Source organism: Mesorhizobium sp. M0772 (genome assembly GCF_040320135.1).
GTDB lineage: Bacteria > Pseudomonadota > Alphaproteobacteria > Rhizobiales > Rhizobiaceae > Mesorhizobium.
Window position 1 is genome coordinate 1 of record NZ_JAMYPB010000013.1, and the last position, 56849, is coordinate 56849.

Below are 56849 nucleotides of genomic sequence, written 5' to 3' on the forward strand. Positions count from 1 at the left end.
TCCCTTCTCTCGGTGGTGGGGGGTCGGCTGTTGCGTTTATCCGGTCGCCCTCGCCCGCACCCGCTTGCGCCCCCCACACTGCCCGGGGCGGGCCCCCGCGCCCCCGCGCCCTTCGTTTTCGCAGGCTTCGAAATCAGACCTTTTCGAAGATGCGTGCCTTGGCGACGACGCCAGCGATCGCGCCGCCGATCAGCGGCGCAACGATGAACAGCCAAAGCTGGCTGAGGGCTGCGCCGCCGGTAAACAGCGCCGGGCCGATCGAACGCGCCGGATTGAGCGAGGTGCCGGTCACCGGGATCATTGCGAAGTGCAGTCCGGCCAGCGTCAGGCCGATGACCAGGCCGGCGAACGCCGTCGAGTGCTTCTCGGCGGTGACGCCGAGGATGACGGTGACGAAGGTGAAGGTGCCGATCAGCTCCCACAGGAAGGCCGAACTCGTCCCCCATTTCGCCACGTCCCAGCCATTGGCGCCGAAACCGGTGGTGTGCCCGCCGGTCTGGCCGGAGACGATGATCCACAGCGCCAGCGAGGCCAGAATGGCGCCGATGATCTGCGCGATCCAGTAAGGAATGACATCCTTGGCCGGCAGCCGGCCGGCAAGGAAGACGCCGAGCGTGACGGCAGGGTTGAGATGTGCGCCTGAGATGGGACCCACCGCGTAAGCCGCCGCAATCAGGCCGATGCCGAACGCCAGGCCGATGGCTTCCTGGCCCAGCGGCAAGTCGGCGAGAAAGCCACCCGTCGCCACCGACGCCGTGCCGATAAACACCAATAGAAATGTCCCTAGAACTTCCGCAAGATACGTTTTCATTGCCCTCTCCTCGTATCGATCCGTCGGTCCGCTTTTCCGCGCCGCGAATCATGGCGCAAAGAGTATTCCCAACGCAAAAGCTTGGAAAGCAGAGCAATTGCGCCACAGATCGTGCTTACGGCGGCCAGTTACCAACATTAGAGACCTTGCATATATTTGAGATTTGTTATCGCCGGCGGGCGGACATTTGCCGGCGGGGAAAATCGTCGGCCGCGAGCGGAAGGCCTCGTCGCCGCGAAATTCAAGCGGGGTTCAATCTCGACGCGAAACGCTCTAAGAGCAGGCCGAAAGATACTGTGCTCGATAGATGGAATGACGAATGCGACTGGGCGGACGGCTGGCGGCAGCCATTGAAGTGCTGGACGACATTGGCCGGCGCCACCGGCCGGTGGCCGATGCGCTGAAAGATTGGGGGCTGTCGCATCGCTTTGCGGGCGGCGGCGACCGCGCGGCGATCGGCAACATCGTCTACGACGCGCTGCGCCACAAACGTTCCGCCGGCTGGCTTTTGGGTGAAGACACGCCGCGCGCCATCGGCTTCGGCGCGCTGCTCATCGAATGGGGCCAGACGCCGCAATCGCTCAACGATGCGCTCCAGGGTGACAAGTTCGCGCCGCCGCTGCTCAGCGCCGCCGAGTTGCAGGCGCTGGCCGAGCGCCGGCCTGAAGGCGCGCCGGAGGCGGTGCGGGCGGACGTGCCCGACTGGTGCGCGCCGTTGTTCGAACGAGCCTTTGGCACAGACTGGGTTGCGGAAGGTGCTGCCCTGGCGACCCGCCCGCCGCTCGACATCAGGGTCAATACGCTGCAGTCCGACCGCGCCAAAGTGCTGGCGGAACTCGCCGAAACCGGCGCCAAGGCAGCCGCTATCGCGCCACAAGGCATTCGCATCCCGCCCATCGACGGCGACGGCAGGCACCCGAACGTACAGGCCGAGCCGGCCTTCCAGAAAGGCTGGTTCGAGGTCCAGGACGAAGGCTCGCAGATCGTTGCCGCCCTTGCCGGCGCGCAAGCCGGGATGCAGGTGCTCGATTTCTGCGCCGGCGCCGGCGGCAAGACGCTGGCGCTGTCGGCGACGATGGCCAACAAAGGCCAGGTCTTCGCCCATGATGCCGAAAAGGCGCGGCTGGCGCCGATCTTCGACCGCATCCGCCGTTCGGAAAACCGCAACGTCCAGGTCGTCACCAAGCCGGCCGAGCTCAGCCCCCTCGCAGGCCACATGGACATCGTGCTGGTGGATGCGCCCTGCACCGGCAGCGGCACCTGGCGGCGCCGTCCCGACGCCAAATGGCGGCTGACGCAGAGACAGCTCGATGCCCGCAAGGGCGAGCAGTCGGCGATCCTCGACGCGGCCAAGGCCTATGTCAAACCCGGCGGCCTGCTGGTCTACATCACCTGTTCGGTGTTCGACGAGGAGAATGGCGAGCAGATCGCCGCCTTTCGCGAGCGCCACAAGGGCTTCGTCCCGGTCGATCATCGCGCGCTCTGGGATATCAGCTTCCCCGGTCACGCAGCGGCCGCCCGGATCGGCAAGACAAGCGACATCTCGCTGTCGCCGGCGCTGAGCGGCACCGACGGGTTCTATTTCTGTGCGCTGCGTGGGGCGAATTGACGCTGCGATTGACAGCTGACATAGCGCCAGTTGCAGATGCGCGGCGTCGGCCGCCAGACGGGGTAGAATTCTTGCAAAGATATGTGTCGCTTCTGCTTTTCCTCATTCTGGTGCTCGGCGGAGGCCTGCTGATCGGCTATGCGACGTTGCCGGGTGAATGGTATGCCTCGCTCGCCAAGCCGCCCTTCAACCCGCCCAACTGGGTCTTCGCGCCGGCCTGGACGCTCCTCTATGTGCTGATCGCCGTAGCCGGCTGGCGGACATGGGAGCGGGAACGAGCAGGCGCCGCGATGAAGATCTGGGCCCTCCAGCTTGTTCTGAACTTCGCGTGGTCGCCGACTTTCTTCGGCGCCAAACAGATGGGGCCGGCACTGGTCGTGATCCTGGCTCTTCTCGCCAGCATTGCGCTGTTCATAGCCACGGTGTGGAACCGCGACCGGGTTTCCGGCTGGCTGTTTGCGCCCTATGCCCTATGGGTGGCCTTCGCCACCTTGCTCAATGCGTCGCTGCTCCTGTTGAACTGAGTGCTTTGCTGCAGTGCAGCAAAAGCATTTGCGTGGCGTTCAGGCGTCTGCGATAAGCTTTGCAGATAAATCAGGGCGATGGCCATGGCAGCAAAGATCGTACCCGCACCCGATTATGAGGACCGCGTCAGGGCGTCGTTCGCCCGCCAGCAGGCGATGGCGACCATTGGCGCCGAGCTGACCCTTGTGACGCCGGGCATCATCGAGATCGAAATGCCCTATTCCCAGGCACTGACCCAGCAGCACGGTTTCCTCCATGCCGGGGTGATTTCGACGGCGCTGGACTCGGCCTGCGGCTATGCCGCGTTCTCGCTGATGCCGGAAAATTCCGGCGTGCTGACCATCGAATTCAAGGTCAACCTCCTGGCGCCCGGCCGGGGCGAACGCTTCCTGTTCCGCGGCTCGGTGACCAAACCCGGCCGCACCATCATTGTCGCCGATGGCCAGGCGTACGCCTTTGCCGCCGATGGCGAGGCCAAGCTGATCGCGACCATGACCGGCACGATGATGACGGTGGTTGGCCGTGACGGGATAGCAGGCTGATGGCCAAAATTACGCGAATTGGTGGCAAGGACGTCCTCTTCGTCATGGCGGCGCAGGCCGAGTACGGTCCGCATCTGCAAAAACTGTTCACGCCGCTGATGACAGGCGTCGGCCCGGTAGAGGCAGGTGTGCGGCTCGGCGCCGAACTGTCATGGCTGAAATCCGAGAAGGCGTTGCCCGATCTCGTCGTCTCGCTCGGCTCCGCCGGCAGCCGCACACTGGAGCAGACGGAAATCTACCAGGCGGTCTCGGTCAGCTATCGCGACATCGACGCTTCGCCGCTAGGCTTCGAAAAAGGCGCGACGCCGTTCCTCGACCTGCCGGTGACCCTCCCGCTATCATTCAGGATACCGGGCATTAAAGAAGCCAGCCTGTCGACCGGCGGCGCCATCATCACCGGCGCCGCCTACGACGCCATCGCCGCCGATATGGTCGACATGGAAACCTTCGCCTGCCTGCGCGCCTGCCAGTTGTTCGATGTCCCGCTTATCGGCCTGCGCGGCATTTCAGACGGTGCAGCCGATCTGCGCCACGTTGGCGACTGGACCGAATATCTGCATGTCATCGACGAGAAGCTGGCGGATGCGGTCGCTCGGCTCGAACAGGCCATCGGCTCCGGCACGCTACACAAGGAGCAGCCTGGGCAAGAGCCGGCGCCGCTCTGAAAGTCGGGCTACGCACCCCATTGCGCCGACTCGTTTCTTTCTCTAAAGGCTCGCCATGACGACAGCCAATCATCCCGATACAGTCCTGGCCGACACCGTTCTCATCATCGATTTCGGCAGCCAGTTTACGCAACTCATCGCCCGCCGCATCCGCGAGGCTGGCGTGTTTTCCGAGATCGTGCCGTTCCAATCGGCCGAAGCTGCCTTCAAGCGCATCAATCCGAAAGCCGTGATCCTGTCGGGCGGTCCCGCCTCGACATCGGACATCGGCAGCCCGCGCGCGCCGCAGATCGTCTTCGATGCCGGCGTACCTGTGCTCGGTATCTGCTACGGCCAGATGGCCATGTGCGTGCAGATGGGCGGCGTCGCCGAAAGCTCGAACCATCGCGAATTCGGCCGCGCCTTCGTCGAGATCGAAAAGGACAGCCCGCTGTTCGAGGGCCTGTGGGCGCCAGGCCAGCGCCACCAGGTGTGGATGAGCCATGGCGACCGCGTCATCTCGCTGCCCAAGGGGTTCGAAGTCTTCGGCAAGTCGGAAGGCTCGCCTTTCGCCATCTTCGGCAACGTCGCGCGCAAGATGTACGGCATCATGTTCCACCCGGAAGTTGTGCATACGCCGGATGGCGCCAGGCTGCTGAGAAACTTCGTGCACAACATCGCCGGCATCGAAGGCGACTGGACGATGCGCGCCTATCGCGAGCATGCGGTCGAGACAATTCGCAAACAGGTCGGCAAGGGCAAGGTGATCTGCGCGCTGTCGGGCGGCGTGGATTCATCGGTCGCTGCCTTGCTGATCCACGAAGCGGTAGGCGACCAGCTGACCTGCATTCTTGTCGACCATGGCCTTATGCGCAAGGACGAGGCCGCCGGCGTGGTGGCGATGTTCCGCCAGCACTATAATCTGCCGCTGGTCCTTGTCGACGCGTCGGAAAAATTCATCTCCGCGCTGGAAGGCGAGTCCGACCCCGAGACGAAGCGCAAGACCATCGGCCGGCTGTTCATCGAGGTGTTCGAGGAAGAGGCCAAGAAACTCGGCGGCGCCGATTTCCTGGCCCAGGGTACGCTCTATCCCGACGTCATCGAAAGCGTCTCCTTCACCGGCGGCCCGTCGGTGACCATCAAGTCGCACCACAATGTCGGCGGCCTGCCTGCGCGCATGAACATGCAACTGGTCGAGCCGCTGCGCGAACTGTTCAAGGACGAGGTGAGGGCACTGGGCAAGGAACTCGGCCTGCCCGAAAGTTTTATTGGCCGCCATCCGTTCCCTGGACCAGGCCTTGCCATCCGCTGCCCCGGCGGTATCACCCGCGAGAAGCTCGAAATCCTGCGCGAGGCCGACGCCATCTATCTCGACGAGATCCGCAAGGCCGGCCTCTACGACGCCATCTGGCAGGCTTTCGCCGTGCTGCTTCCGGTGCAGACCGTCGGTGTGATGGGCGACGGCCGCACCTACGAATTCGTCTGCGCGCTGCGCGCCGTGACGTCCGTCGACGGCATGACCGCCGACTTCTACCACTACGACATGGCTTTCCTCGGCGCGGCGGCCACCCGCATCATCAACGAAGTCCGCGGCATCAACCGCGTCGTCTACGACGTGACGTCGAAGCCGCCAGGCACCATCGAGTGGGAATGATTCAGACCTACCCAAACGCCGCCGGAAACACGCCATTGTACGCCACAACCATTTGATAACACGTATAAATCCATTCGGAGACAATTAGCGACAATCGGTGCGGAGATTGGATTTGACGGACCGGCTGACGGACCTTCCGCAAATTGCTAGCTCAGATTTTTCGAAGTACCGTCAGATCCAATGAGGCTCTGACGGTGTTTTTTGATGCCTTAAGGCACTGAAGATAAAACGAATGTTCTGCCGAAGAGCCTCGAAATTGTACTGACGGTACTTTTCAGGAGGTAGCGGGGAATGCTGACGGACGTCGCCCTTAAAGCCCTGAACCAAAAGTGAAAATCTACAAGATTGCTTACCGCGACGGCATGTATGTTCGCGTCATGCCTAGTGGCGCGATCTCCTTTCGGCTGGATTACAGGCTCAACGGACGCCGCGAGACGGTCTGTCTTGGCAGGTATGGACGGGACGGAATCTCACTTGCCCTTGCCCGAGAGAAGTGTCTCGACGCGAAGCGCGCTATTGGCGAGGGACGGTCGCCGGCGATACAAGCGCCGAGTTGTGACACCGATCACCGGCCGACTTCAGCGCCGAATGGCTACCAAACCAAAGCGATGTCCGGGCCGTCAAGGCCTCTTCTATCTCGGCCAAGCCGGCCCGGAGCCCGCATTCAGTCACATCCCTTGAACCTGGGTGCAGAGCTGCTGCATCGAAGCCATTTGAGCAGCCGAGTTCGCGCCCGAACCCGTGCTGGTGCTGGCGGTCGTATCGCCAGCTGTATTCGAGGATCCCGACGTGCCGGTGGTTGTACCCGAACCAGTGCTGTTGCTGGCCGTGGTGTTACTGCCGGTCGAACCAGAGCTGCCTGAAGTGCCGGTGGCTGTGCCAGAGCCGGTGCCGACACTCGCCGTTGTATCACTGCCGGTCGAAGCCGAGCTACCTGACGTGCCGGTCATTGTGCCAGAGCCAGTGCCGTTACTGGCCGTCATTCTCGAGCAGTCGGAGCGAACCTGTGCCTGCTGTTCAGAGCTCAGGGACGACCAGTTCTTGCGGATCTCATCCTGCGACAGAAGTCTTCCCGAATTGGCGTCGCTGAAGAATGAGCCCGAGAGCTTGCTGTCCCAGCCGCTCGGGATACCGCTTTGGCCTGAGCCGGACGTAGAACTCATACCCGACCCGGCCGATGAGCCGGACGTTCCGTTCGTGCCGCTGGATGTTCCCGACGACTGCGCCAAGGCCGCGGTGGCGAGACAGAGAGAGATCGCTGTAGCTGTCAAAATCTTACGTTTCATGTGAGTCTCCTTTGGGGTTCAACGCCGTTGCGGCGTCGAACCCTAATCTCGAGGAAAGGCACTTGTTCCTGTATAGAGTGGAATTCGATGTCATGATCCTTGTGCACCAGCCTTGGTCTCGAATGCGATGCCGGAGCGCTTCAACGACGACTGACGCCTCAGGCGAGAGCTGTCCGCTACTGGGTGTTAGAGGCGATATGCGGAACGCTTCCCGAATAGTTGGGTGCCACCATCGGGTAATTGCGAGGCAGGTTCCATTTGGTTCGGTAATCGTCCGGATTCATGCCCAGTCGGCCAAGGTGCGAACTGCGTCGGGTCTCGGCTAGAGACAGGAGGGTGGCCTTTGCCGCGGCGTATAGCTCGACATGCGGAGCTCGTCTCGACCGCGCACACTCAATATATTTTACGATGACGCCGCCAGATGTCATATGAGCGAATGCCTTTCCGGCGAAATAAATTGCTCCCAGCACGTCGACGCTCAGCACCTTCAGCCAGCCCGCTCTAGTGAATGCCTCAATGGTTAAAGATTATCAGGCCGGCGCGTTGTTGACGATTATTACCAACCTGCCGAACGCGTGAGCGCAAGTCGACAGCACCGTGATAGCGGCCTCCCCGGCGCGCCGCTTGTCGAACCGATGCGCGCCTTCTCGACCTTGCCTCCACCCACGTCGGCTCACCCGTGCACCTTCGGTGCCCAACCGCATGGCGATGGCCAGTCCAATGCCGCTTGCAGCACCGGTTACAATGCAGTCTTGTTATCCAGGCGCATCGGGTTCGACCTCTTTCTGGGGAGCAGCAAGTGGTTCAGTCCAGCCTTCAGCGACCCGATCCACGCTCAGCAGGCTGCGCGCATAATCCTGTTGCGCGCGAACAATGGCATCGTCCTGCTGTGAGGGAAGAAAGACCGGCAAAGCAAGGCAGACACTTTGTGTGGCCAACAGCTTGTTCCAGTTCGCGATCAGCGCCTTGAAAGCGCGCCCCACCGCCCTCGGATTTCGGTCGAGGTCATAGAGGCCGAGCGGATTGATCCGTCCGTTGTTCTCCCGAAGCGCACTGTCCCAGTCCACCTGATCCGTCAGCGAGTACCAGGTGAAGCCTACGATGGGGATGCCATCGTTGCGGATCCGCAGCACGTTGGCCCACTCTTTCCACAGCCAATAGACGGCCTCGTCTCCATTGGGGCCTTCGCTGATGTTGGTCTCCGTATGCATTACGGGAAGCCGGTAACGGTTGAAGTACTGCCGCGTGATCTCGTCATAGCCAAACACCTCGCCGGACCCGGACGTCGTTCCGTCTGCCCAAACCCGATGTTCGTTGGTCTGGTAATAGTCGGTGCCCATCACGCAATGCCTGCGCAGATGGCTCTCCAGGAAGAAACTGTATTCTTCGGCCGTCATCCCGTTTTCGAGAAGATAGCGATAGGTGTGCGCGTCGACGTCATGACCGTAGTTGAGATCAAGCGACAGGAAACGCTCGCTGTTGAACCGTTCCGCTCTGCCGACCGCCTCGGGAGAATCGGCGTGGAAGTATTCCGAGGATTCGCTCTGTATGAAGATGGCGTCCGGCCGCACCTCGAGGATCGCCCGCATGGCAAGCACGTTCGCCTTCACGATGTGCTTGAGGGCGGTGACGAAAGCAGTGTCGCTGCTCAGTTGTTCGTTCCACCATCCCCAGCGAGCCGAAAAGGTGGCGCAGATGAACATCTCATTTATTGGGGTGAAGAGCTGGATCCACGGATAGCGCATCGCGAAATCCCTGGCGTAGTGCTCGAATAGTGTCGGAAAGTCCGGGTTCTGGAAGTTGCCAACCCAGTCCGGCACGCCAAAATGGCAAAGGTCGACGATCGGAAGAATGTCTTTCGCCTTCAGGTCCGCGAAGGTCTCATCGGCGAATGCCCAATCATAACGTCCATCACCCAGCCACGTTTTGTGGATGGGAGGTCCGTAGCGGAGGAAATGCACCCCGAGATCCTGGACCAGTTCGAAGTCGGTGCGCCATCGTTCGTAGAAGCGGCATTTTTCCATTTCGTCGACGCGCTCCCGGCCTTGTCGAATGGTGGGGGTGCTGTTCTCGATGCCGGTGGCAAACATGAACGTGAACATTGATGGTCCTTAGCCAAGGCGGAGATGTCCGCGCTTGGTCAAACGTTCAGTGCTCGACGCAGTTCCTGCAAGACTGCTTGTCAAGTTCGGTGGGCGCCTGACAACCACGTGCCTGCAAGTGCTATTCACAGTCGGTTGACCGTTCGTTGCGAAAGGCAACGGCACATGGCGGAAAAGCCTTCGAACCGGCTTTTTGCCAAAGCCGGAGAATGGCTGGTCGAGAAGGTTCAGCGGCGATTTCTCCAGCCTCACCCGGCCATTCGGAAAGATGGCGCTACGCTCGTGATTGTGAGCAGGGGCCACCCAGGCATAGGCGGGTCGAGATTGGCGGAATTCTATCCCACGGTTCAAGCGAGCAGCTTGCGCCGAATATGATCGGACTATGCTGGACGGAGAGGTCGGCTTCGGGCCAGCCCAGTTGGCGTCAAACGCGCCTTTGCAAGTGAAAGCGGTATGGTAGCTATCCACGTTTGCAAACTGCAAGCGGACATTCCGCTGCCGGCCCCATTTGAGCCATTCACTGGGAGGCAGACCCGCGGTACATCACCAATATTCGAAGCCAATAGTTAGTCTCGTTCATCGTCCTTTGGTTCGACAGACCCATACGAGAGAATACGAGAGATATGGACCGGCGAACCATCCGCTGTATTGATCTCCTGTAGAAAACAGTGACCCTCAGAGACTAACATGATCGTTATTTGTCAATGCGCTACGAAGCTGTTCGCCCAATTGATTCAAGAAGCTGATCCAGCCACTCCCTGACCGCATTTATCTTCTGCCGAACGGCAGCAACGCGCCTGAATCCTGCCTCCGGATCAATGTTCGCGTGCGCAAAAACGGCCGCTCGCGAACATACATTGACAGGTCCAGTTCCGAATAATAAGTTCGGTCATAGAACGAATTAACCGGAGTTCAATGTGACTGACCTGCCGCGCATATCCCGTCAGTTCTCACAGCGCTCCGTGATGGAAGCGATCGTCCAGGGCGGGCCGATCTCCCGCGCCTCGATCGCCAAGCTGACGGGCCTGTCGAAGCAGACCATCTCCGAAATCATGCGCGGGCTCGAGCAGGAGGGCTGGGTCCAGGAAACCGGCCGCACCAGCGGCCATGTCGGGCGCACCGCCGTCACCTACGAACTGGTCCACGACGCAGCCTATATCATCGCCGTCGACCTTGGCGGCACCAAGGTGCGGGTCGCGCTGACCGACCTTGCCTGCCAGATCTTTGCCGAAGCCGCCACACCGACCGACCCGCGCGGCGGCCAGTTCGTCGTCGATCAGATTGCAGCGCTGGCCTTCGATGCCGCGGCCAGACAGCACGTCGCGCGCAAGAAGATACGCCTGGCCGTCATCGGCGCGCCTGGCGCTCCTGACCCGGCCACCGGCCGCATTCTAATGGCGCCGAACATTACCGGCTTCGACACAATGAATGTGCTGGATGCCTTCGAAGAAGCGCTCGGCGTCGCGGTGATGATCGAGAACGACGTCAATCTCGCGGTGCTTGGCGAGAACTGGCTCGGCCAAGGCCAGCGCATCGACAATCTCGCCTACATCGCGCTCGGCACCGGCATCGGCAGCGGGCTGATGCTGGGCGGCCATCTGGTGCGGGGTGCTGGGCACGCCGCCGGCGAGATCGGTTTCATGCCGATCGGGGCCGATCCCTTCACCGAGGAATCACTGCGCACCGGCGCATTCGAACGCGCGGTGGCCACCCACGCCATGACCGATCGCTACCACGCCCTCACCGGCAGGCAGGTCTCGGTGCCGGCAATATTCGAGAATGCCGCGCTTGGCGACAAGGACGCGCTCACCGTGCTCGACGAAACTGCCCGCCATCTGGCGCAAGGCGTTGCGGCAATCGCGGCGATCGCCAATCCAGAAAAGTTTATCCTCGGCGGCTCGATTGGGTTGCGGCCCGAAATCCTGTCCAGGGTGCAGGCGCTTCTGCCGCTATGCTTCCCCTATCCGGTCAGGGTCGAGGCGAGCGAACTCGGCGCACGCGCAGCCCTCATCGGCGCGGCGGCAATCGGCCTTGGCCAGTTGCACAACACGCTGTTCGGCGTCGACGCGCCTGATGGCCGGATTTCGCTGCCGCCTGCCCAGGCCGCCGCCCTGAAGGAGGCCGCGATATGACTCACGATATTACCGCCCGCCTGCAGGCAGCGCTCGACCGCGACGACGCACTAACGCTGTTTCGCCGCGCCATCGGCCGAGAGAGCATCACCGGCAACGAAGCCAACTTCGTCGACTTTCTAGAAGCCAGGATGCGCGACCTTGACCTCAGCGGCCTGACCAGGACGGAATTCCTTCCCGGGCGGCCCAACATCTGGGGCGAGCGCAAGGGGGCCGACCAGGGAAAGCGCCTGCTGTTCATGGGCCATACCGACACCGTCCATGTCGACGGCTGGCGCGAGCATTGGGCAGGCACCGAGCGTGAGGATCCGTTCGCCGCCCCGATCATTGATGGTGCTGTCTGGGGCCGCGGCTCAGGCGACCTCAAGGCCGGCATCACTGCTTCGCTGGCGGCACTCGCGCTACTCGACAAGGCAGGCGTTCGCCTCAAGGGCGACGTCGCCTTCGCTTTCGTCGGCGACGAGGAGAGCGGCCAGCCCGGCACCGGCATTTCCGCCGGGATCAAGCACTTCGTCGGACGCATCGAGACCGGCGAGGTCACAGCACCCGATTTCAGCGTCTATGTCGAGCCGACCCGCCTGGCCGTCTATGCGGCGCAGATCGGCTTCTTCATCACCGATATCTCGATTACCGGCAAATCCGCCTATTTCGGTGTGCCAGAACTCGGCAAGGATGCGCTCCGTGCAAGCCATGCCGCGATGACGGCGCTTTGGAAGCATTCGGATGAGGTCGCCGCGCGCGCCGAGCACAAACTGGTCGGGCGCGGCTTCCTGCTTATCACCGGGCTTGCCGGCGGCGGCTACATTGCCATCCCCGAGCGCTGCACGCTCTCGCTGATCCGTAAGCTGTTGCCTGGCGAAGACCTCGACACCGCCGCCGCCGAGATCGAGGCTGCCGTGCGCGGCGCGATCACCGATCCGGATATTTCGGTAGAGTTCGCCTACCCCGCCGGCCGCGACCACAGGCTGGGCGGCACCGCTGCCGAGATCGGCGAAACGCGGGCGGAAGTCGCCATGCTGTCCGACGCGATGGCCGGCGCAATGAGCGGACGCGGCGTCATCGAGGGCGCACCGTTCTGGTCGGAGTCCCCCTTCTTCATCAATCAGCTCGGTATTCCTGCCGTCTATTGCGCGCCCGGCGACATCAGGAATTGCCACACATTCGAGGAGCACGTCGATGTCGAGGAATTTTTCGCCGGCATAGTCGGCTTCGCCGCCTTCATGGCCCGCTACTGCGGCGTGGCCGACTGAACCACCAACGAAGCAAATGGGAGAACTGACATGCCTATGAAGACACTGATCGCCGCCGCCTTTGCCGGCGGATTGATCCTTACCGCCAACCCAGCTTTCGCACAGACGGTCGGCCCGCAGGGCGAGAGCGCCACGCCAAGTGCCGACGTGATCCTAAGCGATGCCGACATCGCCGCGCTCAAGGACAAGGGCTACAAGGCCGCCTTGCTCTGGCACACCTCGTCCGATTTCACCAATGCGGTAACCGCCGGCGCCACCGACGAATTCGCCCGCGCCGGCATCACCATTGCGGTCAAAACGGATGCCCAGTTCGACTCCGCCCGCCAGCGCAGCGACATCGAGACGGCGTTGGCCGCCAAGCCCAACGTCATCTTGGCCCTGCCGCTCGACCCGGTCACCTCGGCAGAAGCCTTCCGCCAGGCGGTCAAGGACGGCACCAAGCTGGTGTTCCTGTCCAACTTGCCCAAGGGCTACAAGCAGGGCACCGATTACGCTTCGATCGTGACTGACGATCTATTCCAGATGGGCAAGCAGGCTGCGGACGCGATGGCCAAGGCGATCGGCGGCAAGGGCAAGGTCGGCTACATTTTCCACGACGCTGCCTACTATGTCACCAACCAGCGCGACCAAGCCTTCAAGACCACCATCGAGAAGGTCTATCCCGACATCAAGATCGTCGCCGAACAGGGCATATCCGACCCGGCCCGCGCCGAGGAACTGGCCAACGCGATGCTTTTGCAACATCCCGATCTCGACGGCATCTACGTAACCTGGGCCGAGCCGGCCGACGGCGTGCTGTCGGCGCTACGCGGCGCCGGCAACGCCAGGACCAAGATCGTCACGCTCGACCTCGCCGAGCCGGTCGCGCTCGACATGGTCAAGGGCGGCAATGTCGCAGCCCTCGTCGCCGACAAGGCCTATGAACTCGGCCGCGCCATGGCTGCTTCCGGCATGAAGTCGCTGCTTGGCCAGCCGACACCGGCCTTCGTCGTCGCCCCGGCCCTGACCGTCACCAAGGAGAATGTCGCGCAGGGCTGGAAGGACTCGCTCAACCGCGACGCGCCGCAGCCGGTGCTCGACGCGGCCAAGTAAGGCTCTCGCTCCGGCGCGGCCCGCCGCACCGGAGCTTTTCTTCGACACAACAAAAGGGAACCGGGACATGCGCAAAGCATCTGTAATCATAACGACAGTGGCGAGCCTGCTAGCCATGCACGCCTTCGCCGCTGAAGGCGTCACCACAGGACCGAATGGTGAAAAGCCGGTGCCGGCGAGCAGTCTTACGCTGACGCCAGCCGAAGAGCAGCAGATCAAGGACGGCAAGTTCACCGCCGCCCTCGTCTGGCACGAGATGAGCGAATACACCAACGCCGTCAACGCCGGCGCCCATGACGAATTCAATCGCCTCGGCATCGAGGTGGTGGCGCAGACCGATGCCGGTTTCGACGCCGCGCGACAGAAGGCCGATATCGAGACGGTGATGGCCAAAAAGCCGTCGATCATCCTGTCGCTTCCCGTCGATCCGGCGACCGCAGCTTCGGTCTACGATCCGGCACGCCAGGCCGGCGTCAAGCTCGGCTTCGTCGACAATTCCCCGGCCGGCTACAAGCAGGGCAGGGACTATGTCACCATCGTCTCCGACGATCTCTTTCAGATGGGCAACAAGGCCGGCATCGCCATGGCCGAGGCGCTCGGCAAGAAAGGCAAGATCGGCTACATCTTCCACGATGCCGACTTCTACGTCACCAACCAGCGCGACCAGGCCTTCAAGAAGACCATCGAGCAGGACTATCCCGATATGAAGATCGAGGCCGAGGCCGGCATGGCCGACCCGGCGCGCAGCGAAGACATCGCCCAGGCGATGATCACCCAGCATCCGGACCTGGACGGCATCTATGTCACCTGGGCCGAACCGGCGCTGAGCGTGCTTTCGGCCTTGCGCGGCGCCGGCAACACGCACACCAAGATTGTCACGCTCGACCTCAACGAGCCTGCCGCGCTCGACATGGTCAAGGGCGGCAACATCGCGGCCCTCGTCGCCGACGAGGCCTACAGCATCGGCGTGACGCTGGCGCGCGCCTCGGCAGGTTCGCTGGTCGGCAAGAAGGCCGAACCATTCTATGCCGTAGATTCCATCGCCGTCACCAAGGACACGGTGAAGGACGGTTGGAAGAAGTCCCTCAACAGGGACGTACCGGCGGCCATCGCGGACGCGATGAAATAGGCTCGAGGCGAAGCGCTCACCACCGGAGGGATAAATGTCCAGTGCCAACACCAGTGCCGGTGGCAGCCCCGCCAGCCGCTTCAACCTGCAGCAATACGTCGTCTACCTCGGTTTCCTGGCGATCTTCCTGTTCTTCGCCATTGTGCTGAGGGACAGCGGCTTCCTCACCGTCCGAAACTTATCGAACATCGTGTTGCAGACGACGCCGGTGACGATCATGGCCATCGGCCTGGTCTTCGTCATGTCGGCCGGCGAAATAGATTTGTCGATCGGCTCGATCGTGGCGGTGGCGGCCCTTGCAGCCGCCGTCACCATCAACGCGTACGGCATGCCGGCAGGGATAGTCGCCGGCCTCGGCGCCGGCCTGCTGATCGGCGTCATCAACGGCGTGCTGGTGGCGTATGTCAGGCTGCCCTCCTTCCTGGTGACGCTGGCGACGCTCGGCCTGTTCGCCGGCGTTTCGCGTTCGATGACAGACCTTCGCTCGATCTCGGTGACCAACGAAGCGTTCACCTGCTTCTTCGGTTCCGGCTCGCTGCTCGGTGTCCCCTCACTCGTCTGGTGGTCGGTGATTGCCGTGGCCATCGGCCACCTGGTGTTCCGCGAGACCCGTTTCGGCGCGCATGTGCTGGCGACCGGCGACAATGCCCGCGCCGCAAGCGTATCGGGCATCAGCGTGCCCAGGATCAGGCTCGCCGTGCTGACCATCAGCGGCGGGCTCGCCGGTCTTGCCGGCCTGCTCTATGCCGGTCGCCTGCAGGCGGCGAAATATACTCTCGGCGAAACGGATCTGATGACGGTCATCGCCGCCGTCATCGTCGGCGGCACGCTGCTCAATGGCGGCAAGGGCTCCGTGGTCGGCGCGCTGGTCGGCTCGTTGATGATGGGCATGCTCAACAACGGCCTGATCCTGATGGGCCTGTCGGTCTCCGACCAGATGATCGTGCGCGGCCTCATCATCCTGACCGCAGTCGCCGTGTCGCTGCGCGAAAAGAACCGCTGAAGGAAGCCATCCATGTTTCTCGACATTTTGCGCCGCCGCAATCCCGCCTTCATCGAATCAGCTATCCGGTTGCACCAACAAGGTAAGCTGCCGGCCAATGCTTATGTGCTCGATCTCGACACGGTTGAGGCCAATGCGCGGGTTCTCAAGAGCGAGGCCAACCGCAACGGCCTGAAGATCTTCGCCATGACCAAGCAGGTCGGCCGCTCCTCGTCGTTCTGCCGGGCTGTGATGCGCGGCGGCATTGACCGCGCGGTCGCCGTCGACATGGCTTGCGCCCGCGCCACCCACAAGGCAGGCATGAAGCTTGGCCATCTCGGCCATCTCCAGCAGGTCGCAAAATTCGAAGCGGCGGCTGCGGCGAAAACCTTCAAGCCGGACTACTGGACCGTGTTCAACGATACCAAGGCTGGGGAAGCGGCAACAGGCGCCAAGGCGGCCGGCTATGTGCAGGATCTGCTGGCCCGCATCGCCGCCGAAGGCGATATCTTCTATCGCGGCCATGAAGGCGGTTTCAATGCCGCCGACATTAACGATGTCGCCGACCGGCTGGATGCCGTCGAAGGCGGCCGTTTCGCCGGCATCACCACTTTCCCTGCTCTGCTGTTCGACCATGCTTCGCGGAAAGTGCTGCCGACCCCCAATCTGGCGACGCTCGCGAAAGCTGCGGAAGCGTTGGCCAAGGCAGGCCGCAAGGACATTGAGATCAACGCGCCGGGCACCACGTCGAGTGTCATGCTGGCGGCACTCGCCGAGGCTGGCGCGACGCAGTGCGAGCCCGGCAATGGACTGCATGGCACCACCGCGCTGCATGTCATGGAAGATTTGCCGGAGCTGCCGGCGGTGCTCTATCTCACCGAGGTCTCGCATCTCTCCGGCGGCAAGGCCTATTGCCTTGGCGGCGGCTTCTACATCGATCCGATCTTCCCCGACTACGACGTCAAGGCGATCGTCTCGGCTGAACCGACGACGGCAGGCTCGGCACTGCGCAGCGTCGAGGTGCCGCCGCCCTCTGCGATCGACTATTACGCCATGATCGATGCCGCCGGCGCGAACGCGCCGAAGCCTGGCGACAGCGCCGTGTTCGGCTTCCGTGGCCAGGCCTTCGTCACCCGCGCCCATATTGTCGGCGTGTCGGGCATTTCGACGGACAATCCGAAAGTGGAAACCATCGAGAACGGCTTCGGTGAACCCTATGCCTGGCCAGTCTAGGAGAAACACATGACGGTGAGCGCGCCCATCCTTCAGCTGCACGACATTCGCAAGAATTTCGGCGGCATCACCGCGATCGAGAGTTTTTCGCTCGAGGTTTTCCCGGGCGAGATCGTTGCACTCGTCGGCGACAACGGCGCCGGAAAGTCGACGCTGGTCAAGATCGTCTCGGGCGTCCACCCGCCCTCGTCCGGCACCATCGTCATCGAAGGAAAACCGGTGACGATGTCGAATGCCACCATGGGGCGCGCGCACGGCATCGAGGTCGTCTACCAGGACCTGGCGCTGGCCGACCAGCAGACGGTCTACATGAACATGTTCCTCGGCCGCGAGCCGCTGAACCGCCTCGGTTTGCTCGACCGCCGCCGCATGATCGACGAGACCGAGAAACTGGTGAAGGAACTGGACGTGCGCATCCCCTCCGCCCACGCCACTATCCGCGATCTCTCCGGCGGCCAGCGCCAGGGCGTTGCGATCGCGCGCGCCACGCATTGGGCAAGCAAGCTGATCCTGCTGGATGAGCCGACGGCGGCGCTGGGCGTTGCCGAAACCGCCCGGGTGGAGGCTATCGTCCAGTCGCTGAAGCAGCGCAATGTCGGCATCCTGATCATCAGCCACAGCCTCGACCAGGTCTTCAAGCTCTCCGACCGCATCTGTGTTCTCAGGCGTGGCAAGCAGATTGGAATTCGCGAGACCGCGAAGACCGATAAGAACGAGATCGTTGCCATGATCACCGGCCTGCAGCAGCAATAGCAGGAACCTCTCTGAGAGCCCCCGCCCGAGATCCGGATGTTGTCGGCAATCACGCGATCGATCAGCTTGTGCCGCGTGGTGATCGCCATCGGCCCGTCCTGGTCGTAGCTGCCTTGCCACTCCGGATGCGGCGCCAGCAGCGCTGGCACATACATCGTGTCGGCCGAAATCATGCGCTGTTCCTTGCCGTAGTTTGCGAGGTAGACCGAGTGGCCGGGCGTGTGGCCGGCGCAGCGATGATCTGGAAGCCGGGCGCGACTTCGGCGCCGTCATGGATGCTGCTGGAACTGCTGCGTCTGGTGAAGCTGCCTGCATCGCCTGAATTTCTCCAGGCGTATCCGCACCAGCTTTCTGGCGGCCAACAGCAGCGCGTTGGCATCGCTATCCCAGTCTCGATTTGATAGGACCTATGCAATGTATGGCGGCGCCGACATCACCGTGCCGCCCGGCGGCGTCAAGCTGTCCGGTTTCGGTCGCGACAAGTCGCTGCATGCGCTGGACAGATACACCGTCTCAAAACAGCCTGGATTTCTCTGGGCTGCCCGTTTCTCGCTAAGCGCTGCCGAGGATGAAATCGGCGCACCGATCGGCGATCATGATCACCGGCGCGTTGGTGTTGCCGCTGATGAGACGCGGCATGATCGAGGCGTCGCAGATGCGTAGGCGCGGCACGCCGCGCACGCGCAATTGCGGGTCGACCACCGCCTGGTCATCGGTGCCCATCCGGCAGGTGCCGCAGGGGTGATAAACCGTCTTGGCGTGTTCGAGGATGTGGTCTGTTATGGACTGATCGGAAAGGTCGGCGGCCCCGCCCGGCGACAGCTCCTCGGCGATCACCGCCTGCAGGGCCGGTTGACGCAGGATGGTGCGGGCGATCTTCATGCCGGCGAGCAGCAGGGCAACACGCAAGATGCGACGGCAGGCTTTCCCTACGAAACCCGCTTCGAGGATCTGGAATATCTCACCACCGGTCGCACCGATCTGGTTTCGGTTCTTACCAACAATGCCTACCTCCATTCCCATTCCTCATTCTTTTGTCTTCCTGCTTGTCCTGGCGGCGGTGATGTTGGTCGTTCTGCACCGTACCGCCTTCGGACTATACCTCTACGCCGTCGGCAAAAATGAAGAGGCCGCGCGGTTTTCGGGAATCCGTACCGGCCGGGTTATCATCTGCGCCTATGTGATCTGCGCCGGGCTGACGGCGCTGTCATCCATCTTTCTCGCAATGTACACACGCTCGATCCTGCCAAGCTCGCACGCCAATTTCTACGAGCTCTACGCGATCGCCGCCGCCGTCCTTGGAGGGTTCTCGTTGCGGGGCGGGGAAGGCTCAATCATTGGTGTGGTGCTCGGAACGATCTTGCTGCAGGTGCTTCAAAACCATGTCAATCTTCTAGGCATTCCCTCCTCACTCAACTTTGCCGTGAGTGGATCGGTGATCCTGATCGGGGTACTGGCCGACCAGGAATACGCAGAGTTCCGAAAGCGCCGCGAATTGATGCGGGGCCGGCTCGCGGCCGCCGAAGGTAGCGCTGCGATGCCCGAGCCGGTGAAATAGATGTTCGCGGCAGTTGCGATCGCCGACCGGTTGGCTGCTTGCGCCCGGGGGGCAGCCGAAGGCCGGGATCTAAAACGCCGCAATATTGCCTCTCGAGCGGCTCCTGCTTCAAAGGCAGTCGCCGTAATGTCGATGCAGTCGGCTCATGATGTGCCGAGTTTCGATCTCGCATGGTGATGTAACTTATGCGATCAGCCCGTACTGCCGTGCCTTGTTGCGCAAGAACGGCAGACCGTTGCCCATCACAACCGCTTCACTCTCGGCCACCGGACGCCACACGCTGAGGCCAAACGCCAGACGCGGATCCATGTTGATGAAGCTCTCCATCGCGAGCCCGCCCTTGAAGCCGATCGCGGCCAGCGTTGCGAACGTCTCATCCCAATTGCAATTGCCCTCGCCCGGGGTGCCGCGATCAGACTCGGAGAGGTGGATATATTTGAGGTAATCGCGGGCGGTGATAATGCCGTTGCCCATGCCCTTTTCCTCGATATTCATGTGGTAGGTATCAAGGTGCACGAACATATTGTCGGCGCCGACTCTCTCGATTAGTGCCACCGCCTGAGCCGCGGTGTTGATGATGTGGTTCTCGTAACGGTTCACGGCTTCGACACCGAGTTCGACGCCGCGAGACTTGGCTTGCGCGGCGGCGGACGTCATCACTTTCGCAATGTTATCAAGTTCGTCCTGGGTAGGTGGCACGCCAGTACGCTCGCCGATGCCGCCATAGATTACGCCGCACAGCGCCTGGGCTCCGATGTCGGCCGTCTTGTCGATAGCAACCTTGAGAAAGTCAATCGCCTCCTGTGGGTGGCGCGATGCCCACGCATATTCGGGCAACCCTAGCGAGCACACCGCCTGCATGCCATTTGCCGCCAGCAGCTTGCGGGTGTGATCGGCATCGCAAGAAAATGGATCGGCCAGCGAAATTTCAATGAAATCGAGATCGTATTTTTTCACCGCCGCTACAGTGTGCTCGGCGCCCTCTACGGACCAACCACTCGTCCACATGCTCGTATGAACGCCAAAACCCTTCATCGTGTTATCCTCATGAAATTGAGCTGCCCGGCAGCCCACCGCAAGATCATGACGCCGATCAGCATGATGCCCCAAATGGCTGTGGCCAGGTGCTGGCTGGCGCCCAAGAGATTCAGTCCCGAAGAAAGCAACTGCAAAACGATGAGGGCTAGGAAGACCGAAACGACCTTGCCGAAGCCGCCAAACGGATTCACCCCGCCCAAAAAGCAGGCAAGCACCGTAATCAGCACATAGGACTCGCCATGGCCGACACGGACGGAATTGAATCGTGCCATCATGATGATGCCGGCCAACGCACACATGGCGCCAGACAGCGCGTAGATCAGAATGATCACGCGTCGCGTCGAGATGCCGGAATAGCGCGTCGCCTCGATGTTGGAGCCGACCATATAGTTTGAAAAGCCAAGCCTGGTTCGGGTCATCAAAACATGCCAGACGATGACTGCGCCGAGCAGTATCAGCAGCGGGACAGGAATGCCGACGATGCTGCCGTGGCCCAGGGGCTGGATGAATTCGGGAAAGCCCGAAATATCGGCGCCGCGGGTCAGAAACTCGCCAAGGCCGCGCAGGAAAATCATCACCGAGAGCGAAACGAGGATGGGGTGCGCGCCGGTATAGGCTATCACCGGGCCCATGACCAAGCCGCTTGCCGTGCCAACGCCGACCGCAAGAACGGAACCGAGTAGAAAGGCATAGATGCTTGCGTCCGGTCCTCCGTTGGCCTGAAGAACCCAGGCGAGCGTGAGGCCACAGAGATTGGCCGTGAACGTCACGGCGAGATTGATGCCGCCCGAGATGATCGGCATCAACATCGCGAGCGTAAGCAGTCCAAGTTCAGGCAACTGGAAGGCCACCGATTCAAAGGTAGCTTTGGACAGGAATCGCGGCGAGAGAGATCCGAAGAATGCAATCACCAAAATCAATGCCAGCAAAAGTCCGATATTCTCGGCGCCCAACGTGCCGGCAAGACGGCGCAAGAATCCGTGCCGTAGCGCTCCAGTTTCGAGCACGCGCTGCGTCATGTACCCATCCTCTGCCGCAAGCCCGCGAGGATATGCCCGAGCGGCGCGTTGGACAGCGTGATGGCAATCAAGATGATCGCCCCGACGATCATCTTGAAAGCATAGGGAGAGATGCCGAGGAGGTTCAGCCCGTTTTGCGTCACCGACACAAGAAACACGCCAAGGATGCAACCGAGCACGGTGCCGCGCCCGCCACCCAGCCTGGCACCGCCAAGGACAACAGCTGCCAGCACGTCCAGCTCGCGCCCCACCAATGCGTTGGGCACGACTTCCTGGGAATAGTGCACCTGCACAAGTCCCGCGATCCCGGCCATCAAACCAAGCCAGCCGAAGGCAATGAAGTGCATCGCCGCGATGTTGATACCGAGGCGACGGGCGCCCTCCGGGTTATCGCCAAAAGCGTATAGCTGCCGTCCCGTGGTGGTATACCGGATAAGCCCCCAGGTGGCGGCGACGCAGACCGCCATGATCGCAACCGGCAGTGTTAGCTCGGCCCAATTGCCATTCGCCTGTTGGAACTCGAAAAGCACAGTGCGATGCGTCCACCATGCAGGCAGATTGTAGATCGATACACCGTGCGTGAAGAACATCAGAAGGCCGAAAAAAATATTGAAGGTGGCGATGGTGACAACGATTGAAATGATCTGGAAATAGTAGATGAGGCCGGCGTTCACCGCACCCAGGGCGATCCCGACAATTGCCGCCAAGGTGAGGCCGATGAACCAATCACCACCTCCCATTTGGGCTAGAGCCAGCGCCACAACGTATTGAACCACTGACGCGGCCACAGCGAAGGAGATGTCGATGCCCCCAGCGATCAACACCACCAGCAGCCCAACCGCGAAGATCAGATTTGTCGAGCTTGTGTTGAGCAGATTGAAGAGATTGGCAATGGTGAAGAATTTGTCGCTCGCAACGGAGAGACCTGCGCTCATGATGAGAAGAACCACAACGAGCCATGTCTCGGTGGGATGAGCCCGGAAGAGCTTGCCGCGGTTACGCATAGACGGCAGCTTCCAGGTCGCCGAGCGGGATGGCGTGCGGATCGTATTCGGCGACTATCTTGCCCGCAGCCATATGAAGGATACGATCGGCGTTGAAATAGACCTCCGGCACTTCATCGGATATCAGCAGAATCGCCAGGCCTTCGGCAGCGAGCTTGGCGACAATCTCGAAGATGCCGGCCCGCGCGCCAACGTCCACCCCCACGGTTGGCGAATCAAGAATGATCAGTTTCAGGCCGACCGCCAGCCATTTGGCGATGGCCACCCTTTGCTGGTTGCCGCCCGAGAGCGTGGAAATCGCATCGGTCTGCCGCCCGACTTTTATCGCCAATTCCTCGATCCAATGATTGACGAGCGCGTCCTTCTTCTCCGAGGAGATCAGCCCTCGATCAAGGATCTTGTCGAGCACCGGGATAACGGCGTTGTCGGCGATGGACTGAGCTTGTATGAGACCAAGGGACAAGCGGTCTTCGGAGAGATATCCAATACCCGCGCGGATTGCGTCGCGGTTGGAGTTCAGATGAAGAACCGTCCCGTTGAGTGCGATGCTGCCGCGGTCTGGGCGCAGCATGCCGAAAATAGAAAGCGCGAGTTCTGTGCGACCGGCGCCGAGTAGCCCGGTCAGGCCAAGCGTTTCACCTCGCCGTATTGTCAGCGAAACGTCGTCATAGTCGCCTGCGCGGGTCAATCGATCGATCTTCAACACGACGGGTGATCCACTAAGGTTTCTCGTGCTCACGGTTTGGTCGAACGTCTTGCCGGTCATCAGTTCGGTGAGGCGTGATTGGGTCATTCCGGCGGTCGGGAACACCCCAACGACCTTACCGTCGCGCAGAACGGTGACGCGACTTGAGATCTCCAGAACTTCCGCAAGGCGATGGCTGACGAAGACGATGGCCATGCCTTCATTCGAGAGTGTTCGAACGATCGCGAGCAACCGGTCTGTTTCCGATTGAGTAAGCGACGATGTGGGCTCGTCCATGAAAATAACCTTCGCATCGCCGGCGAGCGCCCGGGCGATGGCGACGATCTGACGTTGGGCGATTGCAAAGCTACGCAGAGGCGCGTCGACATCGAGGTCGGCGCCAAGCCGCGCCAACAGCCCTCGCGCCACCTCGCGAATGCGCGAATGATCGACGAGCCGAGGCATGTTGCCGAGGACAGTTCTGATCCCGATATTTTCCGCGACTGTCATTTCAGGAAACAGTGCGAGGTCCTGCCAGATGACTTCCACCCCGGCGCTGCGCGCCGCAGCCGGCGACATGATGTCGACAGACTTTCCGGCGATCGATATGTTTGCGCCGGCTAGCGGCTGACAAACGCCGGTGATTACCTTGATCAGGGTGCTCTTGCCGCTGCCGTTCTCACCGGCGATGCATTGCACTTCACCCGGGAGAACCTCGAAGGCGACATCCTGGAGGGCTCTAACGCCACCAAATGTGACGCTTATGTTGCTAAACGACAGAACCGATGGGAGGTCCTGCGTCGTAGACGCGACGAGGTTCACGGCGGGCCCTTCTGAAATGACAAGGATGGGGCGTGCCGGGATTGATTTGCCACCCCGGCACGCCAGCCATGGTCCGCCATCTAAAGCCCTAGGGCTGCAAGACCATCGACCGTTTCGACCGTGATAGGCTGCACAGCGTCCACGATGATGGTGCCGGTTTTGAAGTCAGGGTGAACGACACCCAGACCTTCGATCGTCATGCCGTCGGTGATTTCACCGCCGCCCGCCAGAAAATCAGCCATCGTTACGAATACTTTGCCCGCTTCCAGAGGATTCCACATATAGCCGCCGTCAATAATGCCGGATTTGAGCATTGCGCTGCCTTGGCTAGGCGAGAATGAACCGACAAGAACCACCTTGTCACCAAGCTTCTGCTCCTCGATCGCGCGTCCGGCGCCGATCGGTCCCTGACTGCCGAACGTCAGGAAGCCGCCGAGGTCAGGATTGGCGGCAAGCACATCCAGAGCCGTCTTTCGGCTGTCATCGGCGCTCTCGGCGACGCCATATCTGTCGCCAACCATCTGCATGTCGGGAAAGTTCTTCTTCAGGTAGGCGATTGCAGCATCGGCCCAGGCATTGTGTGCGGGCACAGTAAGAGAACCTACGTACACCACGTACTTGCCTTTGCCGCCCATTTTCTCGGCAAATAGCTTGGCATGGGCCTCACCGAAACCAACGGCCGAGACCATTTCGAAGTCCCAATCAGCGTTCACCTGGTTTGGCGATTCATGGGTTATGACCTTGATGCCCGTGTCGCGCGCCTTTTTTAGAACCGGCTCGAGAACGTTTGCATCATTCGGCACGACGCCAATTACGCTGACGCCCTGAGCTATCAGGTCTTCGATCGCGCGGACCTGAAGTGCCGGGTCGGCGCTGGTCGGCCCGACCATGAAGCCGTCGTCGCCAAGCTCTTTCGACTTTTCCTTTATTCCCGTTTCCATGGCATTGAACCAGGGAATGCCGCCGATCTTCACGACGACTCCAACCTTGACGTCCTTCGCCAGCGCAGCATCCATTGCGGCGACCGAAAGGGCTGCGCCGAACGCTGCCGCGAGTATAGTTTTTGCTAACATTTAATTCCTCCCTGATTGACGAGTTTTTGGGTTGCCTATTGCCCATGTCGGCTTTGTTTGGCGCACCCCTTTGTGCCCGACGGCATTGACGCACTCGGCGCCGCATTCCTCCCAGAACGCGCCATAAAAGACTTTGAATGCCGGCCGGTCAAGGTGCTAAATAGATTTAGCAAGGCGGTCACGCCACCAGCGTCTAAAAACATTTCTCGATTGATGTAAACGATCCGCCCTTTCGCACTCAGGCTGCACCCGTAGAAACGACATGCGATCCCCCGCGAGCCTTGGGTGGAGGCGGTGCTACCCAGATCCGAGGTGCTGATGAACGGAGTTGAACTTCTGCAACGATGTCTCGTGACAAAGAATTGCTAGTGGTCGATGCTCGATTTGGATGCCGAATCCCAATCTTCTTGGGCGCCGTCATGCTCTCCGGTTCGCCCAAAGCTGGTCGGTACGGTCACCAGCGGAAAGTGGTCTATCGAATAATTCTCCAGAAGCGAAAATCCTTCAGCAATCATCACCTCGACATTCTGTCGGACCATGGTCACATCGAAGGGCAAATGCGCCGCGAATGGATCCCAGTCGAAGCTTCCGACAACAACCCGTCCAAGCTCACTTGAGGCTAGCGTCGAAGTGAACCGCAATGTTCCTTCAAGAGCGGTCACGCCGTTGACGAACATACCTGAGGGCAGATGCCCAAGCTGAGCGTATCGTGCAGCGAGAGACCGAGCAGCGTTGGTCGGTGCGTATCCGCAGCAGTCAATCGTGCCCGGGCCCGTAACAATCCCATGCGCTGCCAGCGCATCGTGAAAACCCAGCAAACGGCTACGTGTTGCGTCATCATCGCTGACCCCGCCAAAGAAGAAGAGATCTTCGGTGGAGCCCCCTCGTTCTTTCAATTTCTGAACAATGATCTCTGTGAGCGCCTTGGCGCCCCCGTAGTTGTCAGAAACAACTGAGGGAGCCCGGCGGCCTGGCAGATCGATGTTGATGCACCGGACGCCCGCTGCCCGGCACAGATCATTCAGCGGATCGGGGTCACGAACGCCCGCAAGGAAGAGAAATTCCACCTGCTGAGCCAGCAGGGTTTCCGTCACACTCAACTCGTTATCAGGATTGCGATGGGTGCTGACGACGATCGGGCACAAGCGGTGGACGCGGGATTCCGCTTCAAAGGCTTCGGCCAATCCGGCGAAGAAGCGATTGCGGTAATGTGGCAAGATCATTCCAGCGAGCCCGGATCGGGAAAGCCGCAATCCTCGTGCCTTGAGGTTGACAGCATAGCCAAGCCGCTCAGCCCAATCGAGGATGGTCGCTGCGGTTTCCGCCTTGATCCGGTGCTGTTGCCACGAGCCATTGAGGACGAGACTAACCGCTGTCGGGGACAACTTTGCCGCCACCGCGATGTCATAAATCGTTGACTTGCGTCGGACAGACTTTCTCGCCATTCGTGACGCTCCTACTAGCAGATGCAGTAGACGCTAGTGCGGGGTCAAGGCAACATCTCTAAATTGCGTCAAACGGTTTGGAGGAGCGACCCCACGGAAGGACGTGGCCTCTCGTGCCTCCGGTCCGGTCTCCCTGATTGTCTCGATCGTTGCAATGACAGCGCCAGGGAAATCGGCAGATTTGGGATTTTCCGTGAAGCTTCGTTCAGCGTCACTGGAGACACCAACCCCAGTGTTTCGGCTTTGGTCTCCCCGATGATCAATCACCTTGCAAAGGTCGACGAGAAGTTTCGATCAGTTTGGAGCCCACGGTTGGCGATGGTCGGGCGCACGCGTCACGATCGAGTCCTCCGTTTCAATAGCGGGAAGATGAAAGTTTTGGGTTTCTGAGTCTCTATCTGGCCCCAAAAGGGTGCTGCCGGATGCGCCTTCGTCTCCGGGCGTTGTTTGCGTACTTGGCCGAGGTGCCCTTGCTTGGCAAGTTCCTTCCGCGACAAGGGTCTGCTCGACAGCATTTTCGTCGCTATTGCCAATGCGGAGCCCCGGAGGATCAAAACCGGTTAGCAGCATGATGCCGACGGTTCAGAGCAAGCGACTCAGATTCCCGATTTGCTCAGAGTCCCCCGGCCTGTGGCTCTCCGTGCAGCGGGCCTTGAGCGTCTGGCTCGACCTTTTTGAAAGCTCGCCTCCAATCGCTGGACGAGTTTGGCGGCAAGGCTAGTCGTCTCCATCGGTGTTATGATCGATGCCAGGGAGGCCGCCTGGACCATGGCGTGAACTCATTGCCGTATGCTGGCAGTGCGAGGCAATTAACTGACTGCACAAGATGTAGGTGCATTCGTGGATCAAATTTCCAGATAGCCAAACAGCGCGCGTATCTCGATTAGGTGACAAGGAGTTGCGAAAGCTATGTTCGCAGTTTGAGAATCGTCCGATATGCCGCACAACGATGCCGGCAAGACGAGCCGAGAATGATCTGACGCAATGTTCAGATCCAAGAAGGACGGTTACCTGTGACCCAGAAAGGAATCACACTAAAGGACGTTGCCGCAGCGGCTAAGGTGTCGCGCGCCACGGCCGCGCGGGCGCTCAACAGCTATGGTTACGTTGGCGACGAGACGGCGCTCCGCGTGGTTGAGGCAGCCGAAAGGCTGGGCTATCGGGCCAACCTCGTCGCGCAGGCGCTGCGCAGCGGACAATTGCCGATCATAGGCTTCGTGCCCGGCGATATCCAGAATCCGTTCTTCGCCCGAATCGCGCACGACATAGAGGTGGAACTGCGCAAGCACCGCCACAATCTTCTGATTGCCAGCAGCGAGGAGAATGTAGAACAGGAAAAAGAACTGCTTGAGAGCCTTCGCTCGCTCAGCATTCGCGGCTTCATCCTTGCCCCAACGTCTGCAACCGACAGCCAGCATATTGTGCAACTGGCCCGCGAAGGCGCACCGATCGTGCTCATCGACCGCGTGGTAAAGGACCTGCAATGCGACAGCGTCGTCGTCGACAACGAGGGCGGGGCACGCGAGGCAGTGGACTATCTGGTTGGCAACGGTCACCACCGGATCGGTCTTTTGCGCGACGAGTCACGCATCTTTACGGCACAGGAACGCTTGGCTGGCTACGAAAACTCGCTCCACTCGCATGGGATCGCAATCGATGAAGCGCTCATCGGCGTATCGCGCTCGACCGTCGAGCACGCCATCGAAGCCACGATCCGCCTGTTCAGCCGGCACAATCGCCCCACCGCACTGTTCACGGTGGACAGCCTCATGACGCAAGGCGCGCTTCTTGGCCTGCGTTCAATGGGGCTCTCGATTCCGCATGACGTGTCGGTGGTTGGCTTCGATGACTTCAACCTCGCCACGTTCACCGATCCGCAGATAACGGTCGTGGCGCAACCCATCTCCGAGATCGGACCGCTCGCCGCCAGATATCTGCTGGAGCGGCTTGCCGGCAAAAAGGTTGCACCGCGCCGTACCCGATTTCAGACCCGCTTGATCGTACGCGGATCGGTTGCCCGGCGCGCTGTGCGCTAGGAGCAAACCCCTCGATTTCGGAGAATTTCGTCTAAAGGACTTGCCATTGGCGAAATTGCGTGCCCATTATTGCTTGTGAGATCGATCTCACATTGGAAAAACGAGCTAGACGGCCCACCGACGCCTAAGGCGGGCTAGAGGCCTGTAACATGCGAAATACAAGGAAAACGTCATGCTGAACTTCGATAGGGACCGCTTCGTGAAGATCCAAAGCGGGGCCGTCGCCGTCGCAGGTGAGGTTCGCTCACTGATGCGCACACTGCTGGCAGATGGCGTCGAGCGGCTGTTTTTCATGGGCACCGGCGGCGTGCAGCTTCTAACCTTGCCCGCGATCGAGTTGGCGCAGCGCTGTTCCACCTTCCCGGTGAGCGGTGCCTATCCGGCGCAGGTCGTGATCGATCCGCCCGCCGGTCTCGACAGCAAGGCCGTGGTGGTCATCCCGTCCTTGTCGGGCACGACCAAGGAAGGCGTCGAGCTCATGGCCTTTCTGAAAAAACGTGGTGTGCGCACGATTTCGCTCACCGGCCATTCGGATACGCCAATCGCACGGGAGGCTGACCACAATTTCACGAACTTCGCCGAAGACGACACCTCGTCGGAATCCTTCTACCTGCAGACGCTGCTGATCGTCCTGGCCCTGCTGGAAGAGCGCGGCGAATATGATGATTTTCATGGCACTGTCGCCGAACTCAAACTGCTGCCGGATCTGCTTGCCGACGCCAAGGCTGCCTTTGAGGACAGGGCGGCCGAACTGGCCCAGACAATCAAGGACGATACCTATCACATCTTCACCGGCGCCGGCTCGGTGTGGCCGGAGGCACACTATTACGGCATGTGCATCCTCGAAGAGATGCAGTGGATTCGCACCCGCCCGGTGCACGCCGCCGACTTCTTCCACGGTACGCTCGAGTTGGTCGAGCCGGGCGTCAGCGTTTTCGTGTTCAAGGGCGAAGATGCCCTTCGGCCCCTGGCCGACCGGGTCGAGAACTTCGCCAAGCGCTACACGGACCGCGTTCGCACGCTGGACGCGGCCTCGGTCAAGTTGCCGGGCATCTCCGCAAAGGTCCGCGGCATGATCTCGCCGGTTCTGCTCGCCACCTTGCTCGAGCGGCTGAGCGCCCATCTCGAGGTGCTGCGCAACCACCCGCTGACCACCCGTCGCTACTACAAACGCGTGGAATATTGATCCCCTCTTACCTCTGAAGGAGCTATCCATGAAACGTTCGCTGCAAGTCGTGGCGGTCACGGTGGCCGCGGTATCATCATTGGGGTTGTCGATAAGCGGCAGTTCCGCCGCTTCGCCGGCTGTCACGGCCGACCCAAACGCCAAGGTGGAATACACCGGCACGCTTTCGGTCCTGACCAAGTTCGGGCTGCAACAGCTGTCGCCCTATTTCGTCAGCCTGGCACAGGCCTATGAGAAGCTCCATCCGGATGTGAAGGTCGAACTTATCCAGGAGAGCGACGACAGCGTGAAGGGCAAGACCAAGACGCTGGTCGCTTCCAACTCGCTGCCCGATATCTATTTCTCCTGGACAGGCAGCTGGGGTGGCAATTTCGTGCGCGGCAATCGCGCCGTTGATCTCACGCCCGTCATTGGTCCCGATACCGAGTGGGGCAAGTCGCTGTCTCCGGCCGCCGTCAAGGCGTTCGAATACAACGGCAAGTTCTATGGCATTCCGCTTTACCAGGATGCCAAGTTCATGGGTTACAACAAGCAGATCTTCGCCAAGCTCGGCCTCAAGGCACCCGCCACTTTCGAGGAATTGCTGACCAGCTGCGACGCCATCCGCAAATCCGGCGTGACACCGATCTCCTTCGGCAACAAGGAGGCCTGGCCGGCAATCCACTTTGCAGGCCAGCTGCTCGCCTACAACGTGCCGCAGGCAGCGCTGGAACGCGACTTCGATCCGGCCACCGCCCAATACACCGACCCAGGCTATATCGCAGCACTCAAGCAGTTCAGCCAGCTTGTCGAGCGCTGCACCGATGGCGCCGGCGTCAACGGCACATCCTATGCCTCGGCTCTCCAGGCCTTCACCAACGCGCAGTCGGCCATGTACTACCAGGAGATCATCGAGTTCGATCAGGCCGCCACGCCGGAGTCGGCGTTAAAGCCCGCCGATTTCGGATTCTTCCGGCTGCCGGTGCCCGCCGGCGCCAAGGGTGACGCCAGGTCGATCGAGGGCGCGCCGGAGGGCTACATGATCAATGCGGCATCGAAGAACATCCCGCTGGCGATCGATTTCATGAAGTTCGTGACTTCGAAGGAAAATGCGCAGGTGCTGTCTGCGCCACCCTATGGCCAGCCGAGCGCCACCATCGGCGGCGCCTCGGAATCGAACATGAGCGCGGCTGTGGTCGACGGCCTCAAGGATATCAACGCCGCCTCATACCTCATGCCCTGGCTGGATACGGCCAACCCACCGCGCGTCGCCGCCGTCTGGCTGTCCAGCCTGCAGGCGCTAGCGGGCGGCTCGATGACGCCCGAGCAAGTGATGGACGAGGTGCGCAAAGCCGCATCCGCGGCCAAATAAGGCATACCAAATGGCAAGGGTCTCGGAAACAGTGGACAGCGGCGCCGATATTCGCGGCGTCGCCAAGCCGCAACGGCCAAAGAGCCGGCGGGCGCGCTTCGCCAACCTGTTGTCATTGCGATGGGCGGCGATCGCGCTCATCCTCATCGGCTGGTTCGTCTATTATCCGATCGTCGACAATTTCATCGTCAGCACCACCGACCAGGACATCTACACCGGCGAGGTCACCAATGTCGGCCTCGCCAATTACGACCGGCTGCTGCATGACCCGGTCGTGCTGCTGGCGCTGTGGAACAACTGCCTCTACGCTTTCATCTCCGTCATCTTCCAGGTCTTCGGCGCGTTCCTGCTGGCGGCCATCATCGAGGACCTGAAAAGCGAAAGCTGGCGCCGGCTGTGGCGCGCCGTCTATTTCGTGCCGTCGGCAATCTCGATCACAGTGACGGGCCTGCTGTTTTATTTCATCTACCAGCCGCAGATCGGCTTGCTGGATGCCGCGCTCAGCCGTGTTGGACTGAGCCAGCTCGTCATGCCTTGGCTCGGCAATGAGCACACCGCCATCTATGCCATCATCGCCATGAGCCAATGGCAGGGTTTTGGCTATTCGACGCTGCTGTTCGCCATCGCCATCCAGAAGATCCCGCGCGACCTCTACGATGCCGCAACGATCGACGGCGCGGGTCCGCTTCGCCGCCTGTGGAGCATCACCTTTCCGCTCACCCGGGAAATGACGGGGTTGATGATCATCGTCACCATCACGGGCGCGTTCCAGGTGTTCAACGAGGTTATGGTGATGACCGCAGGCGGGCCCAACAACAGCAGCCAGGTGCTGGGCACGTGGCTCTACCAGAAGGCCTTCATCGAGGACAATTTCGGCTATGGCGCGGCGATCGCCGCCGTCATCTTCATGTTGACCATGCTCACAGGTGCGGCACAGCTCTGGTACACCAAGCGCCGCCGGGTGCAGCTATGAGTGCGATGGTCGCAGCCGGTCGCAGCCGGAACGTCAATGTGTGGTCGGTCATCGCCAGGACATTGCTCTATTCGTTCCTGGTCTGCCTTGGTGTCGTCGTCATCTATCCGCTGATCTGGATGGCGCTGAGCGGCTTCAAGGACAATGCGCAGATCTTCGGCGATCCCTTCGCCCTGCCCACCCATTGGTCGTGGAACAATTACATGCAGGCATGGAACCAGGGCGTGCGTGGCTACGTGACAGTCTCGGTGCTGGTGACCGTCGCTTCGGCCATATGCACCGTCCTGATCAGCGCCTGGACGGCCTTCGGCCTGACCCGCACCAGGATGCCGGCAAAGCCGCTGGTTATTGCCATCGTTCTGGGCGGCTTGATGCTGAGCCCCACCGTGGCGATCATTCCACTGGTGAAGATGTTGCAGGCGCTCGGTCTCTACAACACCTACTGGGCGCTGATCATTCTCTACACGGCGTTCCGTGTGCCGTTCACCACCTTCCTCATCCGCGCCTACATGCTGGATCTGCCTGAAGACATCGACGAGGCGGCGACGATGGATGGCGCCAGCGAGGGTCAGATCTTCTGGCGCATCACCTTGCCGCTGTGCCGGCCGATCATCATTTCCTGCGTCATCCTGCACGTCCTGTTCGCCTGGAACGAATATCTCTTCGCCATGATCTTCACGAGCGGCTCGGATGTGCAGACGCTGCCGGTCGGACTGACGTCGATCATGGCAACGCACGGGACCAACTATGCCGTGGTGTTCGCGGCCATGACGATCTCGGCGCTGCCTATCGTGATCGTGTTCTTTGCCGCGCAACGCTACTTCATCCGTGGCTTGGCCGAAGGCATCGGCAAATAACAATTCCCGAAAGGAGCCTTCATGCCGCAGCTCGCTGCTCATCAGCTGATCGGAGCCAATTTCAGCTTCCAGCACTTCCCCTTCGATGAGGTCGCCAGGACGATCCGAGGCTTTGGCCTGCGCGAGATCGAGCTGTGGGGGATTGCGCAGCATCTGGACCTGTTCCACGCCACGGACGCACGTGTCGAATCCGTTCGCCGGGTACTCGCCGGCAACGAGCTGTCGGCCTGGTGCTTTACGCCTGAGCAGGTGTTGTATCCAATCAACATTGCCTCCGGCGACGCCGCACTGCGCCAGGACAGCATCGAGCGGTTTTGCCGTGCAGCCGACATCTGCGCGGCGCTTGGCGCCCGCTATCTCTTCCTGACGCCCGGCCGGGGCTACGAGAGCGAACCCCGGCAACCGGCATGGGACCGCGCGGTCGGTTCGATCGGCGAGATCGCCCGGCGCGCCGCCGCAAACGGGGTGCGCTGCCTGCTCGAGCCGTTGCAGCGGTTCGAGAGCAACCTCGTCAATGATGCGGCAGGCCTGCGCCAAATGCTGGACGAGGTGGGCGCTGAAAACATCGACGTCGTGCTCGACACTGTCGCCATGGCCACGGCCGGCGACACCGTGGCCGGCTATGTCGACCTGTTCGGCTCGCGTCTGGCGCATGTCCATCTGGTCGACGGCACACCAGGCGGGCATCTGGTGTGGGGGGATGGTACGCTGCCGCTCGGCCACTATGTCAGCGAGCTCGCGCGCCTGGGCTATGCCGGAAAGTTCACCTTCGAGCCGTTCGGCAACGGCTCCTACGCGCTCGATCCGGTAAAAGCCTGGACACGCTGCCTTGGCGCCATCGCGCCCTATATCGATCGCGCAACGGTGCCGGCATGAGGTCGAAGAAGCTTATCGCGGTCGGGGACAATTGCCTCGATGCCTATTTGACCAACAACTTGATGACGGTGGGCGGCAATGCCTTGAATGTCGCGGCGCAATGGCGGCGCAACGGCTGGTCCGCGCGCTATTTCGGCGCCGTCGGGAACGATCCCGAAGGCGACGTGGTGCTTGCCGAACTGCAAGGTGCCGGCCTATCCCCGGACGACGTCGAACGGCGTCCCGGCGATACGGCCGTCACCTTGCTGCGCGATGAATCCGGCGACCGGAAGTTCCTGCACGAATCCTTCGGTGTGGGTGAAAACTACATGCCGGCGCCCGCGCATTATGCGGTCATCGCCGCGGCCGACTGGGTGCATCTCGGCACCAACGCCAACAAGCACCTTGTTCAACGATTGGTGGCGGACCATGTGCCGTTCAGCATCGATCTATCGACCGCCCATATGGCGCTGCCGCTCGACGGTGTGCCGCTTTTGTTTGCGTCCGGACCGGACGATGTCGATGTTCCCATCGAGCCATCGCTGGGCGCGCTCAGGGCGGCCGGCGCAAGGCAGGTAGTTTTGACCTGTGGTCGACGCGGCTCCTACTTCGACGATGGCACGAATGTCGTGCATGCGCCGGCGACGCTTGTCGATGTCGTGGATACGTGTGGCGCCGGCGACAGTTTCATTGCCACTTTCCTCGCCGGCTTCCATTTCGGCGGCCTCGGCGCCCTGGAGGCATTGCACAGGGCGTCGATCGCGGCGGCGCAGACCTGCACCCATCTTGGCGGGTTTCCCCAGAGATCGCGTCCGATACCCGATTGGCTGCCAGCCAAATATGCCAGCTTCATTGTCGATGCGCAGGGAGCCCAAGCGTGAGTACACTTCGTTTGCGGCAGCCTGCGGTCGCGCTTGCATCTGACCAGTCGTTTTGGCTGCAGGACATTGCTGCCGCCCCTGCGACCGAGCCATTGCGAGGCGACGAGCGCGCCGACGTGGTGATCGTCGGTGGCGGCTATACCGGTCTGTGGACGGCGCTGCGGATCCTTGAACTGGCGCCGCAAACGCGGGTGGTCATCCTTGAAGCCGATCTGTGCGGATCGGGGGCCTCGGGGCGCAACGGCGGTCAGGTCCATTCATGGTTCGCCGAAATCGACCAGATCAGTGCGGTCGTCGGTCTCGAGGAAGCGCGCCTGCTGTGCGCCGACACGGTGGCATCGATCGCGGAGCTGAAGACGCTGCAGCAAAACGGCACCACAGACATGGACCTGAGGCTGGACGGATGGTTGTGGACAGCAAGCTCCATTGCGCAGGAAGGCGCTTGGGAGACCGCCGTGGCCTTGACGGCGGCTGTTGGAGAAAACCGTTTCAGCCCGCTGACAGCCGAGGACATTCAACGCCGCACCGGTTCATCGGCCTCCTATGTCGGCGTGGTCGAGACCACTGCCGGCACGGTCCATCCTGCCAAACTTGCCATCGGATTGCGCAAGTTGGCACTGGCACGCGGCGTCATCATCCATGAGCGCAGCCCGGTCCTCGCCATCGAACCCGGCATGACATGCACGGTGCGCACGGCGCATGGCGCGGTACGGGCTGACAAAATCGTGCTTGCCGCCAACGCCTGGCTTTCGGCGCTGCCGGAACTGCGACGGCATCTTTATGTGGTCGGCAGCGAGGTGATTGCCACTGCCGCCGTCCCCGAACTGCTCGACAGCATCGGCTGGCGCGACGGTGCCTCGATCTGCGATTCCCAGGCCCAGGTGCTCTACTACCAGCGCACCATCGGGGGCAGGGTGGTCTTCGGTCGTGGCAGCGGCAACGTCGCCTTCAGTGGAAATTTCGGCGCCAGCTTCAACCGCAGCCCGGAGCACGGCCGCGACAATATGCGAGAGCTGCATCGGGTCTACCCGTCGCTGCGCGGTGTGGCGATCGAATATGACTGGTCGGGGCCGATCGACTGCGTGCCTGAACACGTTCCTGTCTTCGACCACCTGCGCGATTATCCCAATATCTTCTACGGCATGGGATTCAACGGCAGCGGCATCGCGCAGACGCCGATAGCCGGACGCATTCTGGCGAGCCTGGTGCTCGAGCGAAAGGATCGCTGGAGCGAAAGCGGTCTGGTCGGCATCGAGCGGCGCATGTCGCTGCCGCCCGAGCCGTTGCGATATCTCGGCGCCAGACTTGTCCGCGCCGCGGTGCGCCGCAAGAACGAGGCCGAGATCCGCAACCGAAACGCCGGCAGGATCACCAGTCTTCTGGCGGCCCTGAAGCCAGGCAGGCGCAAGAAGTAGCCGGGCATCTCGCTCATCGTCACGCTCTTCAAACCATGAGCCGGCACGTGCCGTCCCGATGACGGTGGACGCGGCATTGCGATCAGGGTGTTTGCTGGGTTGATCGACGTACATTCTTAAAGCGGAGTGCGTCGACCTTGTTCTAACGTATTCATGTGGGCCGTACCGCCGTCAGGCCTATGCTTGGCGCACTTGCGGCTTTCCATCCGAGGGCGGGCCAACGGATCCGCGTGCAATGATGGCGGTCGGCAAAACGAGCCTTTCCGCCGGGCGGGAATCTCCCTTCAATCGCCGGATGAGCAATTCCGCGACGCTCTTGCCAAGCGCGTAGACGGGCTGGTCGATAACGGTGATGGGCGGCGTGGTGACGCTCGTCCAGTCCGCATCATGGAAAGTGATGAGCGAAATGTCGTCGGGAACCCGCAGGCCGCGCTCGCGGGTCACCTTGAAGATCTCCAGCGCAATGACGCTGTCGGAGGCGAGGATCGCCGTCGGCCGATCCGGCGCCGACAGCATCTCGCCGGCAACCCTGCGCGTTTCGGTGGGGCTTGTCGCGCCAAGGCGAACAAAGCGTTCTGGCCGATCAAGTCCGGCCTCTCGGCACACGGTGAGGAAACCGTCGATGCGCTCACGGACCGACGAGGTGTAGATCTGCCCGAGATCGCGGTACTCGCGCCCTTCGGCGTCGACCGCGGTTACATAGGCAATGTTGCGGTGGCCGGCATCCGCTAGAAAGCGGGTCGCCAGCATGGCGATGCCGCGATCGTCGGTCGTGACCGTATCGACATCCAGATCTGCCAGCGCCCTATCCAGCAGGGCAAGCGGTCGGCCCGAGCGGTGGATATCGCGCAGGTGCGCGATGTCGCGCGATTCCGACGGCGTGACGATCAGCCCGTCGACGCGCTTGCCGATGAGCAGTTTCACGGCCGCCTTTTCCGCCTCGATCTTCTCGCCGGAATTGGCCAGGATGACGTTGAACCCGGCTGCCTTTGCCGCGTCGCTGATGCCGCGTACCGCGAGGCTGAAGAACGGGTTCTCGATATCGCCGACAACCACGCCGATGATGCCGGAGCGGCCGGTCGTCATGCTGCGGGCGAGCTCGTTCGCACGATAGTCCAAGGCCTTGGCCGCGGCCATGACTTCCGCGCGGATCATGTCGCTGACGACGCCGTATCCGCCGAGCACGCGCGCGGCTGTCGCTTTCGAAACATTGGCCGCACGGGCGACGTCGCTGACCGTTATCGACGGGGTCTTGGGGGCGGTTCTTTTCATCGGATGACGACTACAAGAGTTGTTGACGGGAGGTCAACGTGGCGATAACGATTAGCAAAGAGACCGGTCTCACGCCAATATGAGACCGGTCTCTTTAAAAGGAGTGGAGCCGAGAGGCGTGACGGACCGTGATTTCGGCAAGGGCATGTCGGCGCGCCAGATGGCGGCTCGACGCAAATACCAAGAAGAACAGACCTTCAGAGTGGAGAAAGACATGAGCAGCAAAGAAATTCTCAAGTCGTTGATGTGCCCGGTCAGAACCGGCGCAATGGCTCTTATGGCGATGTGCGTCGGCGCTGGGCTGGTTTCAGGAGCGGCCGCCGCGGATGACAATCCCTATGGCCTCATTGATGCGAAGGTCATCAGCGTCGGAACCATGGGCGATGCCAAACCCTACGCTTTCACCCAGGCCGATGGGTCGTTCACCGGCTTCGACATCGAATTGTTCCGCAACGTCGCGAGCCGCCTTGGATTCAAGACCGACCAGGTGATCTTCACCGGCCAGGAATTCTCGGCGCTTATGCCTTCGGTTGCAAACGAGCGCTTCGATGTCGCGGTCGCGGCAATCGGCACGACGGAAGCACGCAAGAAGACCGTCGACTTTTCCGACGGGTATATCGCAGGCTATCTCTCCGTGCTTACCGCCGACAAGTCGATCACGGCGGCGGACGGGCTCAAGGGCAAACGTCTCGGCGTCGTGCAAGGCACGCTCCAGGAAATCTACGCGGCGAAGAATTTTGTCGGAACCGATCTCGTCAGATTCCCCGACAACAACTCCGCCGTTTCAGCGCTTAACAACGGAACCGTGGATGCCCACTTCCTCGATTACGAGGCTGCCAAGGACTATGGCCTTCGCTATCCGAACCTGAAGATCGCGGTCAATATTCCTTCCTTTGACGCGCCGGCCGGCTTCGTCCTGCGCAAGGGCAACGACAAGCTCCGCAATGCGCTGAACACCGCCCTTCACGCGGCCATGCAGGACGGCACCTGGAAAACGCTTTATGAAAAGTGGTTCCCCGGCTCGCCGATGCCCGACCAGTATCTTCCCAAGAAGTAGACCGTACCCGGCCGCTGGCTTTCATGCCGGCGGCCGGATTACGCCGCCGTCCTTGATGCGGACGATGTGAATAGCGCAACCAAAAGGGGGGCGAATGAACTGGCTCGAAAACCTGCGGCGCAGTTTCCTCGACTGGCAGGCCATGGCGGACGTGCTGCCCAGCATGATCACCATCGGATTGAAGAACACCTTGATCCTCGCCGCCGCGTCGACGGTGCTGGGTGTCATCCTCGGCATGATCCTAGCGGTCATGGGCATCTCGCAATCGCGCTGGCTGCGCATTCCGGCGCGGGTCTACACGGATATATTCCGTGGGCTGCCGGCGATCGTCACCATCCTGCTGATAGGCCAGGGCTTTGCCCGCATCGGCCGTGAAATCTTCGGCCCTTCGCCCTTTCCGCTCGGCATTCTTGCGCTGAGCCTGATCGCCGGCGCCTATATCGGCGAAATCTTCCGCTCGGGCATCCAGAGCGTCGAGCGCGGGCAGATGGAGGCCTGCAGGGCGCTCAGCATGAGCTACGGCCAAGGCATGCGCCTGATCGTGATACCGCAAGGCATCCGCCGCGTCTTGCCGGCCCTCGTCAACCAGTTCATCGGCAACGTCAAGGATTCAAGCCTTGTCTACTTCCTCGGTCTGCTCGCCTCGGAGCGCGAGATTTTCCGTGTCGGTCAGGACCAGGCAGTGGTCACTGGAAACCTGTCGCCATTGCTTCTGGCCGGCGTGTTCTATCTCGTCATCACCGTGCCGTTGACCCATGTGGTCAACTACATCGACAACTCGCTGCGGGTCGGAAAGCAAAAGGCCGGCCTCGTCATCAGCGGCCTGGCCGAAGTGAGCGAACTGGAGGGCGCCACCGGCAGTGCACCTTCGGAGGCCGGCTCTGATGCCCGCTCAGCGCTGCCCCGCTTCAAGGGCGGCAGTCTCGCCATCACCGATCTCGACATGGCCTATGGCGACCTCGATGTTCTCAAAGGCGTCAGCCTGGCAGTCAAGCCTGGCACGGTCACATGCGTGATCGGCCCATCAGGTTCGGGCAAGTCGACCCTGCTGCGCTGCCTCAACCGCCTGGTCGAGCCCAAGGGCGGTGAGGTGTTGCTCGATGGTGCGAGCATCCTGGCGATGAAGCCTGAAAAACTGCGCCGGCGTGTCGGGATGGTTTTCCAGCAGTTCAATCTGTTTCCCGACCACACCGCGCTCGAAAACGTCATGCTGTCGCTGACCAAGGTAAAGGGGCTCCCTGTACAGGAAGCTGAGCGCATCGCCGAGGCGCGCCTTGCCGACGTCGGGCTTGCGACCCGCAAACACCATCGTCCAGGGAGCCTTTCCGGTGGCCAGCAGCAGCGTGTGGCAATCGCTCGTGCATTGGCGATGGACCCGGAGGTCATCTTGTTCGATGAGGTAACAAGCGCACTCGATCCCGAACTGGTGAAGGGCGTGCTCAACCTCATGGCGGATCTCGGCCGGCGCGGCATGACAATGGTCGTGGTGACACATGAAATGGGCTTCGCCCGCAAGGTCGCCGATCAGGTCGTCTTCATGGATGAAGGCCGCATCATCGAGGCCGGCACGCCTGCCGCGATTTTCGACACGCCGAAAAGCCCACGTCTGAAGCACTTCCTTGCCGAAGTGCTTTGATCACGCATGAGCCCTTCAAGACGGCCGCCCAAACCAACCTCCACCAGTGAAAGATATCTCATGGCTGCATCACATCAGGTTTCCAAGGTCGTTGTCGTCGGCGGCGGCATTTTTGGCGTCTCCTCGGCCGTTCATCTTGCAAGGCTCGGCATCGAGACCGTGCTGGTCAATGATGGACCGCTCGCCAAGGGAGCTTCCGGCCGCTCGCTCGCCTGGATCAATTCGGCGCGCAGGCGCTCGGCTGAATATCATCGCCTGCGCATGATCGGTATCGACCGCTACCGCAGTTTGTCGGCGCGATGCCCGGATGCCGCCTGGCTGCGTTTCGACGGTGGCCTGACGTGGGATGCGGACGATGCCTCAAACGAGATCGCCGATGTCTTCGCTCACGAAAAACGTCTCGGCTATGATGCGCAGCATCTGTCCGCGGACGCCATAAGGTTGGTCACGCCGGGTGTCTGCGCAAGCGCTGTCACGCCTCAAGGCGCGATCTTCAACGCGGGTGAGGGCTGGGTCGACCTGCCGTCGCTGATCGAAATATTGATCGCGGAATTCGTGGAGCGGGGCGGCCAGGTGGTCACCGAGGCCGGAAGCGCTACCGTCACCGTCGCCAACGGCCGCGCCACCGGCGTCACCACCACCAGCGGGGTCAGCTTCGCCGCCAATGCGGTGCTTCTGGCGACCGGTGCGGATGTGCCGCGAATGGTTGCCGTGGCCGGTCAGCGTATTGCCGATGGGACACCAATCGCGCTGCTGGTCAGGACCAAGCCAGTCGACTTGCCGCTACGCGCCGTGCTCAACACGCCGCGTGTCGCCATCCGGCCGACGCCTGATGGCGCCCTCGCGCTCGATTCTGCCTGGTCGGAAGAACAGGTGGTAGTCAATCCGGACGGGACTTATCGCGTAAAAGCATCGACCATCCAGGGGCTTCTCGACGAAGCGTCGAATGTTCTCGACGGTCATCCGAAATTGGAATTGGAGAGCTACGGTGTCGGGCCCAAGCCAATCCCCGGAGACGGCGAGCCGGTCTTCGGCCAGTTGCGGGAGATCGAGGGGTATTACGTCGCCTTCAGCCACAGCGGCGCAACACTTGGCTTGATTGCCGGCGAACTGCTTGCAACCGAGATCGCCACCGGAACAGAGCACCCACTCCTTGCAAGCTTTCGACCGTCTCGATTTTCACTTTAGCCCGCCAATTCGCCTCGGAATGGGATGTAATGTGGCATGCTTGGAGTTTCGCTAGCCGAGACGGCGGCCGCCTGGCCGCTTACGCGCACCGAACCTGACACAGCGAATATGTTCCGGAACATTTTCTCCACGTTGAAGTTGGACAGCGCCAGGACCGTCTTTCGTCCAAGCTCAACCAGCGCTGAGAAATTCCATGACCAACCAACACCCCAAGACTAAACAGCCCACGGACAAGGATCTGCGAGACAACCCGGGAATCGGCACCTCGAAGGGCGCGGTCAAGGGCGGCGATATGCTCGACGAGAACGATGCTCTCGATGGGGACAATACGTTCGAAGGCGATGTCCAGAACGATGTGACGCCTCAGGGCGGCATCAACCCTGACCAGACCGGACGCACGAACAAGTAGGAGGCACCTTGCCATGGCCGGCCGGAAGACCCACGAGCAGCAGCTGCGCATCATCGAAAAGCGCGAGAACACCAGCAATGCCGGCGACGATTTCAATGCCGAGGATGAGCTGAAGAGAACCAAGCAGGAGCGCGAGGCGCGGCAAGGCGGCGCCAATCTGCGCGACGAGGGCGTGGAATTGACCGACAAGGATGATCGCCAGATGATTCGCGGCGAAAACCAGGAGAGCGAGCACCACAAGCGCAGGCAGGACGACTAAGCCTGTCGTCTTTAAGGCTATCGAGGAGCCATGCCAGACTACCGGCACGCCAGGCACCGCATGGTCGAAGCGCACATCGCCCGCCGCGGTGTGCGCGACGAACGAGTCCTTTCGCCACTGAGGCGGAATCCCGCGCGGGAAATTCGTCGACGAGGGGTGCGAGGAGTTCGCCTATGGGGACGGTGCGGGCGGCGTTGCGCTCTGGCTATAGGGACCTGCGAAGACGCGACCTGAACATCGGCCAGCTCTGCCGCGAGCGCTTTTGGCGATCAGGCAGCCTCGGCCACTACGTGCAATCCTCGGCCTCGCAGCAGTTCGATGCCTTCGTCTGGTTCGATCGCACCTCGCCTGTTCAGCCGCTAACTGCCGAACACGCCTCATCGAGGGTAATACCTGACACGTTTCCCTTGGGCACCTGAGTAGGCGGCATTGCCTTCGGGCACGGAACATCTCACCGACTTTCTGGTTAGGCAGGCCGGATGAAGGGAGCTTTGCGCATGGCCACTAATTTGGAAGACGGCAAGACCGCTCAATCTTCCGACCAGTTGCATGGCGGCAATCGCGGCGGCAACAAAGACCAGCGTAAGACTGACAAGACCGCGAACAAGAGCAGCCAGGCGGCGGGATCCGCATCGCGGTAAGGACTGAGACATGCCGACCGCCGCGGACATCCTCATCGAGACGCTGATCGACTGGAACGTCGATATCATCTTTGGCCTGCCGGGCGACGGCATCAATGGCATCATGGAGGCGCTGCGCGGGCGGCAGGACCGCATCCGCTTCATTCAGGTGCGGCACGAGGAATCCGCGGCGTTCATGGCGTGCGCCTACTCAAAATGGACAGGCAAGCTCGGTGTCTGCCTCGCAACTTCCGGCCCTGGCGGCACACACCTCCTGACGGGACTCTACGATGCCAAGCTCGACCAAGCGCCGGTGCTCGCCATTACCGGCATGCAGTTCCACGACCTTATCGAGACCTTCACCCAGCAGGATGTCGACTTGACGCGCGTCTTCAGCGATGTCGCCGTCTTCAACGCGCAGGTCTCCGACGCGGCGCATATGGAAAGCCTGGCCGGTCTCGCCTGCAGGTCGGCGCTGGCACGTCGCGGCGTTGCGCATCTGTCGATCGCCAGCGATGTGCAGGAGCACACGCTCGACCAGGCCAAGCGCTCGAAGCGCAACAAACCGTCGCATACGCCGGATCGTTGGTTCGAAGGAAGCAGGCTTCCCGACGAAGAACAACTTGCGAAAGCCGCCGAGATCCTGAACGGGGCGACAAAGGTCGCGATCCTCGCCGGTCGGGGCGCGCTTGGTGCCAGGCACGAGTTGGAAGAGACGGCGGAGCTGCTTGGTGCCCCCGTCGCAAAGGCCTTGCTCGGTAAGGCTGCCTTGCCCGACGATCACCCGCTGACGACCGGCGGCATCGGGATTCTCGGCACGCTGCCGTCGCAGGAAATCATGGAGGAATGTGACGCGCTGCTCGTCGTCGGCTCGACCTTTCCCTACATCGAATACTACCCGAAGCCGGGACAGGCGCGCGGGGTGCAGATCGAGCGCGACCCGCAGCGCATCGGCCTGCGCTATCCCGTTGAGGCCGGCCTTGCCGGCGATGCCGCCGTGACGCTGCGACTGCTGAACAAGCGCCTGAAGCGCAAGGATGATCGCAGCTTCCTCGAGAAGGCGCAGGCGGGCATGCGACGCTGGCGCGAGATGATGGCGCAGTCGGAGCAAAAGGCCGCCACTTCGCTCAAGCCCCAGGTGGTTACACGCGCATTTGGGAAACGATTGCCCGATGATGCGATCCTGGTTGCCGATTCCGGCCAGAACACCGAGATGGCGGCCCGCCATATCGAGCTGCGTGACGGGCAGGCCTTCGGCGTCTCGGGCGCGCTGGCCTCGATGGCATGCGGACTGCCCTACGCGATCGCCGCGGGCCTGGCCTTTCCCGGCCGGCCGGTCTTCGCGGTCGTCGGCGACGGCGGTCTCGCGATGCAGCTCGGAGAGTTCTCGACGGCAGTTCGGTACCGGGTCCCACTCAAGGTGCTCGTGCTCAAGAACGGCATGCTCAATCAGATCGCCTGGGAGCAGATGATGTTCCTCGGTAACCCGCAATTCGCCTGCGAACTCCAGCCCATCGACTTCGCCATGGCCGCCGAAGCCATGGGCGGCATCGGCTACAGCGTCTCTCGCGCCGAGGAGGTGGAAGGTGTTCTCGACGCTGCCCTGGCTGCTGAGGGTCCGGTGGTCATCGAGGCCGTGGTCGACCCGTACGAACCGATGATGCCACCGAAGATGCCACCGGATTATGCGAAAAATTTCCGCAAGGCGCTACCGGACACTCCCGGACGCGCGGAAATCGAGGCGAATGTGGCGCAAGAGCCGCTGAGGTCGATGATTACCGCCGGCGAGAAAGACTGACGACACGCAAGAAGGAGCACGAGTTGAACAAGACCGACAGCGGCACCGCAAATCGCAGTTCGCCGGACCTCATGGGCGGCGACCAAGCGTGCAAGGCCGAGGAATGGGGCGGTGGCTCGAAAGCCGCCAAGGGACCAATCACGGAACCGGATCGACACAACCGCAACTCCAGCCAAAAAAGGAGCTGACATGCAGGATGCCCAGCAGAAATATCCTCAGCCGCCGCTTCCCGAACAGCAGCAGGACATGCCCGGCTACACCGACGAGATGGATCCACGGCCCGACCACGGAGAGGAGAGCTATCGCGGCAGCGGTAAGCTGACGGACCGCGTCGCGCTGATCACCGGCGCGGACTCGGGCATCGGCCGGGCGGTGGCTATCGCGTTTGCACGCGAAGGCGCCGACGTCATGATCTCCTATCTTGAAGAGGACGAAGATGCGCAGGAGACGGCGCGCTTGGTCGAGGAAGCGGGGCGCAAGGCGGTGCTCGCACCCGGCGACATCTCGGACGAAATCTTCGCGCGGTCGCTTGTGCAGCGAGCTATCGATGAATGCGGGCGCCTGGACATCCTCGTCAACAATGCAGCCCACCAGGCGTCGTTCGAGAAGCTGGAGGACATCAGCGCGGAGGAATGGGATCTCACCTTTCGCACCAATGTCTATGCGATGTTCTATCTGTCCCAGGAAGCAGTGAAGCACATGGAACCCGGCTCGACCATCATCAACACATCCTCAATCAACGCGACCAGTCCCTCGCCGGCACTGCTTGCCTACGCCACTACCAAAGGAGCGATCGCCAACTTCACCGCCGGACTTGCAGGACTGGTAGCTGAACGCGGCATTCGGGTAAACGCGGTCGCTCCCGGGCCGATTTGGACGCCGCTGATCCCGTCGACAATGCCCTCTGAGAAGGTCAAGGAGTTCGGGAAGAACACACCGCTCAAGCGTCCCGGGCAACCGGCAGAGCTTGCAGCGACCTATGTGCTGCTTGCCTCGGAAGGATCGAGCTACACCACCGGCGCACTCTACGAGGTCACCGGTGGACGGCCGATGCTTTGAGCAAGCGTACCTGCCAGCTCCACGGCGCCCACTCCCCGTAGCACACCGACATGTGGCGAGGCTCATGCCGATCAGGATCGCGGACAACCGCCACGTCCGCAAACTGGTCGAGGCGCATGCCGAAGCCTCCCACCAGGCCCTGAGCCGGAGGTTGGTAGACGGGAAGCTGACTTCATTCCGGGTTCACCGGAGCGTCAGGTTTCGGGGGGGCAAACGCTGGGTGAATGTCCCTGATAGGCGCATTGCAGCCATGCCGCCGTCGCGTTGTGAGACTGATTTGGCGACCAGCAAAACAGCAGCCTCTACGACTCGTCCCTCTCGTCGCGCAAATTAGACACAACGCGGCGGTTCTGCGACCTGCAGGCGGAGTCGGGGCAGTCGCGGACGAGCCTGTCCTTGCCGTAGCCCTTGGCCCACATGCGGTTCCGGTCTATGCCGCCGGCGGCGAGGTAGTCCATCACCGCATCGGCGCGCTGCTGCGACAGCGCCGTTTCGCTTGCGCCGGGATCGTCGGCGAAACCCTGCAGCTTGAGCAGCCAGCGCGGATGCTTTGTCAACCAGGCGATCTGGGTGTCGAGGGTGGCCTTGGCGACAGAATCGAGCGCGGCCGAACCTTTCGTGAAATAGGTGCGGCGGCCGACATTGAGGATAAAATCCTCCTCGCTTCCCGGCTGCACGTTCTGGAAGCCGGCAATCTCGGCGTTGGTGACGTCGGGCGTGGACGGGGCCAGCGTGTTGCTGGTCGAGCAGGATGCGGCCACAACCAGCAGGCCGGCTGCGAGCAGCCGGCACGTGTTTTCAATCATGCGGTTCATGATGCGCCAATCATTCGACAGTGGTGGAAGCGGGCGCCTGGTCGGCGATGTGCGGCAGGACCTCCACCGCGGTGCCGATCGGGCACCGCTGGTAGAGGTCGATGATGTCTTCGGGGAACATGCGGATGCAGCCGCTGGAAGCGTCGGTGCCGATGCTCCATGGCTCCAGCGTGCCATGCAGGCGGTAGCCGATGTCGGCGCCGTCGCGGTACAGATAGAGCGCGCGCGGCCCGAGCGGATTGTTGGACGCGCCGCCTGCGATCATGGGCGGTAAGTCCGGTTTGCGCTCACGCATTTCGGGGGGCGGGACCCATTGCGGCCACAGCGCGCGGCGATCGATCGTCGCGCGGCCGTACCATTTGAAGCCTTCCTTGCCGACGCCGACGCCGTAGCGGATGGCAGTCTTGTTTTCCATGATGAGGTAGAGGAAGTGGTGGCGGGTATCGACCACGACGGTGCCGACCGGCTCGCTGCTGAAATACTTGACGATCTGGCGATGCCATCTCTTGTCGATCTTGGCGAAGTTGGTCTTGCGATAGACGAAATCGTTATCGCTGGCGGTACCGGCGAAAAAGGATTTTGCCGCCGCGGCTTGAACAATATTGCCGGTTCCACCGACCGCGACCAGCGCCAGACCGCCGAGCACGACACCCCTGCGTGATAAAACCATCGGCAATCCCCCATGCCTTAAGCCTGGCGAACCATAGTTGAGAATGATTTCGGCTCAAAGTGGAAAAATGCTGCAGTGGGTGGGCCGCAAGCGGTCTGTCCGCTTGACGGCAAAATAGCGATTGCCCGCCGGCTCACGCCGGCGGGCTTTTTTGTGCGGACGGGAACATCCTCGCTCCAAGGGTGTTTTGTCACACCCGGCTCGTTCTTCATCGGTCGTGCCGGTGACCAAGATGTCCCCTCATTCATCATGGTCGGCCCGCGCAGCCTTGACCGCACGCGCGGGCCATCCCATCACAAGGCCCGCTGGCTCACGCTGGCGGGTTTTTCCGCGTCCATGCGCCGACACTCATCTTCGCATGCCTGTCACAACGAGCCAGGCGGATTCCAGTATCCGCACGCGGCGAGGAGGACTTGCGACATGCCTCGCTGCGGGATTTTCGCGATGAGTCTACCTGGCTCCCGCTGAACGCCATGGCCTGACGACCGGGCGCGTTGGACGACCTTCAAGTCGAAAAGCCCGCGGCAATCGCACCTTAGGCGAAGAGGCTTTGCTTTGTTGATGCAGTTGTCATCGCATCAATCGTGGGTAGCAACGCGGTTGTTGCGTGTTGTTGGAGAGATGGGGTTTCCCGAAAAGAATGAACATGCGCAGACAAAAGAAGCGAGCAGGATGGCCGTGAGTACATCTGCCAAATATCTATTACCTCATATGCGCTCGCTCCTCGGAAGGTGATCCCGCCACCCTCTCGACAGTGAAGATGCGGGATCTCAACCGGCGACAAGGGACTTCGATCGACGGTGGGTTTCCAATTCGGCGTCCGGCTGCGTGTTCCGCCGTTCGGGCTTCTTCCAACCGCAATCAGACGCAAGTCCTATCCCATAAGACTGATGGCCAAATTCGGAACATCCGCTGAAGCATTGCGTTCGGCAGCGTGAAACCCCAAGGCAAAGGATGACTAATCATGTCGAATTGCGAGACTGCAAAATCACATTCGTTAGGAAATCGCGTGGCTGATCTCACAGCCAAGATGCGTGAAGCGCAGATTGACGCGGGTGAAATGATGGCCTTCCACAAGGTTGCAACTATGTTGGAGGACAGCCAAGGACGTATCAATGGCGACGACTTGATCGCCGCATCCTTCGTTCTGCTGGAAGACCGAGCGCCCGAGTGACCTTGCGTTGGTCGGCTTCGATCGTTCCTCGATCAGCAATGCGAAGCCTTTTTTTTTCACGGCTGGCGTCTCGCGGGACTGCGGGAATAGCTCAAGCCTAAAGGGTGCTGGCCGGGCGCCTAACAGCCAAGAGACACCTCTTCGGGATCGGCCGCCACGCGCCCGCTTTGTCCGAGGGAGGGCATTCACTTTGAAGGCAGCTACGGCGTGTCCTCGCTATCAGTGCCATGCATGCTGGAGCCATGCATGAAGGACTGGATCTCGTCCGCATCGATCTTGCCGTCACCATTCTCGTCAATGCTACTGAACATCCTGCCCACCGCGCGTTGAACCTCGTCCTCGGAAACCGATCCGTCGCCATCGGTGTCCAACAGCCCGAACATCAGTCGCATGCCGGCACTGCGCATCAGCTGATGATGCCAGCGTCCAGCCATTCTGTGTCCACGATCGCGGCCACCGTGGTTCTGCCAACGGCCGCCATCTTCATCGTGGCGGTCAGCACCCTCGTTGCGATCGCCTTGATAGTTGCGACTATCTTCCTCGCGGAAACCTTCTTCGGAACCGCGATCCTGCTGCAGTCTCTCCCGGACAGCTTGCTCAACCATCTGGCGGATCATTTCGCGTGTTGGTGCATCCGCTTGTCCGGTCGCATCCGGCAACTGTCCGGCGGTCGGCGGTTCGGTTGCCGGAGCGGGTGCAGGTGTCGAGGGTGATGGTGTTCCGCTTGTCTGGGCGAGTGCGGGGGAGGTCAGGGCAATGAAAACGGCGGCCGCGGCCGTCTTGCTGTGTGGAAATCTCATGGCATGCTCCATCAGTGCTTTCGCTTGAAGGCCAAACTGGAGCTCGATGTGATTGTTCCCCGAAGGGATCAGGTCACGGCGAAGTTACTGAGGCATGCCCCGTCTGAGGTAGATCAGGGTCTCCGCCAGGGAATAATTCGGCTCTTCTTCCCTAGGCACAAGAGGAAGCCGGCGCCCATTTTTGCGGGCAATGAACGTTGGACATTCGGCCTCGCCAATTTTCTGCCAATCGATCATACCGACGCACCAATTCCCTCTGCGTCCTCTCCTTTCGTGGGACGGAAGCCGTTTCGACCGCACGCCGTCAATCGCGAATCCCGCGTCCATATGCTGCGCGGCCATGAAGCATATTTTTTATGTCACGGACCTCTGTCCGTCTGGACACGATGTTAGCCAGCGCTAAATCAGAGCAATGCGACGCCTACTGCTGGGACTTACAGTTTTTCTCTTTTGGACCACGTTGCTTCAGGCCGAGGCGTGGCAGCCCTTCGGCGTCCGACAGCTTGGCTTTAGTTTCGATATTCCTCCGAATTTCGTCCTGACCCAGAATTCGGAGCAGGGCGCGGCTTTTCAGGGCCCAAGAGACGCGTTTCTGGTCGTTTGGGGCGCGCGACTGGGCAAAGCAAGTTTTCGCGCCGAGATTGAACATCGCATGATCGAGGACGAAAAAGGCCGGTTGGCGACTGACCTATCGGCGCCTAGCCCCGAAATGGGCCAGCTACTCCGGGGTCAAGAATGGCGAGATTCGCTACGTCCGTGCAATTATGGTCTGCAACCAGCGTGCTGCGCTTTTCACAATGAATTATCGGAAATCCGAAAAGAAACCGTATGACCCTGTTGTTGTGCGCATGGTCCGGTCCCTGAGAGCGGAAGGATGTTAGCCAGCAAAGAGCGAGGTTGCCGTACTGTGCTTCCCTCGGCTAAGGGCCAGCGGTCAACACGGCTCCCCAATAGCCCCGCCCAGTCACATGAAAGCAGGCACCGGCAGATATGCGGCCGAACGTTCTCACGCTGGCTCAGCCGCTCAAAGCCCATCACCGAAAAGCTGCTTAGTGCGGTCGCCAGCTAGAGCTACCACTGAGCCATTCCCGCTGCGGCTGGGTAGCGCCTCAGTTCCGTACGCGTTCATACCAAGAACGGGCGGGGCGAACGTCCTGATGGAGCTACGGCTGTAGAAGCGCGCCGCCAAACTGCGCCCACAAGCGCTCGCACTCTCTCGCCCTTAGGCTCGGGGTGCCGGGCGCGCCATAGAAGACCATGGCGCCGCGAATGTCGTATCCAAGCACCGAGGCGTTGGCCACGAACTGGATGGCTCTTCCCAAGCTGGTGATGCCGATGTCGACCTCAGCTTTGTTGGTGAGGTCGACCACGCCTACTTTTTCCGCATTGGCGCTCCTGCCCGCCAAAACGGCCGTCGACATCGCATCATGCACGGCAAGAAGCATTTCGGTGAGTTGCCCGGTGGAAGGGCTCTACAAACGCTTAAACGTCAGGTTTGTTCCCAACTGGCCTTGGCGGCTTTCCGACGACCAAGAATGGGACTGCGACTACGCTCAATAGAATCACTGCGAACAGGATTGCCATGATTTCCGCGCACTGTATCGGATCACTCCGCGGCGAAGAAAACCCCGCAACATATCTCAGATAGCGGCGGGTGTTCGGCTGTAAGAACCAAACTGGGTCCCGCGGCCTCTCATGTGCGCGTAGTTGACATCGTCTGCTGGACCGAACGGTCAAGCCGAAGAGCCCAGTTCCTCTCAGCATCGAGCAGTTCATTCTGCTCAATCAAGCCATTCATAAACAGCCTGAGTATATGGGCAGCTATGCGCTCTCCGTTCTGCGAAGCAAGAGGTAGGGCGCGCTCTTTGCAGACCGTGTGACAAACCTGGGCGAGCATCTCAATCTCGCTTGGCCCCAAAAACCGACCCGGATACAACATACCGTTTTCCTGTTGGAGAGTTGGAATGGCTATCCATTACGCAGGGTCACCGGCAGCCACAATCAACTATGATAGTGAGATGTCGAGTCCCGGTGGAAAAAACAGTGAGGTCCCAAAAGTGGTCGCGCTTGTCTCCGATTGACAGATGCCTCGACGCTACACCGACCAGCGCTACCGCACCCGCTTCATCGACGCGGCTTTGCAAAGGCCTATGACCAGTTCGCTACCAGCTGCCGGACCGCCCAGGCGAGCATGCCGCCGGCCATTACCGAAAGCGCGATGTCGTGGATGAGCCAGCCTTTTCCGTATACATCCAGTTGTTACGCTGCGCATCTGCTTCGGTTCGAAAACTCGCCGCGAGCCTGGCGTGCTCGCGTGTCCGGGCCGAAAACGCCTTCACAGCCCATATGTTGATAACGACATTGATGAGGCTGCCGCCGACCTCGTTGGCATAGGATGCTTCCCGGCAAGGGCATCGACCAATGCCCCGGGGCCGACCAGCACGAACCTGCGGGGGGCTTTCCCGGAACAAAGCGTCGACGATCCGGTTCGGCAGGGAAGCGGCCAAAATTCATGCCATCGGAGATGCCGAGGCAGATGACAGATGAAAGGGAAGCTGAAGATGACGAAGTCTCGCGACCGCACCGTTCCCGGCGACGGCAAGATCGAAACCGGCCCGAACACATCTCCGCAACAGGATCCGGCAGAGGGGTCGCGCGAGACAATCGATCGCGAACTCGAGCGGACAGACGACGATAATAATTCCGACGAAGCGGAACGCTTGCGCCGAGACCTGCGGAAAGGGGTGGCGGAAGAGACCGAGCTTCCCGAACGCGGCTCGGCCTGAGGATCGCCGGAACCTGGCCAAGGTAAGAGACATGGAAGGCTAGACGCCTGGTCGCATCGCTGCTTGCTTCCTGCCTTTAACGCACCGGCCACACAACCATGCGCGGCGGTGATCCAGGGGACGGCGAGAACGGCCACTCGACGGTCCACTCTGTTCCAGCAAAGTCGGCTCGCCGAGAGCAACCACCTCTGGCGTTAGGGCCCGACGAGATGCCACCTGTCCAGGTCGCATGGCGCCAGGGTTCGGAAATCTCTATCAGGCTGCGCCGGCCTCCTGGCTGCGCTGCGAGCGGGCGCGGTCGCGGGCTGCGGCAGTGCCTCCGGGAAAGCCGCTTCGATCGCTGTAGTCGCGTGGCTTGGTCCTGCTCCGAGAGTGGCGCGCGGTCACGCTTTTCGCACCGATGATGTCGAGCAATGTGATGCCGGCGACCATGGCAAGCGCAAGGCCTACATTATCGCGCTTTGGGTTGCCATGCCGATATGCTGTCAGCAATGTCGCGATATCCAGGCCGTCGCCGGCCACCCGGCTCCAAAGCCCGGCCTGCTTGTCCACTGAAAGCGAGAGTATGCCGCTGCTTATTTCCCGCGCCCCATAAGCGCGGATCAGATCTTCCTTGCCGCGCATGCCGAGCGCGCCGGCAATCCGTTCGGCGCCAACCAGCTCGGCGACGCCAAGCGCGATGCTGAACCAGCCGAGCTTGCGGGCAAGGCCATCGGAGGCCGCGACCGCACTCTGCCCAGTCTTCAGCACTTTGGGATCGCCAGGCGATCGGGTGATGTTGGTAAGTTTGGCAATCACGTTCATGACGATTTCCCTACGGTTTCAGTACAACCTTGATGCAACTGTCCTGCTTGTCGCGAAACACCTTGTACATCTCGGGTCCCTGCTCGAGCCCCACGGTATGGGTGATGACGAAGGATGGGTCGATCTGGCCATCTTCGATGCGGCGCAACAGATCCTCGGTCCAACGGTTGACATGGGTCTGCCCCATTCGGAAGGTGAGCCCCTTGTTCATTGCCTGTCCCATCGGAATCTTGTCGACCAGCCCGCTGTAGACGCCGGGGATCGAGATCACGCCGGCCGGCCGGCAGACATAGATCATCTCACGCAGAACGTGCGGTCGATCATTTTCCATCAGCATCAACTGCTTTGCGCGATCGTAGACGGTATCGGGCTGGGCCAGCGAGACGTGGCTTTCCATGCCGACGCAATCGATGCACTTCTCCGGGCCCTTTCCGCCGGTGAGTTCCCGCAGTCGTTCGACGACACTTTCCTCGGCGAAATTGATGGCGATGGCGCCGCCGGCCGCGGCCATGGAAAGCCGTTCCGGCAGGCAATCGATCGCCACCACCTGTTTGGCGCCGAGCAGCAGGGCGCTGCGTATGGCCATCTGCCCGACTGGGCCGCAGCCCCACACCGCAACCGTATCGGTGGGCTCAATGTCGCACTGTGCCGCCGCCTGCCATCCGGTAGGAAAAATATCGCCGAGGAAGAGAACCTGCTCGTCGGTAAGGCTGTCAGGCACCTTTACGTGCGTGGCATCGGCGAACGGCACACGCATGTATTCCGCCTGTCCCCCGGGATAGCCGCCGGTCAAATGAGTGTAGCCGAACAGACCCGCGGTGGTGTGCCCGAACACCTTGTCACCGAGATTCTTCTTGCGGTTTGTGCGTTCGCAAACCGAAAAGTTCTGTCGCTTGCACTGGTCGCACTCACCGCAGATTATGGTGAACGGCACGACGATGCGGTCTCCCTCCTTCAGAGCGCCGTTGACGCCCTTGCCGACCTCAACGACCTCTCCCATCATCTCGTGGCCCATGATGTCGCCGGGCAGCATGGCTGGCACATAGTTGTGGTAGAGGTGAAGGTCGGAGCCGCATATGGCACAACTCGTCACCTTGATGATCGCGTCACGTTCATCCTCAATTTCCGGGTCCGAAACCTGATCGCAGCGTATGTCTTCCTTGCCGTGCCAGACCAACGCTCGCATAGCTTGCTCCTATTTTCGCAAGATCTGTGGGTAGGGACCTCGCGCCTGTCCTAAGCGGGCCGATGCCTGGTTGGATCGACTGTGCCGCTGCTTGTCGAACCACAGGGGCGGACCGATGTTCCGGGAGCTCGAGAGAATTTTTGGGCCGTTCCAGACCCGCACCTTGGAAGGATCTGTCGCGGGCACCAGCGGCCTTCCCCGGGGCGCGTCGGGCACGAGCCGCTGGAGCCCGACCCACGAATGGACGTACTCAAGTGTACCAAAAACGTTCCGTCCGCAGGTGTCCCTTCGCGGCGATCGACACCTCATCTGCTCGATTCTCGCGGCCATAACCGGCATTCTCTTCCTCGCCCTCACAGGTCGGCGGAGGCGCTCAAGGGTCAGCGCTGTGTGACCGGAGCAGGTAGGAGATGCCGCTCACCGGCGGGCGCGCAGTCCGACCCCGACGCGATCGACACGAGGTGGATGGGCGCCATCGCGACGGCGGCTCTAGCGGAGTATTTCGCAGAATACAATGATTAGCGGGCAGGGCAGACTGCTAGCCGTGCGCAGCCATGAACATGGCGACGGCCGACCGGCAATAGGATTCGATTTCGTTGTCGTCCGCCGCTCTCGCCTCATCGAAGCGTGCGATAATCAAAAGATCGGATCCTTTGAAAAGCGCGGCAAACAAGCGGGCGGACCGGAGAGGATCGGGCACGTTCAGAACCGCCTTCGCGTGCAACTGACGCAACAGGACCTCGATTTGGGCGATGACATGGGCGGGGCCGGCTTCGAAATGGAGCTTGCTTAACGACCTTGGATTCGTCTGGTCGGCCATGACCATGGCTTCGACACTGCGGACGTCTGATCTCAACAGCGTCCGAAGCAGGGATGATCCCACCGCCATGAGCTGATCTTCGACCGAACCGCCGACGCCTTCAAGAAGGGCCAGTGGCGCAAACAACTGATGGCAGCCGGCCGAGATGGCCGCGCTGAACAGCGCCTCCTTGTTCTCGAAATGCCGATAGATGCTGAGCTTGGATATCTTCGCCCGCTGGGCGACCTTGTCCAATGTGGTCGCTTGAAAACCCAATTCCACAAAGAGTTCGGACGCAGCGTCGAGTATCGTTTGGCCAAGCGCCTCGTTGGCGGGCCGGCCGCGCCGGCCCTGGCTATTTTCGGTCACGACAATTCCAGTCCTTGACAGTATCCAAATTCTCGGATTACGATACCATGTAGTTTCTGAAATGCGCAAGCCGATGGGTAGGTTTCAACCAGGTCCAACCAGCCCCTCATCCACAACACGGAGCCCATCATGGATGACGTCATCATCATCGGCGGCAGCTTTGCCGGTCTCGCCGGCGCCCTGCAACTCGGCCGTGCCCGCCGTAAGGTCACCGTTCTCGATACCGGCCTGCCGCGCAACCGCTTCGCCGGCCACTCGCATGGCCTGCTCGGCCACGATCACAAGCCACCGCTGGACATCCTGGCCGAGGCGCGGCGGCAGCTGGCGCGCTATCCCACGATCAAGCTGGTCAATGCCCGGGCCGACAGCCTCTCCGGGGCCATCGACGATTTCTCCGTCCTCACTGGCGATGGCGGAAGCCTCGGCGCGCGCCGGCTGATCCTGAGCTATGGCGTCGCCGACCAGATGCCTGATGTTCCGGGCTTTGCCGAAGGTTGGGGCACGTCCATCGTGCCCTGCCCCTATTGCGACGGCTTTGAAGTCGCCGGCCAGCATTGGGGCCTCGTCTGGTCCGGCCCACAGTCGACGAATCAGGTCAGGCTGTTCCACGATTGGACCGACAGGTTGACGGTCTTCGCTGATGGTCACGACATTCCGCCCGATATCCGGGCCGGTCTGGCGCGCCGCAACATACCTGTCGTCGACGGCCGGATCAGCGAGATCGCCCATCACGGGGGGCATAACGCCACCGTCAAGCTCGATACCGGCCCCAAGGTCGCGGTCGACATCCTGTTCGCGCATCCGCGCAACAAGCCGTCCGCAAGCCTGCATGAATCACTGGGCCTCGCCACGGTCGATACGCCCCTCGGCGTAATCCTCAAGGTCGACGAGCGCCGCGAAACCAGCATGCCCGGCATCTACGCCGCGGGCGACCTCGCCAACCCCCTCACGCCGCCATCGGTCACCCTGGCAATATCGCACGGCGCGACGGCGGGCATCTTCGCCCAGCAGTCGATGCTGGTGTGAGAGCGCAGATTCCCTTCTCCGGGGTGCCGCGGGCTATCATATTCTGAAGGTTGCGGGCCGGTGTTGCGGAACGTCGGCCCGCTCTCCGCTGAAGGGCGTCTTTGGCCGGCCAGCCTTGAGAACTCAACTGGGCTGCCTGCATGACGGCGATCGCCGACATCGGTTATCAAGCTCAATCACGCTGGAAAGCATGAACCACGTCGACGTCGACATCGCCGGCGGGCTTACGGTATGGCGACCGGTGGCGGAAGATTTGCCACCGCTGTCGGCACCTCGATGCTGCGACGCTACTTTGAAGAACGGTCGCGCCCAGCAGCGCTTCTGGCGGAAGTCTCAGGCGGCCACGACGCGGGCCAGCAGTGACGCGGCCTCGGTACCAGCCAAGCCAAGGTCACGGACGCTGCTCATGTGATTGGCCCCACCAAGGGTGGTGCACGAAACAGTCAGTCCCTGTGTGTCAAGGTGGTCCGTGAAGAGTGCGGCCTGGCTGTGGAACGGCGGCGTTTCATCGGCGCCGACCGAGATATCTACGCCCACGGATGGATCGAAACTGTGGTCGATCGGCGAGAATCGGCGGGCCTCCTCGTCGGTGATCGCGATCTCCGCGGCAAGGAACGACATCTGCAATGGCTTCAGGTCGTAAAGGCCGCCAAGCAGCAGCGCAGCTTTGATGCCGGAAGGCCGCTCGTCACCGTCGAAAAGCATTGTTGCCAGATGCGCACCGGCGGAATGACCGCTAACGGTCAGCAGGCCGGGATTGCCGCCATGGTGTGCGACATTGTCAAATACCCATCGCTTGGCGCGGCGCACCTGGTCGACGATCCTGGCCATCCTGACGGTCGGCATCAGCGCGTAGTCGACAATGACCGCGATCGCGCCTGCGTTCGTAACGGTCTCGGCGACGTAGGAATAGTCGCGCTTGGAGAACATGCGCCAATAGCCCCCGTGGATGAACATGTGCACCGGCAGGCGGTCCCGTTTGCCCTCGGGAAAGAACAGATCCATGGTTTCGGTGGCGTCAGCCCCGTAGGCGACATCGGCGACCATGGGAACGTTCGCCCTGGTCTCCTCGCTTCTGCGAACGATCTCGGCGACCATGTCGTCGAACTCGACCACATGATCGCGAATGCGAAACGGATCTTTGGCGGGATGTCCGCTCACAGGGTCACGGCGATGTACT

56 protein-coding genes and 3 pseudogenes (1 of these 59 running past the window's edge) are annotated in these 56849 nt (G+C 61.4%); 36 read left to right on the forward strand and 23 right to left on the reverse strand.

Translation table 11 applies throughout. The annotated features are described in order from the left end of the window. Positions 1-133: 133 nt before the first annotated feature. Complete coding sequence (locus NKI06_RS11515) at positions 134-811, reverse strand: MIP family channel protein (RefSeq protein WP_352596972.1); 678 nt, start codon at positions 809-811, stop codon at positions 134-136. Positions 812-1130: 319 nt separating this feature from the next. Here NKI06_RS11515 and NKI06_RS11520 point away from each other — a divergent pair, with 319 nt between their 5' ends. The 7 genes and pseudogenes from NKI06_RS11520 to NKI06_RS11550 all read left to right on the forward strand — a co-directional run bounded on the left by NKI06_RS11520 (position 1131) and on the right by NKI06_RS11550 (position 7075). Beyond that, on the forward strand, positions 1131-2420 hold the full coding sequence (locus NKI06_RS11520) for an RsmB/NOP family class I SAM-dependent RNA methyltransferase (RefSeq protein ID WP_352985337.1): 1290 nt from the start codon (positions 1131-1133) through the stop codon (positions 2418-2420). Positions 2421-2491: 71 nt separating this feature from the next. Continuing rightward, positions 2492-2944, forward strand: coding sequence for a TspO/MBR family protein (locus NKI06_RS11525; RefSeq protein WP_352985338.1), 453 nt, complete (start codon positions 2492-2494; stop codon positions 2942-2944). Positions 2945-3028: 84 nt separating this feature from the next. Beyond that, positions 3029-3487: a PaaI family thioesterase gene (locus NKI06_RS11530; protein WP_023701303.1), complete on the forward strand. Its 459-nt coding sequence runs from the start codon at positions 3029-3031 to the stop codon at positions 3485-3487. Next, the gene (locus NKI06_RS11535) at positions 3487-4152 is read left to right on the forward strand and encodes a 5'-methylthioadenosine/S-adenosylhomocysteine nucleosidase (protein ID WP_352985340.1); all 666 of its coding nucleotides are present in this window, start codon (positions 3487-3489) and stop codon (positions 4150-4152) included. The genes NKI06_RS11530 and NKI06_RS11535 overlap by 1 nt, the downstream gene beginning before the upstream one ends. Positions 4153-4207: 55 nt before the next feature. Further along, positions 4208-5785 (forward strand): glutamine-hydrolyzing GMP synthase, encoded by a 1578-nt coding sequence (gene guaA / locus NKI06_RS11540; protein ID WP_352985341.1) that lies wholly within the window; start codon positions 4208-4210, stop codon positions 5783-5785. A 291-nt stretch (positions 5786-6076) separates the two neighbouring features. Further along, positions 6077-6330: pseudogene (locus NKI06_RS11545) on the forward strand (Arm DNA-binding domain-containing protein); the annotation flags it as partial. A 196-nt stretch (positions 6331-6526) separates the two neighbouring features. Then, on the forward strand, positions 6527-7075 hold the full coding sequence (locus NKI06_RS11550; RefSeq protein WP_023738284.1) for a hypothetical protein: 549 nt from the start codon (positions 6527-6529) through the stop codon (positions 7073-7075). A 172-nt stretch (positions 7076-7247) separates the two neighbouring features. On the opposite strand, the gene NKI06_RS30895 is transcribed toward NKI06_RS11550, so the two are convergent. The 3 genes from NKI06_RS30895 to NKI06_RS11570 are packed head-to-tail and all read right to left on the reverse strand — an operon-like array spanning position 7248 to position 9173. Continuing rightward, positions 7248-7589, reverse strand: coding sequence for an SDR family oxidoreductase (locus NKI06_RS30895; protein ID WP_502900588.1), 342 nt, complete (start codon positions 7587-7589; stop codon positions 7248-7250). Between the two features lie 12 nt (positions 7590-7601). Next, the gene (locus tag NKI06_RS11565; RefSeq protein WP_502900589.1) at positions 7602-7817 is read right to left on the reverse strand and encodes a hypothetical protein; all 216 of its coding nucleotides are present in this window, start codon (positions 7815-7817) and stop codon (positions 7602-7604) included. A gap of 9 nt (positions 7818-7826) precedes the next feature. Then, positions 7827-9173 (reverse strand): family 1 glycosylhydrolase, encoded by a 1347-nt coding sequence (locus NKI06_RS11570; RefSeq protein ID WP_023738285.1) that lies wholly within the window; start codon positions 9171-9173, stop codon positions 7827-7829. A gap of 917 nt (positions 9174-10090) precedes the next feature. Here NKI06_RS11570 and NKI06_RS11575 point away from each other — a divergent pair. The 7 genes from NKI06_RS11575 to NKI06_RS11605 all read left to right on the forward strand — a co-directional run bounded on the left by NKI06_RS11575 (position 10091) and on the right by NKI06_RS11605 (position 17744). Then, positions 10091-11305 (forward strand): ROK family transcriptional regulator, encoded by a 1215-nt coding sequence (locus NKI06_RS11575; RefSeq protein WP_352985344.1) that lies wholly within the window; start codon positions 10091-10093, stop codon positions 11303-11305. Beyond that, entirely contained in the window at positions 11302-12555 is a 1254-nt protein-coding gene (locus NKI06_RS11580; protein WP_352985346.1) for a M20 family metallopeptidase, read from the forward strand. The genes NKI06_RS11575 and NKI06_RS11580 overlap by 4 nt, the downstream gene beginning before the upstream one ends. Before the next feature lie 30 nt (positions 12556-12585). Beyond that, the gene (locus tag NKI06_RS11585; RefSeq protein ID WP_352825565.1) at positions 12586-13647 is read left to right on the forward strand and encodes a substrate-binding domain-containing protein; all 1062 of its coding nucleotides are present in this window, start codon (positions 12586-12588) and stop codon (positions 13645-13647) included. 67 nt (positions 13648-13714) lie between these two features. Then, the gene (locus NKI06_RS11590; RefSeq protein ID WP_352985347.1) at positions 13715-14776 is read left to right on the forward strand and encodes a substrate-binding domain-containing protein; all 1062 of its coding nucleotides are present in this window, start codon (positions 13715-13717) and stop codon (positions 14774-14776) included. Positions 14777-14810: 34 nt separating this feature from the next. Next, a complete protein-coding gene (locus NKI06_RS11595) occupies positions 14811-15779 on the forward strand; it encodes an ABC transporter permease (RefSeq protein ID WP_352985349.1) in 969 nt (322 codons plus the stop codon). Positions 15780-15791: 12 nt separating this feature from the next. After that, positions 15792-16991, forward strand: a complete 1200-nt coding sequence (locus NKI06_RS11600; protein WP_352985351.1) for an alanine racemase — start codon at positions 15792-15794, stop codon at positions 16989-16991. A 9-nt stretch (positions 16992-17000) separates the two neighbouring features. Then, a complete protein-coding gene (locus NKI06_RS11605; RefSeq protein WP_023740509.1) occupies positions 17001-17744 on the forward strand; it encodes an ATP-binding cassette domain-containing protein in 744 nt (247 codons plus the stop codon). A gap of 23 nt (positions 17745-17767) precedes the next feature. On the opposite strand, the pseudogene NKI06_RS11610 reads toward NKI06_RS11605, so the two are convergent. Next, positions 17768-18021 (reverse strand): annotated as a pseudogene (locus NKI06_RS11610) (MBL fold metallo-hydrolase); the annotation flags it as partial. Between NKI06_RS11610 and NKI06_RS11615 the strand changes: the two are divergent. Next, positions 17981-18145, forward strand: coding sequence for a hypothetical protein (locus NKI06_RS11615; protein ID WP_023715648.1), 165 nt, complete (start codon positions 17981-17983; stop codon positions 18143-18145). The pseudogene NKI06_RS11610 and the gene NKI06_RS11615 sit on opposite strands and share 41 nt — an antisense overlap. A 151-nt stretch (positions 18146-18296) precedes the next feature. On the opposite strand, the gene NKI06_RS11620 is transcribed toward NKI06_RS11615, so the two are convergent. After that, positions 18297-18626 carry a GMC oxidoreductase gene (locus tag NKI06_RS11620; RefSeq protein ID WP_023692322.1) on the reverse strand — a complete coding sequence of 110 codons (330 nt, stop codon included), beginning with the start codon at positions 18624-18626 and terminating at the stop codon, positions 18297-18299. Here NKI06_RS11620 and NKI06_RS11625 point away from each other — a divergent pair. Further along, positions 18621-19302 (forward strand): annotated as a pseudogene (locus NKI06_RS11625) (ABC transporter permease); the annotation flags it as partial. The gene NKI06_RS11620 and the pseudogene NKI06_RS11625 overlap by 6 nt on opposite strands. A gap of 183 nt (positions 19303-19485) precedes the next feature. Here the strand turns inward: NKI06_RS11625 and NKI06_RS11630 are convergent. The 6 genes from NKI06_RS11630 to NKI06_RS11655 all read right to left on the reverse strand — a co-directional run bounded on the left by NKI06_RS11630 (position 19486) and on the right by NKI06_RS11655 (position 26388). Then, a complete protein-coding gene (locus NKI06_RS11630; RefSeq protein WP_023681804.1) occupies positions 19486-20337 on the reverse strand; it encodes a sugar phosphate isomerase/epimerase family protein in 852 nt (283 codons plus the stop codon). Then, on the reverse strand, positions 20334-21359 hold the full coding sequence (locus NKI06_RS11635) for an ABC transporter permease (protein WP_023667740.1): 1026 nt from the start codon (positions 21357-21359) through the stop codon (positions 20334-20336). The genes NKI06_RS11630 and NKI06_RS11635 overlap by 4 nt, the downstream gene beginning before the upstream one ends. After that, positions 21356-22363 (reverse strand): ABC transporter permease, encoded by a 1008-nt coding sequence (locus tag NKI06_RS11640; RefSeq protein WP_023667741.1) that lies wholly within the window; start codon positions 22361-22363, stop codon positions 21356-21358. The genes NKI06_RS11635 and NKI06_RS11640 overlap by 4 nt, the downstream gene beginning before the upstream one ends. After that, entirely contained in the window at positions 22356-23870 is a 1515-nt protein-coding gene (locus NKI06_RS11645) for a sugar ABC transporter ATP-binding protein (RefSeq protein ID WP_023740512.1), read from the reverse strand. Before NKI06_RS11645 ends, NKI06_RS11640 begins: the two co-directional genes overlap by 8 nt. A gap of 80 nt (positions 23871-23950) precedes the next feature. Continuing rightward, the gene (locus tag NKI06_RS11650) at positions 23951-24943 is read right to left on the reverse strand and encodes a substrate-binding domain-containing protein (protein ID WP_023740513.1); all 993 of its coding nucleotides are present in this window, start codon (positions 24941-24943) and stop codon (positions 23951-23953) included. A gap of 365 nt (positions 24944-25308) precedes the next feature. Further along, positions 25309-26388: a LacI family DNA-binding transcriptional regulator gene (locus tag NKI06_RS11655; RefSeq protein WP_023667744.1), complete on the reverse strand. Its 1080-nt coding sequence runs from the start codon at positions 26386-26388 to the stop codon at positions 25309-25311. A gap of 1013 nt (positions 26389-27401) precedes the next feature. On the opposite strand from NKI06_RS11655, the gene NKI06_RS11660 reads away from it, so the two are divergent. From NKI06_RS11660 to NKI06_RS11695, 8 genes are all read left to right on the forward strand, one after another. Continuing rightward, positions 27402-28424, forward strand: a complete 1023-nt coding sequence (locus tag NKI06_RS11660) for a LacI family DNA-binding transcriptional regulator (protein WP_031209049.1) — start codon at positions 27402-27404, stop codon at positions 28422-28424. A gap of 172 nt (positions 28425-28596) precedes the next feature. Continuing rightward, positions 28597-29610, forward strand: coding sequence for an SIS domain-containing protein (locus NKI06_RS11665; RefSeq protein WP_352985355.1), 1014 nt, complete (start codon positions 28597-28599; stop codon positions 29608-29610). Between the two features lie 28 nt (positions 29611-29638). Continuing rightward, the gene (locus tag NKI06_RS11670; RefSeq protein ID WP_023740516.1) at positions 29639-30961 is read left to right on the forward strand and encodes an ABC transporter substrate-binding protein; all 1323 of its coding nucleotides are present in this window, start codon (positions 29639-29641) and stop codon (positions 30959-30961) included. 10 nt (positions 30962-30971) lie between these two features. Next, positions 30972-31934 (forward strand): carbohydrate ABC transporter permease, encoded by a 963-nt coding sequence (locus tag NKI06_RS11675; RefSeq protein WP_352985356.1) that lies wholly within the window; start codon positions 30972-30974, stop codon positions 31932-31934. Continuing rightward, entirely contained in the window at positions 31931-32791 is an 861-nt protein-coding gene (locus tag NKI06_RS11680; protein WP_352985358.1) for a carbohydrate ABC transporter permease, read from the forward strand. The genes NKI06_RS11675 and NKI06_RS11680 overlap by 4 nt, the downstream gene beginning before the upstream one ends. Positions 32792-32812: 21 nt before the next feature. Then, on the forward strand, positions 32813-33667 hold the full coding sequence (locus NKI06_RS11685) for a sugar phosphate isomerase/epimerase family protein (protein ID WP_352985361.1): 855 nt from the start codon (positions 32813-32815) through the stop codon (positions 33665-33667). Continuing rightward, the gene (locus NKI06_RS11690; protein WP_352985363.1) at positions 33664-34527 is read left to right on the forward strand and encodes a PfkB family carbohydrate kinase; all 864 of its coding nucleotides are present in this window, start codon (positions 33664-33666) and stop codon (positions 34525-34527) included. Before NKI06_RS11685 ends, NKI06_RS11690 begins: the two co-directional genes overlap by 4 nt. After that, positions 34524-35942 (forward strand): NAD(P)/FAD-dependent oxidoreductase, encoded by a 1419-nt coding sequence (locus tag NKI06_RS11695; RefSeq protein ID WP_352985365.1) that lies wholly within the window; start codon positions 34524-34526, stop codon positions 35940-35942. Before NKI06_RS11690 ends, NKI06_RS11695 begins: the two co-directional genes overlap by 4 nt. Before the next feature lie 177 nt (positions 35943-36119). Here NKI06_RS11695 and NKI06_RS11700 read toward each other — a convergent pair whose 3' ends face one another. Then, positions 36120-37214 (reverse strand): LacI family DNA-binding transcriptional regulator, encoded by a 1095-nt coding sequence (locus NKI06_RS11700; RefSeq protein ID WP_352985367.1) that lies wholly within the window; start codon positions 37212-37214, stop codon positions 36120-36122. A gap of 214 nt (positions 37215-37428) precedes the next feature. Here NKI06_RS11700 and NKI06_RS11705 point away from each other — a divergent pair, with 214 nt between their 5' ends. The 9 genes from NKI06_RS11705 (at position 37429) to NKI06_RS11745 (ending at position 45240) form a co-directional block, all read left to right on the forward strand. Then, positions 37429-38271 (forward strand): ABC transporter substrate-binding protein, encoded by an 843-nt coding sequence (locus tag NKI06_RS11705; protein ID WP_352985433.1) that lies wholly within the window; start codon positions 37429-37431, stop codon positions 38269-38271. A gap of 94 nt (positions 38272-38365) precedes the next feature. Next, positions 38366-39907, forward strand: coding sequence for an amino acid ABC transporter permease/ATP-binding protein (locus NKI06_RS11710; protein ID WP_023667755.1), 1542 nt, complete (start codon positions 38366-38368; stop codon positions 39905-39907). A 60-nt stretch (positions 39908-39967) separates the two neighbouring features. Continuing rightward, the gene (locus NKI06_RS11715; RefSeq protein WP_023682771.1) at positions 39968-41095 is read left to right on the forward strand and encodes an NAD(P)/FAD-dependent oxidoreductase; all 1128 of its coding nucleotides are present in this window, start codon (positions 39968-39970) and stop codon (positions 41093-41095) included. A 193-nt stretch (positions 41096-41288) separates the two neighbouring features. Next, a complete protein-coding gene (locus NKI06_RS11720; RefSeq protein WP_023732308.1) occupies positions 41289-41504 on the forward strand; it encodes a hypothetical protein in 216 nt (71 codons plus the stop codon). Between the two features lie 13 nt (positions 41505-41517). Beyond that, a complete protein-coding gene (locus NKI06_RS11725; protein WP_023699894.1) occupies positions 41518-41763 on the forward strand; it encodes a hypothetical protein in 246 nt (81 codons plus the stop codon). A gap of 479 nt (positions 41764-42242) precedes the next feature. Beyond that, the gene (locus tag NKI06_RS11730; RefSeq protein WP_023695157.1) at positions 42243-42404 is read left to right on the forward strand and encodes a hypothetical protein; all 162 of its coding nucleotides are present in this window, start codon (positions 42243-42245) and stop codon (positions 42402-42404) included. 10 nt (positions 42405-42414) lie between these two features. Then, positions 42415-44181, forward strand: coding sequence for a thiamine pyrophosphate-dependent enzyme (locus tag NKI06_RS11735; protein ID WP_352985370.1), 1767 nt, complete (start codon positions 42415-42417; stop codon positions 44179-44181). Between the two features lie 23 nt (positions 44182-44204). Next, positions 44205-44369, forward strand: a complete 165-nt coding sequence (locus tag NKI06_RS11740; RefSeq protein WP_023695159.1) for a hypothetical protein — start codon at positions 44205-44207, stop codon at positions 44367-44369. Between the two features lies 1 nt (position 44370). Next, a complete protein-coding gene (locus NKI06_RS11745; RefSeq protein ID WP_023815136.1) occupies positions 44371-45240 on the forward strand; it encodes an SDR family oxidoreductase in 870 nt (289 codons plus the stop codon). A gap of 302 nt (positions 45241-45542) precedes the next feature. Here the strand turns inward: NKI06_RS11745 and NKI06_RS11750 are convergent, their stop codons facing one another. Beyond that, a complete protein-coding gene (locus NKI06_RS11750; RefSeq protein WP_023686887.1) occupies positions 45543-46055 on the reverse strand; it encodes an OmpA family protein in 513 nt (170 codons plus the stop codon). Between the two features lie 10 nt (positions 46056-46065). Further along, a complete protein-coding gene (locus tag NKI06_RS11755; protein WP_023686888.1) occupies positions 46066-46725 on the reverse strand; it encodes a L,D-transpeptidase in 660 nt (219 codons plus the stop codon). A 1009-nt stretch (positions 46726-47734) separates the two neighbouring features. Here NKI06_RS11755 and NKI06_RS11760 point away from each other — a divergent pair. Next, entirely contained in the window at positions 47735-47899 is a 165-nt protein-coding gene (locus NKI06_RS11760) for a hypothetical protein (protein ID WP_023667766.1), read from the forward strand. Positions 47900-48099: 200 nt separating this feature from the next. Here the strand turns inward: NKI06_RS11760 and NKI06_RS11765 are convergent, their stop codons facing one another. From NKI06_RS11765 to NKI06_RS11775, 3 genes are all read right to left on the reverse strand, one after another. Continuing rightward, positions 48100-48699, reverse strand: a complete 600-nt coding sequence (locus tag NKI06_RS11765) for a calcium-binding protein (protein WP_031202542.1) — start codon at positions 48697-48699, stop codon at positions 48100-48102. Positions 48700-49120: 421 nt separating this feature from the next. Next, positions 49121-49348 carry a hypothetical protein gene (locus NKI06_RS11770; protein WP_210165020.1) on the reverse strand — a complete coding sequence of 76 codons (228 nt, stop codon included), beginning with the start codon at positions 49346-49348 and terminating at the stop codon, positions 49121-49123. Positions 49349-49862: 514 nt separating this feature from the next. Next, positions 49863-50120: a hypothetical protein gene (locus tag NKI06_RS11775; RefSeq protein WP_352985374.1), complete on the reverse strand. Its 258-nt coding sequence runs from the start codon at positions 50118-50120 to the stop codon at positions 49863-49865. A gap of 1140 nt (positions 50121-51260) precedes the next feature. Between NKI06_RS11775 and NKI06_RS11780 the strand changes: the two genes are divergently transcribed. Beyond that, positions 51261-51485 carry a hypothetical protein gene (locus NKI06_RS11780; RefSeq protein WP_155922421.1) on the forward strand — a complete coding sequence of 75 codons (225 nt, stop codon included), beginning with the start codon at positions 51261-51263 and terminating at the stop codon, positions 51483-51485. A 255-nt stretch (positions 51486-51740) separates the two neighbouring features. Here NKI06_RS11780 and NKI06_RS11785 read toward each other — a convergent pair whose 3' ends face one another. The 3 genes from NKI06_RS11785 to NKI06_RS11795 all read right to left on the reverse strand — a co-directional run bounded on the left by NKI06_RS11785 (position 51741) and on the right by NKI06_RS11795 (position 54643). Continuing rightward, positions 51741-52289, reverse strand: coding sequence for a hypothetical protein (locus NKI06_RS11785; protein ID WP_031199265.1), 549 nt, complete (start codon positions 52287-52289; stop codon positions 51741-51743). 10 nt (positions 52290-52299) lie between these two features. Then, the gene (locus NKI06_RS11790) at positions 52300-53475 is read right to left on the reverse strand and encodes a zinc-dependent alcohol dehydrogenase (protein WP_023682758.1); all 1176 of its coding nucleotides are present in this window, start codon (positions 53473-53475) and stop codon (positions 52300-52302) included. Positions 53476-54013: 538 nt separating this feature from the next. Next, positions 54014-54643, reverse strand: coding sequence for a TetR/AcrR family transcriptional regulator (locus tag NKI06_RS11795; RefSeq protein ID WP_023827952.1), 630 nt, complete (start codon positions 54641-54643; stop codon positions 54014-54016). A gap of 129 nt (positions 54644-54772) precedes the next feature. Between NKI06_RS11795 and NKI06_RS11800 the strand changes: the two genes are divergently transcribed. Continuing rightward, positions 54773-55669, forward strand: coding sequence for an NAD(P)/FAD-dependent oxidoreductase (locus tag NKI06_RS11800; protein WP_023686896.1), 897 nt, complete (start codon positions 54773-54775; stop codon positions 55667-55669). Between the two features lie 333 nt (positions 55670-56002). Here the strand turns inward: NKI06_RS11800 and NKI06_RS11805 are convergent, their stop codons facing one another. Both NKI06_RS11805 and NKI06_RS11810 read right to left on the reverse strand, forming a co-directional pair. After that, positions 56003-56830 (reverse strand): alpha/beta hydrolase, encoded by an 828-nt coding sequence (locus tag NKI06_RS11805; protein WP_023686898.1) that lies wholly within the window; start codon positions 56828-56830, stop codon positions 56003-56005. Further along, positions 56827-56849, reverse strand: the 3' end of a protein-coding gene (locus tag NKI06_RS11810) for an NAD-dependent succinate-semialdehyde dehydrogenase (RefSeq protein ID WP_352985435.1). The gene runs 1426 nt beyond the window's last position; the window shows 23 of its 1449 coding nt (coding positions 1427-1449); the start codon falls outside the window, past its right edge; the stop codon is at positions 56827-56829. The genes NKI06_RS11805 and NKI06_RS11810 overlap by 4 nt, the downstream gene beginning before the upstream one ends.

Coding starts and splice junctions, on each gene's coding strand:
- NKI06_RS11515 (WP_352596972.1), bottom strand. CDS start 811: ATGAAAACGTATCTTGCGGAAGTTCTAGGGACATTTCTATTGGTGTTT.
- NKI06_RS11520 (WP_352985337.1), top strand. CDS start 1,131: ATGCGACTGGGCGGACGGCTGGCGGCAGCCATTGAAGTGCTGGACGAC.
- NKI06_RS11530 (WP_023701303.1), top strand. CDS start 3,029: ATGGCAGCAAAGATCGTACCCGCACCCGATTATGAGGACCGCGTCAGG.
- NKI06_RS11535 (WP_352985340.1), top strand. CDS start 3,487: ATGGCCAAAATTACGCGAATTGGTGGCAAGGACGTCCTCTTCGTCATG.
- guaA (WP_352985341.1), top strand. CDS start 4,208: ATGACGACAGCCAATCATCCCGATACAGTCCTGGCCGACACCGTTCTC.
- NKI06_RS11570 (WP_023738285.1), bottom strand. CDS start 9,173: ATGTTCACGTTCATGTTTGCCACCGGCATCGAGAACAGCACCCCCACC.
- NKI06_RS11580 (WP_352985346.1), top strand. CDS start 11,302: ATGACTCACGATATTACCGCCCGCCTGCAGGCAGCGCTCGACCGCGAC.
- NKI06_RS11585 (WP_352825565.1), top strand. CDS start 12,586: ATGCCTATGAAGACACTGATCGCCGCCGCCTTTGCCGGCGGATTGATC.
- NKI06_RS11590 (WP_352985347.1), top strand. CDS start 13,715: ATGCGCAAAGCATCTGTAATCATAACGACAGTGGCGAGCCTGCTAGCC.
- NKI06_RS11595 (WP_352985349.1), top strand. CDS start 14,811: ATGTCCAGTGCCAACACCAGTGCCGGTGGCAGCCCCGCCAGCCGCTTC.
- NKI06_RS11600 (WP_352985351.1), top strand. CDS start 15,792: ATGTTTCTCGACATTTTGCGCCGCCGCAATCCCGCCTTCATCGAATCA.
- NKI06_RS11605 (WP_023740509.1), top strand. CDS start 17,001: ATGACGGTGAGCGCGCCCATCCTTCAGCTGCACGACATTCGCAAGAAT.
- NKI06_RS11615 (WP_023715648.1), top strand. CDS start 17,981: ATGATCTGGAAGCCGGGCGCGACTTCGGCGCCGTCATGGATGCTGCTG.
- NKI06_RS11620 (WP_023692322.1), bottom strand. CDS start 18,626: ATGAAGATCGCCCGCACCATCCTGCGTCAACCGGCCCTGCAGGCGGTG.
- NKI06_RS11630 (WP_023681804.1), bottom strand. CDS start 20,337: ATGAAGGGTTTTGGCGTTCATACGAGCATGTGGACGAGTGGTTGGTCC.
- NKI06_RS11635 (WP_023667740.1), bottom strand. CDS start 21,359: ATGACGCAGCGCGTGCTCGAAACTGGAGCGCTACGGCACGGATTCTTG.
- NKI06_RS11640 (WP_023667741.1), bottom strand. CDS start 22,363: ATGCGTAACCGCGGCAAGCTCTTCCGGGCTCATCCCACCGAGACATGG.
- NKI06_RS11650 (WP_023740513.1), bottom strand. CDS start 24,943: ATGTTAGCAAAAACTATACTCGCGGCAGCGTTCGGCGCAGCCCTTTCG.
- NKI06_RS11655 (WP_023667744.1), bottom strand. CDS start 26,388: ATGGCGAGAAAGTCTGTCCGACGCAAGTCAACGATTTATGACATCGCG.
- NKI06_RS11665 (WP_352985355.1), top strand. CDS start 28,597: ATGCTGAACTTCGATAGGGACCGCTTCGTGAAGATCCAAAGCGGGGCC.
- NKI06_RS11670 (WP_023740516.1), top strand. CDS start 29,639: ATGAAACGTTCGCTGCAAGTCGTGGCGGTCACGGTGGCCGCGGTATCA.
- NKI06_RS11675 (WP_352985356.1), top strand. CDS start 30,972: ATGGCAAGGGTCTCGGAAACAGTGGACAGCGGCGCCGATATTCGCGGC.
- NKI06_RS11680 (WP_352985358.1), top strand. CDS start 31,931: ATGAGTGCGATGGTCGCAGCCGGTCGCAGCCGGAACGTCAATGTGTGG.
- NKI06_RS11685 (WP_352985361.1), top strand. CDS start 32,813: ATGCCGCAGCTCGCTGCTCATCAGCTGATCGGAGCCAATTTCAGCTTC.
- NKI06_RS11690 (WP_352985363.1), top strand. CDS start 33,664: ATGAGGTCGAAGAAGCTTATCGCGGTCGGGGACAATTGCCTCGATGCC.
- NKI06_RS11700 (WP_352985367.1), bottom strand. CDS start 37,214: ATGAAAAGAACCGCCCCCAAGACCCCGTCGATAACGGTCAGCGACGTC.
- NKI06_RS11705 (WP_352985433.1), top strand. CDS start 37,429: ATGAGCAGCAAAGAAATTCTCAAGTCGTTGATGTGCCCGGTCAGAACC.
- NKI06_RS11710 (WP_023667755.1), top strand. CDS start 38,366: ATGAACTGGCTCGAAAACCTGCGGCGCAGTTTCCTCGACTGGCAGGCC.
- NKI06_RS11715 (WP_023682771.1), top strand. CDS start 39,968: ATGGCTGCATCACATCAGGTTTCCAAGGTCGTTGTCGTCGGCGGCGGC.
- NKI06_RS11720 (WP_023732308.1), top strand. CDS start 41,289: ATGACCAACCAACACCCCAAGACTAAACAGCCCACGGACAAGGATCTG.
- NKI06_RS11725 (WP_023699894.1), top strand. CDS start 41,518: ATGGCCGGCCGGAAGACCCACGAGCAGCAGCTGCGCATCATCGAAAAG.
- NKI06_RS11730 (WP_023695157.1), top strand. CDS start 42,243: ATGAAGGGAGCTTTGCGCATGGCCACTAATTTGGAAGACGGCAAGACC.
- NKI06_RS11735 (WP_352985370.1), top strand. CDS start 42,415: ATGCCGACCGCCGCGGACATCCTCATCGAGACGCTGATCGACTGGAAC.
- NKI06_RS11745 (WP_023815136.1), top strand. CDS start 44,371: ATGCAGGATGCCCAGCAGAAATATCCTCAGCCGCCGCTTCCCGAACAG.
- NKI06_RS11750 (WP_023686887.1), bottom strand. CDS start 46,055: ATGAACCGCATGATTGAAAACACGTGCCGGCTGCTCGCAGCCGGCCTG.
- NKI06_RS11755 (WP_023686888.1), bottom strand. CDS start 46,725: ATGGTTTTATCACGCAGGGGTGTCGTGCTCGGCGGTCTGGCGCTGGTC.
- NKI06_RS11765 (WP_031202542.1), bottom strand. CDS start 48,699: ATGAGATTTCCACACAGCAAGACGGCCGCGGCCGCCGTTTTCATTGCC.
- NKI06_RS11770 (WP_210165020.1), bottom strand. CDS start 49,348: ATGTTCAATCTCGGCGCGAAAACTTGCTTTGCCCAGTCGCGCGCCCCA.
- NKI06_RS11775 (WP_352985374.1), bottom strand. CDS start 50,120: ATGTCGACGGCCGTTTTGGCGGGCAGGAGCGCCAATGCGGAAAAAGTA.
- NKI06_RS11780 (WP_155922421.1), top strand. CDS start 51,261: ATGACGAAGTCTCGCGACCGCACCGTTCCCGGCGACGGCAAGATCGAA.
- NKI06_RS11785 (WP_031199265.1), bottom strand. CDS start 52,289: ATGAACGTGATTGCCAAACTTACCAACATCACCCGATCGCCTGGCGAT.
- NKI06_RS11790 (WP_023682758.1), bottom strand. CDS start 53,475: ATGCGAGCGTTGGTCTGGCACGGCAAGGAAGACATACGCTGCGATCAG.
- NKI06_RS11800 (WP_023686896.1), top strand. CDS start 54,773: ATGGATGACGTCATCATCATCGGCGGCAGCTTTGCCGGTCTCGCCGGC.